Source organism: Mesorhizobium sp. USDA 4413, from assembly GCF_056280365.1.
Window position 1 is genome coordinate 6,241,385 of sequence record NZ_JBVPRP010000001.1, and the last position, 55,174, is coordinate 6,296,558.

General features: G+C 64.6%; 61 protein-coding genes and 1 pseudogene (2 of these 62 cut by a window edge). 41 read left to right on the top strand and 21 right to left on the bottom strand.

The features are described from left to right. On the bottom strand, window positions 1-1,089 hold the 5' portion of the coding sequence (locus ACVMIM_RS30325; protein WP_476116498.1) for an amidohydrolase. 579 nt of this gene lie to the left of the window's left edge; 1,089 of the gene's 1,668 nt are visible here — the first part of the coding sequence; its start codon is at window positions 1,087-1,089; the stop codon falls past the left edge of the window. A 254-nt stretch (window positions 1,090-1,343) separates the two neighbouring features. Between ACVMIM_RS30325 and ACVMIM_RS30330 the strand changes: the two genes are divergently transcribed. The 4 genes from ACVMIM_RS30330 to ACVMIM_RS30345 all read left to right on the top strand — a co-directional run bounded on the left by ACVMIM_RS30330 (window position 1,344) and on the right by ACVMIM_RS30345 (window position 4,978). Beyond that, window positions 1,344-1,997: a TetR/AcrR family transcriptional regulator gene (locus tag ACVMIM_RS30330; RefSeq protein ID WP_040997079.1), complete on the top strand. Its 654-nt coding sequence runs from the start codon at window positions 1,344-1,346 to the stop codon at window positions 1,995-1,997. A gap of 42 nt (window positions 1,998-2,039) precedes the next feature. After that, window positions 2,040-3,071, top strand: a complete 1,032-nt coding sequence (locus tag ACVMIM_RS30335; RefSeq protein WP_040997081.1) for a histone deacetylase family protein — start codon at window positions 2,040-2,042, stop codon at window positions 3,069-3,071. 429 nt (window positions 3,072-3,500) lie between these two features. Continuing rightward, window positions 3,501-4,211 carry a helix-turn-helix transcriptional regulator gene (locus ACVMIM_RS30340; protein WP_476116499.1) on the top strand — a complete coding sequence of 237 codons (711 nt, stop codon included), beginning with the start codon at window positions 3,501-3,503 and terminating at the stop codon, window positions 4,209-4,211. Further along, the gene (locus tag ACVMIM_RS30345; RefSeq protein WP_476116501.1) at window positions 4,208-4,978 is read left to right on the top strand and encodes a helix-turn-helix transcriptional regulator; all 771 of its coding nucleotides are present in this window, start codon (window positions 4,208-4,210) and stop codon (window positions 4,976-4,978) included. The genes ACVMIM_RS30340 and ACVMIM_RS30345 overlap by 4 nt, the downstream gene beginning before the upstream one ends. 176 nt (window positions 4,979-5,154) lie before the next feature. On the opposite strand, the gene ACVMIM_RS30350 is transcribed toward ACVMIM_RS30345, so the two are convergent. From ACVMIM_RS30350 to motA, 6 genes and pseudogenes are all read right to left on the bottom strand, one after another. Beyond that, a complete protein-coding gene (locus ACVMIM_RS30350) occupies window positions 5,155-5,592 on the bottom strand; it encodes a hypothetical protein (RefSeq protein WP_040997087.1) in 438 nt (145 codons plus the stop codon). A gap of 17 nt (window positions 5,593-5,609) precedes the next feature. Then, window positions 5,610-6,693: pseudogene (gene flhB, locus ACVMIM_RS30355) on the bottom strand (flagellar biosynthesis protein FlhB). 24 nt (window positions 6,694-6,717) lie between these two features. Then, window positions 6,718-7,740 carry a flagellar motor switch protein FliG gene (locus ACVMIM_RS30360; RefSeq protein ID WP_040997092.1) on the bottom strand — a complete coding sequence of 341 codons (1,023 nt, stop codon included), beginning with the start codon at window positions 7,738-7,740 and terminating at the stop codon, window positions 6,718-6,720. 34 nt (window positions 7,741-7,774) lie between these two features. Then, window positions 7,775-8,167 (bottom strand): flagellar motor switch protein FliN, encoded by a 393-nt coding sequence (fliN, locus tag ACVMIM_RS30365; protein ID WP_278049211.1) that lies wholly within the window; start codon window positions 8,165-8,167, stop codon window positions 7,775-7,777. 33 nt (window positions 8,168-8,200) lie between these two features. Further along, the gene (locus tag ACVMIM_RS30370) at window positions 8,201-9,139 is read right to left on the bottom strand and encodes a FliM/FliN family flagellar motor switch protein (protein ID WP_476116504.1); all 939 of its coding nucleotides are present in this window, start codon (window positions 9,137-9,139) and stop codon (window positions 8,201-8,203) included. 34 nt (window positions 9,140-9,173) lie between these two features. Then, window positions 9,174-10,049, bottom strand: a complete 876-nt coding sequence (gene motA, locus ACVMIM_RS30375) for a flagellar motor stator protein MotA (RefSeq protein ID WP_040989940.1) — start codon at window positions 10,047-10,049, stop codon at window positions 9,174-9,176. A gap of 148 nt (window positions 10,050-10,197) precedes the next feature. Between motA and ACVMIM_RS30380 the strand changes: the two genes are divergently transcribed. The 31 genes from ACVMIM_RS30380 (at window position 10,198) to ACVMIM_RS30530 (ending at window position 38,534) form a co-directional block, all read left to right on the top strand. Continuing rightward, window positions 10,198-11,319, top strand: a complete 1,122-nt coding sequence (locus ACVMIM_RS30380) for a DUF1217 domain-containing protein (protein ID WP_476116505.1) — start codon at window positions 10,198-10,200, stop codon at window positions 11,317-11,319. A gap of 7 nt (window positions 11,320-11,326) precedes the next feature. Continuing rightward, window positions 11,327-12,049 carry a flagellar basal-body rod protein FlgF gene (flgF, locus tag ACVMIM_RS30385; RefSeq protein WP_140707025.1) on the top strand — a complete coding sequence of 241 codons (723 nt, stop codon included), beginning with the start codon at window positions 11,327-11,329 and terminating at the stop codon, window positions 12,047-12,049. A gap of 4 nt (window positions 12,050-12,053) precedes the next feature. After that, window positions 12,054-13,460 (top strand): flagellar protein export ATPase FliI, encoded by a 1,407-nt coding sequence (gene fliI / locus ACVMIM_RS30390; RefSeq protein ID WP_476116506.1) that lies wholly within the window; start codon window positions 12,054-12,056, stop codon window positions 13,458-13,460. Further along, window positions 13,441-14,229: a hypothetical protein gene (locus tag ACVMIM_RS30395; protein ID WP_476116507.1), complete on the top strand. Its 789-nt coding sequence runs from the start codon at window positions 13,441-13,443 to the stop codon at window positions 14,227-14,229. The genes fliI and ACVMIM_RS30395 overlap by 20 nt, the downstream gene beginning before the upstream one ends. An 85-nt stretch (window positions 14,230-14,314) precedes the next feature. After that, complete coding sequence (gene flgB, locus ACVMIM_RS30400; protein ID WP_040997106.1) at window positions 14,315-14,695, top strand: flagellar basal body rod protein FlgB; 381 nt, start codon at window positions 14,315-14,317, stop codon at window positions 14,693-14,695. A 2-nt stretch (window positions 14,696-14,697) separates the two neighbouring features. Next, the gene (flgC, locus tag ACVMIM_RS30405) at window positions 14,698-15,114 is read left to right on the top strand and encodes a flagellar basal body rod protein FlgC (RefSeq protein ID WP_040997108.1); all 417 of its coding nucleotides are present in this window, start codon (window positions 14,698-14,700) and stop codon (window positions 15,112-15,114) included. Beyond that, a complete protein-coding gene (fliE, locus tag ACVMIM_RS30410; RefSeq protein WP_040997110.1) occupies window positions 15,114-15,443 on the top strand; it encodes a flagellar hook-basal body complex protein FliE in 330 nt (109 codons plus the stop codon). Before flgC ends, fliE begins: the two co-directional genes overlap by 1 nt. 9 nt (window positions 15,444-15,452) lie before the next feature. Continuing rightward, window positions 15,453-16,241, top strand: a complete 789-nt coding sequence (gene flgG / locus ACVMIM_RS30415; protein WP_040997112.1) for a flagellar basal-body rod protein FlgG — start codon at window positions 15,453-15,455, stop codon at window positions 16,239-16,241. A gap of 6 nt (window positions 16,242-16,247) precedes the next feature. Beyond that, window positions 16,248-16,769: a flagellar basal body P-ring formation chaperone FlgA gene (gene flgA, locus ACVMIM_RS30420; RefSeq protein ID WP_476116509.1), complete on the top strand. Its 522-nt coding sequence runs from the start codon at window positions 16,248-16,250 to the stop codon at window positions 16,767-16,769. 149 nt (window positions 16,770-16,918) lie between these two features. Further along, window positions 16,919-18,007: a flagellar basal body P-ring protein FlgI gene (locus tag ACVMIM_RS30425; RefSeq protein WP_278049519.1), complete on the top strand. Its 1,089-nt coding sequence runs from the start codon at window positions 16,919-16,921 to the stop codon at window positions 18,005-18,007. A gap of 8 nt (window positions 18,008-18,015) precedes the next feature. Next, window positions 18,016-18,621 carry a MotE family protein gene (locus ACVMIM_RS30430; RefSeq protein WP_476116511.1) on the top strand — a complete coding sequence of 202 codons (606 nt, stop codon included), beginning with the start codon at window positions 18,016-18,018 and terminating at the stop codon, window positions 18,619-18,621. Next, window positions 18,618-19,322: a flagellar basal body L-ring protein FlgH gene (gene flgH / locus ACVMIM_RS30435; protein WP_476116513.1), complete on the top strand. Its 705-nt coding sequence runs from the start codon at window positions 18,618-18,620 to the stop codon at window positions 19,320-19,322. Before ACVMIM_RS30430 ends, flgH begins: the two co-directional genes overlap by 4 nt. A gap of 18 nt (window positions 19,323-19,340) precedes the next feature. After that, window positions 19,341-19,835, top strand: a complete 495-nt coding sequence (locus ACVMIM_RS30440) for a flagellar basal body-associated FliL family protein (protein ID WP_476116515.1) — start codon at window positions 19,341-19,343, stop codon at window positions 19,833-19,835. Beyond that, window positions 19,832-20,563, top strand: coding sequence for a flagellar type III secretion system pore protein FliP (fliP, locus tag ACVMIM_RS30445; RefSeq protein WP_040997123.1), 732 nt, complete (start codon window positions 19,832-19,834; stop codon window positions 20,561-20,563). The genes ACVMIM_RS30440 and fliP overlap by 4 nt, the downstream gene beginning before the upstream one ends. A 225-nt stretch (window positions 20,564-20,788) precedes the next feature. Beyond that, window positions 20,789-21,775 carry a flagellin N-terminal helical domain-containing protein gene (locus ACVMIM_RS30450; protein ID WP_040997124.1) on the top strand — a complete coding sequence of 329 codons (987 nt, stop codon included), beginning with the start codon at window positions 20,789-20,791 and terminating at the stop codon, window positions 21,773-21,775. 264 nt (window positions 21,776-22,039) lie between these two features. Beyond that, complete coding sequence (locus ACVMIM_RS30455; RefSeq protein ID WP_040997125.1) at window positions 22,040-23,110, top strand: flagellin N-terminal helical domain-containing protein; 1,071 nt, start codon at window positions 22,040-22,042, stop codon at window positions 23,108-23,110. A gap of 177 nt (window positions 23,111-23,287) precedes the next feature. Then, window positions 23,288-24,946, top strand: coding sequence for a flagellar basal-body MS-ring/collar protein FliF (gene fliF, locus ACVMIM_RS30460; protein ID WP_476116517.1), 1,659 nt, complete (start codon window positions 23,288-23,290; stop codon window positions 24,944-24,946). 3 nt (window positions 24,947-24,949) lie between these two features. Further along, window positions 24,950-25,579 carry a hypothetical protein gene (locus ACVMIM_RS30465; RefSeq protein WP_476116519.1) on the top strand — a complete coding sequence of 210 codons (630 nt, stop codon included), beginning with the start codon at window positions 24,950-24,952 and terminating at the stop codon, window positions 25,577-25,579. Next, window positions 25,576-26,988, top strand: a complete 1,413-nt coding sequence (locus tag ACVMIM_RS30470) for a MotB family protein (RefSeq protein WP_476116521.1) — start codon at window positions 25,576-25,578, stop codon at window positions 26,986-26,988. Before ACVMIM_RS30465 ends, ACVMIM_RS30470 begins: the two co-directional genes overlap by 4 nt. Beyond that, a complete protein-coding gene (locus ACVMIM_RS30475) occupies window positions 26,985-28,400 on the top strand; it encodes a chemotaxis protein MotC (protein WP_476116523.1) in 1,416 nt (471 codons plus the stop codon). The genes ACVMIM_RS30470 and ACVMIM_RS30475 overlap by 4 nt, the downstream gene beginning before the upstream one ends. After that, a complete protein-coding gene (fliK, locus tag ACVMIM_RS30480; protein ID WP_476116524.1) occupies window positions 28,397-29,755 on the top strand; it encodes a flagellar hook-length control protein FliK in 1,359 nt (452 codons plus the stop codon). The genes ACVMIM_RS30475 and fliK overlap by 4 nt, the downstream gene beginning before the upstream one ends. Further along, window positions 29,685-30,275, top strand: coding sequence for a transglycosylase SLT domain-containing protein (locus tag ACVMIM_RS30485; RefSeq protein ID WP_476116526.1), 591 nt, complete (start codon window positions 29,685-29,687; stop codon window positions 30,273-30,275). Before fliK ends, ACVMIM_RS30485 begins: the two co-directional genes overlap by 71 nt. A gap of 220 nt (window positions 30,276-30,495) precedes the next feature. Beyond that, on the top strand, window positions 30,496-31,164 hold the full coding sequence (locus ACVMIM_RS30490; RefSeq protein WP_040997130.1) for a response regulator transcription factor: 669 nt from the start codon (window positions 30,496-30,498) through the stop codon (window positions 31,162-31,164). A 193-nt stretch (window positions 31,165-31,357) separates the two neighbouring features. After that, window positions 31,358-32,614, top strand: a complete 1,257-nt coding sequence (locus ACVMIM_RS30495; RefSeq protein ID WP_040997131.1) for a flagellar hook protein FlgE — start codon at window positions 31,358-31,360, stop codon at window positions 32,612-32,614. Window positions 32,615-32,643: 29 nt separating this feature from the next. Beyond that, window positions 32,644-34,098 (top strand): flagellar hook-associated protein FlgK, encoded by a 1,455-nt coding sequence (gene flgK / locus ACVMIM_RS30500; protein WP_476116527.1) that lies wholly within the window; start codon window positions 32,644-32,646, stop codon window positions 34,096-34,098. A gap of 3 nt (window positions 34,099-34,101) precedes the next feature. Beyond that, complete coding sequence (locus tag ACVMIM_RS30505) at window positions 34,102-35,151, top strand: flagellar hook-associated family protein (protein WP_476116529.1); 1,050 nt, start codon at window positions 34,102-34,104, stop codon at window positions 35,149-35,151. 31 nt (window positions 35,152-35,182) lie between these two features. After that, window positions 35,183-35,530 carry a flagellar biosynthesis regulator FlaF gene (gene flaF / locus ACVMIM_RS30510; protein ID WP_040997134.1) on the top strand — a complete coding sequence of 116 codons (348 nt, stop codon included), beginning with the start codon at window positions 35,183-35,185 and terminating at the stop codon, window positions 35,528-35,530. After that, on the top strand, window positions 35,527-35,964 hold the full coding sequence (gene flbT / locus ACVMIM_RS30515; RefSeq protein ID WP_278049191.1) for a flagellar biosynthesis repressor FlbT: 438 nt from the start codon (window positions 35,527-35,529) through the stop codon (window positions 35,962-35,964). The genes flaF and flbT overlap by 4 nt, the downstream gene beginning before the upstream one ends. A 1-nt stretch (window position 35,965) precedes the next feature. Beyond that, entirely contained in the window at window positions 35,966-36,373 is a 408-nt protein-coding gene (gene flgD, locus ACVMIM_RS30520; RefSeq protein ID WP_027165132.1) for a flagellar hook assembly protein FlgD, read from the top strand. A gap of 22 nt (window positions 36,374-36,395) precedes the next feature. Then, window positions 36,396-36,662 (top strand): flagellar biosynthesis protein FliQ, encoded by a 267-nt coding sequence (gene fliQ / locus ACVMIM_RS30525; protein ID WP_040989996.1) that lies wholly within the window; start codon window positions 36,396-36,398, stop codon window positions 36,660-36,662. A gap of 228 nt (window positions 36,663-36,890) precedes the next feature. After that, window positions 36,891-38,534 (top strand): MFS transporter, encoded by a 1,644-nt coding sequence (locus ACVMIM_RS30530; RefSeq protein ID WP_278049187.1) that lies wholly within the window; start codon window positions 36,891-36,893, stop codon window positions 38,532-38,534. Between the two features lie 13 nt (window positions 38,535-38,547). Here ACVMIM_RS30530 and ACVMIM_RS30535 read toward each other — a convergent pair whose 3' ends face one another. The 11 genes from ACVMIM_RS30535 to ACVMIM_RS30585 form a co-directional block, all read right to left on the bottom strand. After that, complete coding sequence (locus ACVMIM_RS30535) at window positions 38,548-38,916, bottom strand: cupin domain-containing protein (protein WP_476116533.1); 369 nt, start codon at window positions 38,914-38,916, stop codon at window positions 38,548-38,550. Window positions 38,917-38,918: 2 nt separating this feature from the next. Then, window positions 38,919-40,304: an NAD(P)/FAD-dependent oxidoreductase gene (locus ACVMIM_RS30540; RefSeq protein WP_476116535.1), complete on the bottom strand. Its 1,386-nt coding sequence runs from the start codon at window positions 40,302-40,304 to the stop codon at window positions 38,919-38,921. Window positions 40,305-40,384: 80 nt separating this feature from the next. Next, entirely contained in the window at window positions 40,385-40,588 is a 204-nt protein-coding gene (locus tag ACVMIM_RS30545; RefSeq protein ID WP_476117427.1) for a TOBE domain-containing protein, read from the bottom strand. Then, window positions 40,536-41,498 carry an ABC transporter ATP-binding protein gene (locus tag ACVMIM_RS30550; protein ID WP_476116536.1) on the bottom strand — a complete coding sequence of 321 codons (963 nt, stop codon included), beginning with the start codon at window positions 41,496-41,498 and terminating at the stop codon, window positions 40,536-40,538. The genes ACVMIM_RS30545 and ACVMIM_RS30550 overlap by 53 nt, the downstream gene beginning before the upstream one ends. Beyond that, the gene (locus ACVMIM_RS30555) at window positions 41,495-42,292 is read right to left on the bottom strand and encodes an ABC transporter permease (RefSeq protein WP_476116538.1); all 798 of its coding nucleotides are present in this window, start codon (window positions 42,290-42,292) and stop codon (window positions 41,495-41,497) included. The genes ACVMIM_RS30550 and ACVMIM_RS30555 overlap by 4 nt, the downstream gene beginning before the upstream one ends. Further along, the gene (locus tag ACVMIM_RS30560; RefSeq protein WP_476116540.1) at window positions 42,292-43,161 is read right to left on the bottom strand and encodes an ABC transporter permease; all 870 of its coding nucleotides are present in this window, start codon (window positions 43,159-43,161) and stop codon (window positions 42,292-42,294) included. Before ACVMIM_RS30560 ends, ACVMIM_RS30555 begins: the two co-directional genes overlap by 1 nt. 22 nt (window positions 43,162-43,183) lie before the next feature. Next, a complete protein-coding gene (locus tag ACVMIM_RS30565; protein WP_476116542.1) occupies window positions 43,184-44,257 on the bottom strand; it encodes an extracellular solute-binding protein in 1,074 nt (357 codons plus the stop codon). 39 nt (window positions 44,258-44,296) lie between these two features. Next, on the bottom strand, window positions 44,297-44,965 hold the full coding sequence (locus ACVMIM_RS30570; protein ID WP_476116544.1) for a helix-turn-helix domain-containing protein: 669 nt from the start codon (window positions 44,963-44,965) through the stop codon (window positions 44,297-44,299). A 126-nt stretch (window positions 44,966-45,091) separates the two neighbouring features. Further along, on the bottom strand, window positions 45,092-46,873 hold the full coding sequence (locus ACVMIM_RS30575; RefSeq protein ID WP_476116546.1) for a chloride channel protein: 1,782 nt from the start codon (window positions 46,871-46,873) through the stop codon (window positions 45,092-45,094). A 158-nt stretch (window positions 46,874-47,031) separates the two neighbouring features. Then, window positions 47,032-47,541, bottom strand: coding sequence for a cupin domain-containing protein (locus tag ACVMIM_RS30580; RefSeq protein WP_476116548.1), 510 nt, complete (start codon window positions 47,539-47,541; stop codon window positions 47,032-47,034). A gap of 16 nt (window positions 47,542-47,557) precedes the next feature. After that, window positions 47,558-48,286, bottom strand: coding sequence for an NAD-dependent epimerase/dehydratase family protein (locus ACVMIM_RS30585; protein WP_476116550.1), 729 nt, complete (start codon window positions 48,284-48,286; stop codon window positions 47,558-47,560). Between the two features lie 62 nt (window positions 48,287-48,348). Between ACVMIM_RS30585 and ACVMIM_RS30590 the strand changes: the two genes are divergently transcribed. Next, the gene (locus tag ACVMIM_RS30590; RefSeq protein ID WP_476116552.1) at window positions 48,349-48,822 is read left to right on the top strand and encodes a MarR family winged helix-turn-helix transcriptional regulator; all 474 of its coding nucleotides are present in this window, start codon (window positions 48,349-48,351) and stop codon (window positions 48,820-48,822) included. A gap of 14 nt (window positions 48,823-48,836) precedes the next feature. Here ACVMIM_RS30590 and ACVMIM_RS30595 read toward each other — a convergent pair whose 3' ends face one another. Beyond that, window positions 48,837-49,136, bottom strand: coding sequence for a putative quinol monooxygenase (locus ACVMIM_RS30595; protein WP_476116553.1), 300 nt, complete (start codon window positions 49,134-49,136; stop codon window positions 48,837-48,839). A gap of 123 nt (window positions 49,137-49,259) precedes the next feature. Between ACVMIM_RS30595 and flhA the strand changes: the two genes are divergently transcribed. From flhA to ACVMIM_RS30610, 3 genes are read left to right on the top strand one after another with little or no spacing between them, the layout of a single operon-like run. Beyond that, window positions 49,260-51,347: a flagellar biosynthesis protein FlhA gene (gene flhA / locus ACVMIM_RS30600; RefSeq protein ID WP_040990011.1), complete on the top strand. Its 2,088-nt coding sequence runs from the start codon at window positions 49,260-49,262 to the stop codon at window positions 51,345-51,347. Next, window positions 51,344-52,096, top strand: a complete 753-nt coding sequence (gene fliR / locus ACVMIM_RS30605) for a flagellar biosynthetic protein FliR (protein ID WP_040990013.1) — start codon at window positions 51,344-51,346, stop codon at window positions 52,094-52,096. The genes flhA and fliR overlap by 4 nt, the downstream gene beginning before the upstream one ends. A 2-nt stretch (window positions 52,097-52,098) precedes the next feature. Beyond that, on the top strand, window positions 52,099-52,482 hold the full coding sequence (locus ACVMIM_RS30610; RefSeq protein WP_476116556.1) for a hypothetical protein: 384 nt from the start codon (window positions 52,099-52,101) through the stop codon (window positions 52,480-52,482). 32 nt (window positions 52,483-52,514) lie between these two features. Here ACVMIM_RS30610 and ACVMIM_RS30615 read toward each other — a convergent pair whose 3' ends face one another. Beyond that, window positions 52,515-53,894: a pyridoxal phosphate-dependent decarboxylase family protein gene (locus ACVMIM_RS30615; RefSeq protein WP_476116557.1), complete on the bottom strand. Its 1,380-nt coding sequence runs from the start codon at window positions 53,892-53,894 to the stop codon at window positions 52,515-52,517. A gap of 94 nt (window positions 53,895-53,988) precedes the next feature. Next, window positions 53,989-54,147, bottom strand: coding sequence for a hypothetical protein (locus ACVMIM_RS30620; protein ID WP_476116559.1), 159 nt, complete (start codon window positions 54,145-54,147; stop codon window positions 53,989-53,991). A gap of 82 nt (window positions 54,148-54,229) precedes the next feature. On the opposite strand from ACVMIM_RS30620, the gene ACVMIM_RS30625 reads away from it, so the two are divergent. Both ACVMIM_RS30625 and ACVMIM_RS30630 read left to right on the top strand, forming a co-directional pair. After that, window positions 54,230-54,769, top strand: a complete 540-nt coding sequence (locus ACVMIM_RS30625) for a rod-binding protein (protein WP_476117429.1) — start codon at window positions 54,230-54,232, stop codon at window positions 54,767-54,769. Between the two features lie 8 nt (window positions 54,770-54,777). Further along, on the top strand, window positions 54,778-55,174 hold the 5' portion of the coding sequence (locus ACVMIM_RS30630) for a hypothetical protein (protein ID WP_476116560.1). The gene runs 23 nt beyond the window's last position; the window shows 397 of its 420 coding nt (coding positions 1-397); its start codon is at window positions 54,778-54,780; the stop codon falls past the right edge of the window.

Sequence of the window (55,174 nt, forward strand, 5' to 3'; positions counted from 1 at the left end):
GTCCCCGATCGAATGCACGGCGATCTGCAGGCCGCGTCTGTCAGCCTCGACCGCCACCTCGGCGAAATGTTCCGGCGAAAACAGCGGCTCGCCGCGCCATCCAGGCCGGTCGGCATAGTCGTCGACCATCACCGCCGTCCAGGAATCCAGCACGCCGTCATAGAAGACCTTGACCAGGCCGGAAGACAGCCATTCGGAATTGTAGGTCGCGGCCATCCGCGAGGCCTTTTCCAGCATGTCCAGCTTCATGAAATTCTTGAAGTGGAACGGGATCTTGGTGCGGCAAAGCAGCCGTCCCTCTTCTTCCAGCCCGGCCAGCAGCTCAAGCTGGTAGAGATTGCCATCCATGTTCTGGATCGAGGTGATGCCATGCTTGGCGCACCATTGCAGCCCGCGATGCATCAGGTCGCGATCGGCTGCCAGTTCCTTCGCCGAAGGATAGGGATCCGGCTCGGCGCCCTCGAGCCCAAGCCGCGTCCGGTTTGCTCCGTAATGGTCGAGGAGCGGTCCGAAGGCCTCGCCTTCCCGCAGTTCGCCAGCGGCAAGCCCGTCGGCGCCCATGACAACCTCATTGCCCTGTCCGACCTGCTTGCCATGCAGCAGCCCGGCCTCTTCCAGCGCCTTGGTGTTCGCCCACATCGTGTGGTGGTCGGACGCCGACATGGCGAAGGGCCGGTCGGGAATGATGCGGTCGAGATCGTGGCGCGTCACGGGCTCCGGCAGGATGGCGTAGTCGACACCGGCGCCGATCAGCAGTCTGGCGTCCGGGCGCTTGGCCGCGAAATCCTGGATCGCGGCGCGCAGCGCGTCGAAGCCATGCACGCCGGCCAGATGCAGATTGTCGAGCTCGGCCGCGCCGCCGAACAGATGCATATGCGCTTCGATGAAGCCCGGCAGGACGGAGCCGCCTTGAGCGTCGACAACCTTTGTCGCCGGTCCTTTGAGCTCTTCGATGGAAGCGCGGCTACCAATGGCGATGATGGCGCCGTCCTTGACCGCAACAGCCTCGGCGGCGGGATTGTCGTCGTCCATGGTCAGCAGACGGCCGTTGACGATCACCAGATCCGCACCACCACCCGCAACCGACATCGCGACTCCACAATTTTGCTGAGGGACCGACAGCGCCCGGAGCCCAACGAGCTACCGCTCCACCGGGGCGGCGCCATGGAGCAAGAGCGATGCCGATGCGCCGTCTTCGAAATTCCCCTTGTTATCGTGGAAGACAGCGTGGATAAAGAATGCGACTGTTTATTCGCGTTTGTCAACAGCCGGAATTTGCAATGTATAGTGGACTGCACCGCGCGCCGACGGTGAGGCCGAGCGGGGAACGGGGGCAACGAGCAGTGAAGCGCAGTCTCGACCGCAAGACCAGGATAGCGCTCGAACCGCGCAAGCAGCCGCGGCAGCAGCGGTCAAGCAAGGTGGTCGACAGGATTCTCGATGCGGCCCTGATCCTGACGCGCGAGCAAGGAACCAGAGCGCCGACGACGCTCGCCATCGCGCAGCGCGCGGGCCTGTCGGTCGGTTCGGTTTATCAGTACTTTCCCAACAAGGAAGCCATTCTTCTGGACCTGGCCCGGCGCTGGCTGTCGTCTTTTCCCCAGGTGATCCAGAAGCGTATCAACGCCCCCCGGCCAACCAACCGTGATGAGTTTCGGCGCGAAGTGCGCAAGCTCTTCATCGACACATCCAGGCTCTATCTCGAAAACGCCACGCTGATGCCGGTGATCGAGGCCATATCCGGCAACGCCGACCTGAGGCCGATCCAGGACGAGTACGACAAGGACATCATCGCTCTTTACGCCGCGTGGCTGCAGCATGTGAATCCGGCTCTTGAAGACAAGATCGCCAGCCGGCTCGGCGTGCTGATGATGGAAGTCGGCCATGTCTGCCGTCTTGTCGGGTTGAAGAGGGATCGCAGGACATACGACCTCATCGAGGACGATGTGGAGGCCATGTGGCTCGCTCTGGTGAGCCCCCATCTCAATCTCGAGTGATTTGGCACTTCCAACCGATTTCGCACTTCCAGGGGAGATTTCATGAAAACTGTCTATTCGCCACTTCATGCCGGTCATGCCGACCAGATGGAGCTGGTCACGTCCGCGATCGTGCCGGGTTTCGAGAAGCCGTCGCGGGCTGAATTCATCAGGGCACGCGTGGAGAGCGAGAAGCTCGGGCCGATCATCGGGCCGGCCGAGCACGACCTTGCCGCGGCCAAGCGTGTCCATGAAGCCCATTACATCGACTTCCTGCCGACGGTGTGGCCGGAATGGGTCGCCGCGGGCTTCACGGGGTCTGCCATGGGCTTCACCTGGCCGACGCGCGGCCTGCGCGGCGACGTGCCGCCGAAGCGCATCGATGCCTTGCTCGGCTACTATTCCTTCGATGCCGGCGCCACCTTCGTCGAAGGCACCTGGGCGGCGATCAAGTCCTCCTATGACGTCGCGCTGACCGCAGCCGCCCTGGTCAAGGCCGGCGAACGCAGCGCCTTCGCGCTTTGCCGCCCGCCGGGCCATCATGCGGGCGCGGCCTTCATGGGCGGCTACTGCTTCGTCAACAACGCCGCCGTCGTCGCTCAGTGGTTCCGCGACCAGGGCGCAAGCCGTGTCTCCATCCTCGATGTCGACTACCATCACGGCAACGGCACGCAGGAGATCTTCTATCGGCGCGGCGACGTCCAGGTGCTCAACCTGCATGGCGATCCGATGGTCGAGTATCCCTTCTTCCTCGGCCACGCCGACGAACGCGGCGAGGGCGAGGGCGAAGGCTTCAACATCAATTACCCGATGCCTTTCGGCACCAATTGGGACGGCTGGAGCGCGTCGCTGGAGGACGCCTGCGCCAGGCTAGCCGCCTACGCTCCCGATGTCGTCGTCGTCTCGCTCGGCGTCGACACCTTCGAGAAAGACCCGATCAGCCAGTTCAAGCTGAAGAGCGAGGACTATCCCAAGATCGGCCGCCGCATCGCCAAGCTCGGCCTGCCGACGCTGTTCGTCATGGAAGGCGGCTACGCCGTGGAAGAGATTGGCATCAATGCCGTCGGCGTGCTGACGGGTTTCGAGGATCGCTGAGCCGCACCCGAACGGCCATACGCTCTCGGATGCAACCGGGGGCGTATTTTTGCGCCCGCCGCGAAATCATTGGCTCAATTCAGCTTTGAATCACCGCCAAGTAACGCGAAGACCGGCTGCTGAGTCGCAATGCGAGTCCATCGGATTCGATTTTGTCAAATCGCATTTGATGTCGGATTCATCTGCGGGTAGATTAGGCCCGAATCAGCCGGTCCACGGGGGGCGCGGCGACCAACCCAAAGTCTCAAGTTCCGGCGCCAGGCTGGTACCAGACGCGGACGGTTTCGCGTTCCCCAGAGGGATTCGGCGCGATTGGGCGCCGTTCGCGCCCGTGAGTGTGTCTTCGTAAACGTGACGCGTTTCGGTCCGGCCGTTGCTTCGCCAACACCGGGCACAAGGATCGATTCCGGCAAGAATCCAAGAATCAAAATGAGCAGTTCCGCCGCGCTTCTTCAAACCGACGCTTCAGGCTCGCGCCTGACGTCGCGCGGCGACCTCACCACTTTCTTCATGCAGCTTGCCGCCGATATCGGCGCCGACAACTATATGCTGGTCGCCATCGTTCATGACCAAGACCGCAACGATGCGCGCATCGTTTCCTCAAACTGGATCTTCGACGGGATAGAGCTGATCGGCAAAAGGCTGATTGCCAATTTGGCGCTGGGTCCCTTGACCGTGGCGCCGGGCGTTCGCCCGAAGCCGTTGGTGGCCGCGCACGCGCCCGAGGCCGGCGCATTGCTGACCGGCGAGGAAGCCCGCCTGCTCGACGTGCTTGGCCACGCCGAAATCTATTCGCTGCGGCTCAATGTCGGCCGGCAGCGCCTGTTCGTGCTGTTCTCGGCCGCCGAGGCGGGCAAGATCGACGTGGCCGCCCTGATGAAGGCACAGATCAAATGCTGCTATGCGCTTTCCGGCATTCCGCAGCTGATCGCGGCGGCGTCCATGCAGGATCCGCTGTCGGACCGCGAGCGCGAATGCCTGTTCTGGGTCTCGGAAGGCAAGACCACCGACGAGGTCGCCGTCATTCTCGGTGTCTCGTCGAACACCGTCAACAGCTACATCACGCACGCCATCCAGAAGTTCGCGGCCTCGAACCGCGCGATGGCGATCGCGACGGCGATCAGGAGCGGCATCATTTGAAGCACGCACAGGTCAGAGAGGCGGCAGCCGCTCTTTTCAACGATCAGCGCAGTCCCTTCGGCGCCTTCTCGCTCGGCTCCGAGACCCATCACGCCGCCACCATCCCCGATGCGGTGCGCCGTTGCCGCTGGATCGCCGTTGATATCAACGCCTCGGCCTTCGGCCTCTATTTCGTCAGTCCCTCGCCCGAGCGCGCGCGTCTCGTGGCGTGTTTCGATTCCGACTATCCCGGCACGGCGGTCGCGACCAAATTCATCTCCGGCGCCAATGGTGAGGATATGGTGCGTCACAGCCGCCTCTCGACCGCGCCGCGCTGGTGGGTCGACGACGCCCTCGCCGGATCGCGGCAGGTGTTCCAGTCGCTCGCCTGGGCGGAGCCGACCGCGCCGCTGGCGCCCGGAACCAACGGCATTGCCTTTCCGGTGCATGCCGATCGCGGGCAATGCGGGCTGGTCGTCTTCCTGGGCTCAGAGATCGCTCTGTCCGACGACACGCTTTGCGAGATCCACGCCCGCTCCTTTGCGCTTTTCGCGGCCGTCGCCCGCATCCGCCCCGGCGATACCGGCCGGATGCGCTCGATCTCCAAGCGCGAGCTCGAATGCCTGAAGCTGACCGCCAACGGGAACACCAGCGAGGAGATCGCCAAGCTCCTCAAGCTGTCGGTGCACACCGCCAACCAGTATCTCACCCAGTCGACGCAGAAGCTCAACGCGGTCAATCGCAACCAGGCGGTCGCCAAGGCTTTGCGGCTCGGCCTGATCGAATAATCGATCGAGCCTAGCCTCGATATGTCCAGGAGATCAGTGTCTGAATCAGAAATCGCCAGGCCGAGGCGAAATGGTGATTTCGAGAACCGGAGCGGAGCGTACATAAAGGTACGCGAGCACCGGAAGCGCAGAAGGCGCCATTTGCAGCCCGGCATGGCGACTTCTGAATCAGACACTCAGGGGAATGCCAGCGGCTCGGTCCTGCGGATACGAGCCTCTTCGATCGCGTCCTCGAGCAAGGCCGTGTTGTGCTCCGGCGTTTCGCCAGGCTTCTCGAACGACACGTAGTTGACCACCACGGATGCCTGGTGCTCGGTCAACGTCAGCTGGAAATAGACCGTCACGCCGCGCGGCCGCAGCTCCAGGTCGAGCACGATGCGCGGGCTGCCACTCCAGTCGACATGCGCCTCCGCACCATGGCCGAGCCGCAGCGTTCCCGGCCGGAAGTAAAGCTCGACCGCCGAATCCACGAGGTCCGACAGGCAGGCGAGATGTTCGAGCCGGATGAAGGCAATATAGTCGGCAACGTCGATGAGCCTCAATTCGCCCACCACGGGCTCGATGGCGCTGGCGACGATCAGCTCGCGGGAGTTGGCGTGTGGTTGCCGGTCCATGGATTAGCGGCGTCCGTTCATTGGGTTGCCTTGCGCGGTGCCTTCTTCGAGTAGACGATCCGCACCAACTCGGCGACCGCCTGGTAGAATTGCGACGGGATCACGCTATCAACCGAAACTTGCTTGTACATGGAGCGCGCGAGCGCCACGTCCTCGAAGATCGGAATGTTGTTCTGCCTGGCGATCTCGCGGATCTTGAGCGCCACCAGATCCTGTCCCTTGGCCAGCACGATCGGCGCGGAATCCTCCTCGCGCACATATTTCAGCGCGATCGAGTAGTGCGTCGGGTTGGCGATCACCAGCGTCGCGCGCGGCACGGCCGTCATCATGCGTCTGCGCGCCCGGTCGCGCGCCAGCGAGCGCAGTCGCGACTTGACGATCGGATCGCCTTCCGACTGCTTCAACTCGTCCTTGACTTCCTGCTTGGTCATGCGCAGGTCGCGCCGCCAGTGAAAGCGCGACCAGACGATGTCGGCCACCGCGATCAGCCCCATCACGAAGACGATCGCCACAAGGATGTCGACGAAGATGCCGCGGATGACCAGACCGAACGAGACCGGGTTGGTGATCATGCCGGCGAGCAGCTTGCGATGATCTTCCGAGAGCGTGAAGCTCAGCACCGCGATCGCAAAGCCGAGCTTGGCCAGCGACTTCAGGAACTCGACCCAGCCCTGCATGCCGAACATCCGGCTCCAGCCCTTGGCGATCGAGATGCGCGAGAGCTGCGGCCTGATCCGCTCGCCGACGATTTGCGGCATGTTCTGGAAGACCGAGGCGCCGACGCCGGCAACCGTCAAGAGCACCAGCAGGCTGACGACGGCGCGGCCGATCTCGGTCATTACCTGCTTGTAGAGCGAGATGACGTCGGTCTCGGTGTCCATCGGCCAGGCCTCCGGCTTTTCCAGGAAGGTCGATAGGAACATGCCGAGATCGACGATCGCATCCTTGGCGTAGAAGACGGCGAAAACCAATATGGCGAGGAAGGAGGCAAAGATCGCGGTCTCGCGCGAAATGGGGCAACTTGCCCTGTTCGATCGTGTCGCGGATCTTCTTTTCTGTGGCTTCCTCGGTTTTGGAATCCTTGTCGACCGCTTCAGCCATGGCGCTCTGACCGGGTCGCTATCGTCAGGCGGCTTCGGCGGCGGCGGTCTGCATCGAAGGCAGCTCGAAAGCTCCTTCGCGCGAAAGCCGGATGGCGGCGACCGATATGCTCTTGCGCGCCGCCATGATGTCGGCAAGCGCAATGCCTTCCGATCCTTGTCCGAGTTCGGATTCGATCATGCGGCGGGAGCGCGCGCCGATCGCCGACAGCGCCGATTCGGCGAGTTCCGGCGCGGCCCCGCGCAGCGCCAGCGTGACGAGCTCGGTCGACAGCCCGTCGAACAGCAGGACCCGGGCTTTCTGCGGCAACAGCGGCAGGTCGTCGAAGGCGAACAACCGCGACCTGACGCCGGCGAGATCGGGCGTGCCGGCTTCCTCCAGGTCCTGCATGAGTTCGTCCAGTTCGGGCTTCGCCATTTCGTTGAGCATGCCGGCGACGCGTTCTTGGCCGGCGGTGGTGTCCCGGCTGGCCTTCTGCGACAGCACGCTCACGCGCAGCTGATTCTCGACGATCCGGGATGCCGCATCCGGGACGTTGGCCATCGTCACCATGCGCTTGACGATCTGGCTGCGCATCGGCTTTTCCATCGTGAGCAGCACGTTGGCGGCGGTCTGCGGCGCGAGCTTCGAAAGCACCATGGCCGACGTCTGCGGATGCTCGCCGGCAAGGAAGGAGCCGAGCCGCGACGGCTCGAGCTTTTCGAGATCCGGCCATATCGGCGGCGGTCCTTCCGGGACCGGCTCGAACCTCCTCTCGCCCATGATGGCGCTCATCTCCTCGGGCGACAGCGATTCGTTCAGGATCGTGTCCATCCGGTCGGCTGAATCGAGCAGGCCGGCGCCCTCGGTGAATTCGGCTTCGAACTCGGCAACGATGCGCTCCAGATCAGCCTGCGGAATGGTACGTAAGAGACGTGCGCCCTCGATCAGCGCCTTCAGCTCGTCCTGCTTGAAGAATTTGAGCAGGCGGCTGGCCGCGGGCTTGCCCATGGCCACCAGTATGGCTGCCGCTTTTTGCGGACGTGTCAGCGCCAATGCCGTCGTCATGCGTGTTGCCCTCGCTGCCGATTGGTCCGCCTTCTCAGGCGCTCTTCGCCGCCGCGATGATCTCTGTGAGCCTGATGCCGAAGCGCGTCGGATCGCTCTCCAGCACCGTGATCTCGCCGCGCGCGATCTTGCGGCCGTTGACCACGACGTCGACCGGCTCGCCGATACGCCGGTTGAGCGCGACCGTGGAACCCTTCTGCAGCGCCATCAAATCCGACACGGGCATTTCCGTGCTGCCCAGGATGATCTGCACGTCGACCGGAATGGTCATGATGATCGAGGAATTGGACCCCGACCGAAGCGCAGCGTCCGGACGGCCCTCCTCTTCACGAAGCACGCCGCGCAGTTCTTCGATAGCGCGGTCCAACTGCTCGTCAGGTTGGCCGGTTTCCATTTCGGCCTCGGCTTCCACATTTGTCGCTGGCATGCTTCTTCGTCTCCATGGATCCCGGGCCTGGCATCAGCCCGGCATCAGTCCGTCGATGAAATCCTGTCCGGCATCATGAGGGCGGCTGATGCGGACGGTGTAATTCTGCCCAAGCTTGCCGAACTCGCAGACGAACAACGTTTTGTCGCGAGCGCTGAGCCTGGCGTTGAGCTGGGCGTTCTCCTCCAGTTCGATCACCTGCCCTGGCTTGAACGCTGCGAGGTCGCCGAGCGTCAACCGCGCTAGCGGCATCGTCGCCTCGAGCCGGACGGTCGAGCGCATAACCTCTTCGGAGAAGCGGGCTCGCCAGTCGAATTCGGTGGTCTCGCCATGCTCGCCCGCGGTGGCACCGCCGCTGCGCGAGGTAAGCAGCAGGCGTTGCGGGATCATTACCGTGACTGTGCCGCTGTCGGACGGCGTCGACAGGCCATAGACGATGCGCACGGCGGCGCCGTCGCGCAACACGCGCCGCCTCGCCTCGTTGCCGGACATTGCTTTCGGCACCGGCAGGCGCAAGTCGAGCGAACGTTTGCCGGATCCGTTGAGCGCTGCCGCCACCTCCTGGAACACGGTGGTCGCCACATCGGCCTCGATCTGCGACAGGTCGCGCTCGATCGGCGCCACCGGCTGGTCGGGATCGCCGCCGAACAGAGCGCTCACCATGACGGCGACCGCTTGCGCATCCATCACCAGCGTCATGGCGTCGGCCGAGATCGGCGAGGACACGATGGTCAGCGCAAAAGCTTCGCCGGCGTGTGAACGCGCCTCGGGAACGCGGCCGACCTCCACCGCTTGCAGATCGACGGTCACCGGCGCGCCGAGTTCCGCGGCAAGCGCCTTCTGCAGCAACGGCAGCGCCCGCTCGGCCATGCCGCGGCCGACGCCGATCACCTGCGCCGCCTCGCCGCTGTCGCCGACGAGCCGCTCGATGATCAAGGCCCGCGTTTCTGACGGACTGGCCGGACTGGTCATGACGGCAGGCGGCTCTGTCTCGGATGCTGCATGCTCAGGCCGCCTTCTTCTCGGCGGTGCCGGCACTCATGGTGCTTTGCTCCACCGCATCGATCGTCGGACGTTCGTAGGAGGATATGGTCTTGCGGCCGAATTCGATCGCCACCTGCGGCAGGGCGCCGTTCATATACGCAAGCAGCGTCTGCTTGACGATGATGTAGAGGCGGTTCCTCTTCTCGCGCACCGTCTTGATCTTGGTGGCGACCGGACCGACCACCGCATAGGACAGGAAGATGCCGAGGAAGGTTCCGACGAGTGCCGCGCCGATCAGCCCGCCGAGGATTTCCGGCGACTGGTCCAGCGCGCCCATCGCCTTCACCACGCCGAGCACGGCCGCCACGATGCCCAGCGCCGGCAGGCCGTCGCCGACCGCCACCATCGCGTGATAGGCCTTCAGCTTGTCGGTGCGGATCGTCTGGATCTCTTCGTCCATCAGCGCCTCGATCTCATGCGAGCGGGCATTGCCGATGATGATGATGCGACAGTAGTCGCAGATGAAATTCGTCAGGTCATGGTTCTTGAGCACGGTCGGGAAGGCCTGGAAGATCGCCGACTCTTCCGGATTGTCGATATGCGCCTCGACCTCGCTGCGCGACTTCGAGCGCAGTTCGCGCATCAGGCTGTGCAGCACGCCCAGCGTCTCGAGATAGTCGCGTTCCTTCGGCACCGCCTGCTTGAAGGCTTCCAGAATGCCCTTGCCGGTGTCCTTGACCGTCTTCATCGGGTTGGCGACGAGGAAGGTGCCGAGCGCCGCGCCGCAGATCACCACCGCTTCCCACGGCTGCAGCAATACATGCAGATGCCCGCCCATGGCCATGAAGCCGCCGAGAACGCAGCCGAGCGTCACCACAAGTCCGATCAGAATGCCCACGACAGGTCCTTCCGCATGTCACGTCGTGGAGCAGGGATAGTCCCCTTGCCTTGTGTGAGGCTTGAATCGAAGGCGGCGGACGCGATTCAGCTTCGCGCAAGGAAGTGACGCTATCGTGCAGGGATAGCTTCGGCCGGAGGCATGCCCTTTGCTTAGTACCTATATCAGCTATCAGTTGATCGCCAAAGACATTCCCAAGTCTATCGCCCGCATCGAGCAGCAGCCGACGGTCGATCGCGACACCCAATACTATCTGGCCAACATCACCAAGGTGAAATCGATCGACGATTTCGTCAACAACGACCGCCTGTTCAAATATGCCATGAAAGCCTACGGGCTGGAGGACATGGACTATGCCAAGGCCTTCATGGTCAAGGCGCTGAAGGAAGGCGTTTCCGACCCCAACAGCTTCGCCAACAAGCTGACGGACAAGCGCTACGCCCAGTTCGTCAGCGCCTTCAACTTCGCGGCGGACGGCGCCGATGCGACGGTCTACAACCCGGCGCAGCAGCTGGTCACGAAGAACTACGCCATGCAGGCTGAGATCGCCGGTCTCGATCCGGATTCGGATTATGTGAAGGGCGAGACGACATACTATCTCGCCAACATCACCAAGGTGAAATCGGTCGACGATTTGATGTCGAACAATCGGCTGTACACCTACGCACTGGCCGCGTTCGGTCTCGACTCCACCACCGAAGACAAAGACCTGATCAGGCAGGTCCTCGAGGGCGGCGTGCGCGACCCCGATAGCGTCGCCAACAAGCAGACCAACAAAGCCTATGCCGGACTGGCCGCGGCCCTCAATTTCGAGCAGTACGGCGAAAACGCCACCACCTACGTGCCGGCGCAGCAGCCGACCGTCGACAAATACCTGCGCCAGACATTGGAAGAGGACGCCGGCCAGACCAACGAGGGTGTTCGGCTGGCGCTTTATTTCCAGCGCAAGGCACCCGACATCACCAGCTGGTACGACGTGCTGGCCGACACGGCACTTGCCAGCGTGGTGCGTACCGCGCTCGGCCTGCCGGATTCCTTCGCAACCGCCGACATCGACAAGCAGGCGCAGTTGTTCGAGCAGAAGCTCGACATCAAGGACTTCACCGACCCGGACAAGCTCAGCAAATTCCTGACCCGCTTCACCAGCATGTACGAGATTGACCATCCGACCTCGACGGCGGTGACATCGGTCAGCGTGCTCTTCGCGCAACCGACCACTGTCGGCATCTCCACCGATCTGATGATGGCCATGCAGCAGTTGAAGTTCTGAGAAGATCATGCAGGACAGTCTTTACGTCGCCCTCTCCTCTCAGATCGCCCTCGAGCGTCGTCTCGACACCATCGCCGACAATGTCGCCAACGCCTCGACGATCGGCTTTCGCGCCACCGGCGTAAAATTCGAGGACGTGGTCTCGGGCACCGGGCCGAGATCGGTTTCCTTTGCCTCCTCCGGCAAGACCTATCTCTCCGGCGCGCATGGCGCGCTGACCGAGACCGGCAACCCGTTCGACTTCGCCATCCAGGGCGACGCCTGGTTCGCCATCGAGACGCCCGCCGGCACGGTGATGACGCGTGACGGCCGCTTCTCCATGAACGAGAACGGCGAATTGATGTCGATCGAAGGCTACCCGGTGCTGGACAGCGGCGGCGCCCCCATCCAGCTCGATCCGCGCAACGGCCCGCCCAAGGCAGGCGCCGACGGCTCGCTCAGGCAGAACGACCAGTTGGTCGGCGCCATCGGCCTCTATAATTTCGACCCCGGCGAGAATTTCGTCCGCTATGGGAATTCGGGCATCGTTCCGGCGCGCACGCCCGAGCCCGTCACCGATCGCTCGGACGTCGGCGTCGCTCAAGGGTTTCTGGAAGAATCGAACGTCAACCCGGTGCTGGAAATGACCCGGCTGATCCAGGTGCAACGCGCTTTCGAGAACACGGCGGCGCTGATGCGGCAGACCGATTCCTCCACCGACGACGCGATCAAGACGCTCGGCTCGAAGTGACAGCATGACGACCGGATCGTCCCTGTTGCGCGCTGCCGAGAGCCCGGCGGAAACCGGACGGACCGACAGGCTGGCCGCTCTCGAACGCGTCTGGCAGCGGTTCGACGATCCGCAGGCGCTGCTGGCGCGCGGCGGCCGCATCGCCGAGATATCGCCGACGCATTACAAGGTTCGCGGCCTGTCCGGAATTGCCAGGCTGGGCGACATCGTCGAGCAGCGCGGCAAAGCCGGCGCGCGACGCGGCCAGATCGTCAAGATCTCCAGCGACGAGGTGGTGGTCGCGCCCTTCGAACGCAGCGCCGATGCCGGCATCGGCGACACCGTCTTCCGCCGCGGCCCGCTCGCGGTCACCCCGCATGCCTCCTGGCGCGGGCGCGCCATCGACGCCCTGACCCGGGTCATTGACGGCGGCCCGCCGCTGATCAGGCCGAATGCGGCTGAGGTCGCGCATGGCGCGACGCCCGGCGCCTTGTCGCGCCAGCGCGTCGGCACCGGTTTCCTCACCGGCGTGAGGGTGATCGACATCTTCACCCCGCTATGCTTCGGCCAGCGGCTCGGCATCTTCGCCGGTTCCGGCGTCGGCAAGTCGACGCTGCTTGCCATGCTGGCCGGCGCCGAGGCTTTCGACACGGTAGTCGTGGCGCTAATCGGCGAGCGCGGCCGCGAGGTGCGCGAGTTCCTCGAGGACACGATCGGTGCGGAAAACATGGCCAAGACCGTCGCCGTCGTCGCCACCAGCGACGAAAGCGCCATGATGCGCCGCCGCGCGCCCGACACTGCCATGTGCGTGGCCGAGCATTTTCGCGACCAGGGCCACCGCGTTCTCCTGGTGCTGGATTCCATCACCCGCTTCGCGCATGCGTTGCGCGAGGTGGCGACCGGAACCGGCGAGCCGCCGGTAGCCCGCGGCTATCCGGCCTCGGTCTTCACCGAGCTGCCGAAGCTGCTCGAACGCGCTGGGCCTGGAGCCGAGGGGAAAGGTTCGATCACCGCCATCATTTCCGTGTTGGTGGACGGCGATGATCACAATGATCCGGTCGCCGATTCGGTGCGCGGCATCCTCGACGGCCATGTCGTGCTCGACCGAGCGCTCGCCGAGCAGGGCCGCTATCCGCCGGTCAATCCGCTGTCGTCGATCTCGCGCCTTGCCGACAAGGCCTGGAGCGCCGAGCAGCGCATGCTGGTGACGAAGCTGAAATCGATGATCGCGCGCTTCGAGGACACGCGCGACATCCGCCTGCTGGGCGCTTACCAGAGCGGCGCCGACGCCGAGCTCGACAATGCGGTGCGCCAGGTTCCGCTGATCTACGAGGCGCTCACGCAGTCGCCTAGGGACCGCGCATCGGCCGATCCGTTCGCCGACCTCGCCCGCCATCTCAAGGGGAAGCTGAATGGCGATCAAGGAGACTGAGCTCCATTATACCGAGCGCATGTTGCGCGACAGGCTTGCCGAGGCCGAGGCGGCGGAGAGGGCCGAAGCCGACGCGGCAAGGACTGCCAAAGACAAAGCCGCGCGTGCCAGGACACAAAAGACAGCGGCTCTCCTGACCGGGGACGACAGGCCGCATCCGCCGCCGACATCCACCGCCGGGACTGCCGATGTCGCGCAGGCCAGCCGCGATTCCTTGCTCGACGGGCTCTTTCCCCGCACCGAATGGCCGGAGCCGCCGAAAGCCCAGTTCCCGCGCCTGGCCGACAGGAGCGCCGACCGCCGCAGCGATTTCGTCATCGCTGCGCTCGGCATCACGCTCGGCCTGATCTGCGCGTTGTTTCCCTGGTACATTTTCTTCAACCAGGAGCAGTTCGGCGTTCAGGCCATCAAGTTCGGCGGCAGCGGCAGCAATGCCGGGCGCGAGGGCGGCGGCGTCGTGGCCGAGCGTAGCGGGCCGCTGACGGCCAAGGATGATCCCAATGCCGATATCGACCTCTTTGCCACTGGAACGGTGGAGGACGACCCCGCGCCGCTGCCCGGCGACCAGCCGTTTCCCGCCGCCGCTTCGGAATTCAAGATGGTGCATGTCGCCAACGGCCGCGCCATGATCGAGGACGATACCGGTCTGTGGCTCGTCCAGCGCGGCTCGGTCCTGCCCGATTCCAGCCGCGTCGCCTCGATCGAGCAGCGCGGCGGCAAGTGGGTGATCGTCACCAGCACCGACAAGGTAATCCAGCTCTCCAAGTAATGGCGCCGGGCCATGCGGCCCGCCTCGCGCAAGGTCCGCGCAAGACTGGCCGCCTAGTCTTGTGCGTACTCGCCCGGGAGATTCCATGGAACCCGTAAATCTTTTCGATCTCGCCACGCGGCAGTCGCAATGGCTGGCCGTGCGCCAGTCGGCGATTGCCTCCAACATCGCCAATGCCAACACGCCGGGCTACACCGCCAACGACGTGGAGCCCTTCGAAAAGGTTCTCGACCGGACCGCGGTGACGCTTGCCGCCACGCAGGCCGGCCATCTCGGCGCCGAAACGGCCAATGCCGGCTTCAACGTCAAGCCCGAGGATCCTGAGGGCGCGATCATGCCGTCGAAGAACACCGTGGTTCTCGAACAGGAGCTGATGAAGGCGGGCGAGGTCCGCCGCTCCTTCGAGCTCAACACGGCGATCGTCAAGGCCTTCCATTCGATGATGACGATGGTGGTGAAGAGCTGACCATGGACGCCCTCACCGCAGCCCTCAAAGTCGCGGCCTCCGGCCTTGGCGCCCAGTCGGAGCGCCTGCGCGTGGTCTCGGAAAACCTCGCCAACGCCCAATCGACCGGCAGCACGCCGGGCGCAGATCCCTACCGCCGCAAGACGATCACCTTCCAGTCCGAGGTCGACCGCGCGACCGGCGGCTCGCTGGTGGAAGTCAGCGCGATCTCCCGCGATCCTTCGGACTTCCCGATCGAATTCCAGCCCGGCAACGAAGCCGCCGACGACAAAGGGTACGTCAAGATGCCCAACGTCAACACGTTGGTCGAAATGGCCGACATGAGCGAGGCGAACCGCTCCTATGAAGCCAACCTGCAGGTCATCAAGCAGGCTCGCGATCTGATTTCCATGACCATCGACCTGATGAGGAACCAGTAATGATCGGCGGTATCGGGGCAATACAATTCAAGACGGCAGTCGATGGAGCGGAGCAGGCTTCACCGGGTCTGCTGCAGGGCGGCATCGGAACGCAGGCAAGCGAAAGCGTCGGCAGCAGCTTCGCCGAAGTCCTCAGCCATGCCGCGACGAAAACGGTCAACACGCTGCAGAACGCCGAGCAGATGTCGATCCAGGCGCTGAAGGGCGATGCAGACACGCGCCAGGTGGTCGATGCGGTGCTGAGCGCCCAGCAGGCGCTGCAGACCACCATCGCGATCCGCGACAAAGTCGTCTCGGCTTATCTCGAAATCAGTCGCATGAGTATCTAGGACCGCGTCATGAAAGCCCTTGCCATCGCTGCCACCGGCATGAACGCTCAGCAGACCAACCTGGAAGTCATCGCCAACAACATCGCCAACATCAACACCACCGGCTACAAGCGGGCGCGGGCCGAATTCTCCGACCTGCTCTACCAGGTCGACCGCACGCAAGGCGTGCCCAACCGCTCCAACACCTCGCTGGTGCCGGAAGGCGTCTCGATCGGTCTTGGCGTCAAGACGACGGCGGTGCGCAACGTTCACACGCAGGGCGAGCTGGCCAGCACCGGCAACAGTTTCGACCTGGCCTTGACCGGCAGGGGCTGGTTCCAGATCCAGGGAGCCGACGGCGGCACGCTTTACTCGCGCGCCGGCGCCTTCAACACCAACGCCACCGGGCAGCTGGTGACCGTCGACGGCGCCGAGGTCATTCCGGCCATCACCGTGCCGACCGACGCGGTCGAAGTCATCGTCAACAAGACCGGCCAGGTCTTTGCTCGCCTGGATGGTCAGACGAACTTGCAGTTGCTCGGCCAGCTTCAGATCGCCAATTTCGCCAACGAGGCGGGCCTGGCCCCGCTCGGCGACAACCTCTTCCAGGAGACGGCTGCCTCAGGCCCGGCCAATGTCGGCGTGCCTGGCGACCCCGGCTTCGCCACGATCCAGCAGGGTTACCTCGAATCCTCCAACGTCGATCCGGTCAAGGAAATCACCGAGCTGATCTCGGCGCAGCGTGCCTACGAAATGAACTCCAAAGTCATCCAGGCCGCCGACGACATGGCCTCGGTGGTCTCCAAGAACATCAGGTAACGGACGATGGCCGCGCCGATCTCCTCCGCACTTCGTCGCGCCGCGCTGGCCACCGTCCTGGTGGCCGCCGGCATGCCGGCTTTCGCGCAGGATACGGCCGGTCAACCGGCAAACCAGATCGCAGCCGGCCAGCCCGCCGGCGAGGCCGTGCTGATCCCGAACCGGGTCATCTATCCCGGCGAGACCATCGAATTTGCCTCGCTCAAGCAGGTAACGCTCATCCCCGGCAAGCACAAGCCCGACGGCATGGCGACGCGCTCCGAGGAGCTTCAGGGCAAGGTCGCCAAGCGCACGCTTCTACCCGGCCGCTACATCCCGGTCACCGCCATCCGCGACGCCTGGCTGGTCGAGCAGGGCGCTTCGGTGCAGGTCTATTTCACCGCCGGCGCGCTGACCATTTCAGCGGCCGGCGTCACGCTGCAGCCTGGTGCTGCCGGCGACCAGATCAAGATTCGCAACATCGACAGCGGCAAGATCATCTCGGGCACGGTGATGGCCGACGGCACCATCAAGGTCGGCGCTTCGTGATGCGCGCCTTTGTCCTTCTGCTGAGCGCCGCCATCGGCCTTCAGCCGGCATTGGCGGATGGGCTGACGCCCAAGGCCAAGCGCGAGCTCGCGCAGAAGAACGGCGGCGTCTACGACGATCCGGAATATGATCCGGCCACGACCCAGCGCATGTTCCGCGTCTCGACCGGCCCAAGCACGCTGCCGCCCGGCCAGGTCGCCGCGCGCATCAAGGATATCGCGCAGTTGCAGAGCGCGCGCGACAACCAGCTCGTCGGCTATGGCCTGGTCATCGGCCTCGCCGGAACCGGCGACAGCCTGCGCAACTCGCCCTTCACGGAACAGTCGATCCGAGCGATGCTGGAGAATCTCGGCATCGCCACCGAGGGCGGCAGCGCGCGCGCCAAGAACGTGGCCGCAGTAATCGTCACCGCCAACATGCCGCCCTTCGTCCAGTCGGGCGCCCGCATCGACATCGACGTCTCCTCGATGGGCGACGCCACCTCGCTCGCCGGCGGCACGCTGGTGATGACGCCGCTGAAGGCAGCCGATGGCGAGATCTATGCCGTCGGGCAGGGCTCGGTGATCGTCGGCGGCTTCGCCGCCCAGGGCCAGGCCGAGCAGTTGACGCAAGGCGTGCCGACCGCCGGCCGCGTGCCCAACGGCGCCATCGTCGAGCGCGCCGTACCGGCCGAGTTCGACGACCAGGGCGTGTTGACGCTGCAGTTGCGCAACCCGGATTTCTCGACCGCCATTCGCATCGCCGACGCCGTCAATGACTATACCTCGCAGCGTTTCGGCATGCGCGTCGCCGCCGAACGCGATGCCCGAACCGTGCAGATCAGGCGGCCGAAGAATGTGTCGGCCGCGCGTTTCTATGCCGAGATCGAGAATCTCGTCGTCGAATCGGACGCCCCTGCCCGCGTCGTCATCGACGAGCGCACCGGCACGATCGTCATCGGCAACAATGTCCGGATCTCGCGCGTGGCAATCAGCCACGGCACGCTCACAGTGCGCATTACCGAAGCGCCGAAAGTGGTCCAGCCGGAACCTTTCTCCAGGGGCCGGACGGCGGTCGAGCCTTTCACCGCCATCGAAGCGAGCCGGCCCGACGCGCGCGTCGCCGTGCTCGACGGTCCCGATCTCGAAACGCTTGTCTCCGGCCTCAATCGTCTGGGTGTGAAGCCCGACGGCATCATCGCCATCCTGCAAGGCATCAAATCGGCCGGCGCCTTGCAGGCCGATCTGGTTCTCCAATAGGCACGCCGATGATCGCGCTTCTTTCCTCGAAAACACGCCGCCCCCTCGTAATGATCGCCGCCACGGCAGCGGCCGCGCTTCTCGGCGGCGCTTCCGTTCGCGCCGAGGACGTTCGGCAGGTCCTGCCCGGCGGGCAGGCCCCGGTCCAGCCGGCCGAACTTACGCGCGAAAAGGAGCCGGTCCAGCCGGCTGCGCTCGCAGGCGGCAAGGCGCCGGACGAAAGCGAGATCCAGCGCTTCTGCTCCAACATTGCGGACGCCGCGCGCGATCGTCGCTACGCTCTTCAGGCCGAGGAATTGAAGCAACTGCAAGCCGGCATCGACGAGCGCATGAAAGCGCTGGAGGCAAAGCGGGCCGAGTACGAGGAATGGCTGAAGCGCCGCGAAGTGTTCCTGGCGCGCGCCGAGGACGGCGTCGTCAAGATCTATGCCGGCATGAAGCCCGACGCCGCCGCCGAACGATTGGCGATGGTGAATGCCGAACTCGCGGCGGCCATCCTGATGAAGCTCGATTCGCGCAAGGCCGGCGTCATCCTGAACGAAATGGACCAGAAGGCGGCGGCGACGCTCACCGGCATCATGGCCAGCGCGGCGCGAAGGGTTGATCCGTCATGAAATCGAAATTGCTCGCCCTGATCGCCCTCGCTACCCTGGCTGGCTGCGGCACCGACCTCAGGGAGGTCGGCAGGGAGCCCGCTTTGTCGCCGGTCGGTTCCGGCATCGATGAAGGCGGTTCCGGTCCCTACAGCTATCCCGAGCCGCCTGCCTCGCGGCCGAAGAAGTTCTCGCTGTGGGACGATCGCCAGAGCCGGCTATTTACCGATCCGCGTGCACTGCGCCCCGGCGACATCCTGACCGTCAATATCAGGCTCAACGACAGGGCCAATTTCAAGAACCAGAACGACCGCAGCCGCACCGCCGCGCGCAAGCTCGGCTACGACGTCACGCTCGGATGGGACGGCAAGAGCACCAGCGGCAAGGGCGACGCCGGCTTGAGCTCCAGCACCGAGACGAACGCCGACGGCGAGATCAAGCGCTCGGAGGACATCGCCCTCAACGTCGCCGCCGTCGTCACCGAGGTGCTGCCCAACGGCAATCTGATGATCAGGGGCTCGCAGGAGGTCCGTGTCAACTATGAGCTTCGTGTGCTGACCATCGCCGGCATGGTTCGTCCGTCCGACATCGGCGCGGAGAACACCATCCCTTATGAGCGCATCGCCGAGGCGCGCATCTCCTATGGCGGCCGAGGCCGTGTGAGCGAGGTCCAGCAGCCGGCCTATGGCCAGCAGGTCCTCGACCAGGTTCTTCCTTTCTAGGGCCGGGAGAGCGCTGCCGTGGCCAATGTCGAGCAGGTCCAGCCCAAGAAGGGACCTTCCCTGGTGATCCAGCTCGCCATGCTCTTGGTCGTGACGGGCGCGGCCGTCGGCATGGGCTGGCTTGCCGGCGGCTATCTCAAGCAAGGCGAAACGCCGGCGCCGGTGCCGGCGGCGCCGGAAAACGCCGGCACCGCGGAAAAACGGTCCGAGAGCGGCAAGGCGGCCACCGGGCCGGCGCTGGTGCAGCTGGCGCCGATCACCACCAATCTCGCCTCGCCGTCGGAAGTCTGGATCCGGTTGGAGGCATCGGTGTTATACGATGCTCCGCAGCCGCCGGAAATGACCGAGCAGATTCATCAGGATCTGCTCGCATTCGTGCGAACGCTGAAGCTGCACCAGATCGAAGGCGCCAGCGGCTACCAGCATCTCAAGGCCGATCTCGATGAGCGCGCGGCGCTGCGCAGCGGTGGCCACGTCAAACAGGTTCTCGTCAGGACGATGCTGCTCGAATGAGAAAATTCCTCATAGCCACGGCGCTCATCGTCGTTACCACGTCCGTCGCCGCGGCCCAGCAGCTCGATCTCGGCGGCATCGGCAAGGCCGACGGCACGACCGTCGGTTACCTGATCCAGATGTTCGGCCTGCTCACCGTGCTTTCAGTGGCGCCGGGCCTCTTGATCATGGTGACGAGCTTCACCCGCTTCGTCATCGCCTTCTCGATCCTGCGCGCCGGCATCGGCTTGCAATCGACTCCGGCAAACCTGATCCTGATCTCGCTGTCGCTGTTCATGACCTTCTACGTCATGGCGCCGACCTTCGACCAGGCGTGGAACACCGGCGTGAAACCCCTGATGGACAACCAGATTACGCAGGCCGAGGCGTTCGAGAAGATCTCCGGCCCGTTCCGCGACTTCATGCTGCACAATGTCCGCGACAAGGATTTCGATCTCTTCGCCGACCTGGCCCGTGAGCGCGGCCAGACCGTGTCGCGCGAGACCGTCGACCTGCGGATCCTGGTACCGGCTTTCATGATCTCCGAGATCCGGCGCGGCTTCGAGATCGGCTTTCTCATCGTGCTGCCCTTCCTCGTCATCGACCTCATCGTCGCCACCGTCACCATGGCCATGGGCATGATGATGCTGCCGCCGACCGTGGTATCGCTGCCGTTCAAGATCCTGTTCTTCGTTTTGATCGACGGCTGGAACCTTTTGGTCGGCAGCCTGGTGCGATCCTTCACCTGACGCGCCCGGGACAGGTGTCGAAACGCCGTCCCCGTTCCGTTCGAATTTTAAGCAGAATATTTTCGATTAACCGTCCGATTTAGCTCTTTGGTAGGGACTTGCCGCCATAGTCGCTCGCAGATGGCGGGTGACCCAGCTGAGCGGTCATTGGCATGATGCCGCACCGTCATACCGGACAAGCCGGTATGTAAAAAAAAATCCGTGTAAAAATAGGTACGAGTAGCCATGGCCAGTATCATGACCAACAGCGCTGCGTTGACCGCGCTGCAGAGCCTCAACAACACCCAGAACCAGCTCCAGACCACCCAGACCCGCATCTCCACCGGTTACCGCGTCTCGCAGGCTTCGGACAACGCCGCCTATTGGTCGATCGCCACCACGATGCGTTCCGACAACCAGGCCATGTCCACCGTTTCGGACGCCCTCGGCCTCGGCGCCTCGAAGGTTGACACCGCCTATACCGGCATGGATAGCGCGATCACGACGATCAACCAGATCCAGCAGAAGCTGACCGCTTCCTACGGCCAGACGGATGCTTCCAAGGAAAAGACCCAGGTCGAAATCAAGGCCCTTCAGGATCAGCTGAAGGCCTATGCCGACGGCGCCACCTTCTCCGGCACCAACATGCTGTCGGTGTCGACGGCTTCGGGCACGGCGGCGGACGTCAAGATCGTTTCGGCCTTCAACCGCAGCGCCACCGGCGCGGTTTCGATCTCGACGATCGACGTCAACGTGGAAAGCATCAAGCTCTATGATTCGGGCGCCGCCCCGACCTCGAAGGGCATCCTCGATGCGGCTCGCCTCGGCACCACCGGCGCCACGACCGCCACGGCTCAGAACCCGACCCTGGGTGCAGCTCCGGCAGCCGGCGATACCTACTCGGTTGCCAGCATGGCTATCTTCTCGGGCGGCACCGCTGCCAGCGACGCTCAGATCCAGCAGATGATGAACGTCGTCGATGCCGCGCTGAAGGACATGACGAACGCCGCCACCAAGCTCGGCGCCGCCAAGAGCTCGATCGACCTGCAGAAGACCTTCACCTCGAGCCTGATGGACTCCATCGATCGCGGCGTCGGCCAGCTCGTCGATGCCGACATGAACAAGGAATCGACCCGCCTCCAGGCACTGCAGGTGCAGCAGCAGCTCGGCGTCCAGGCGCTGTCGATCGCCAACGGCTCGTCGCAGTCGATCCTGTCGCTCTTCCGCGGCTGATCGCTCTATACTGACCAGGCCAAAGCATCGGGCCGCGCCAAAAGCGCGGCCCGATTTGCGTTTGCTCAAGGCCCGCGCAATCTTCGTTTCTTAACTTCTCGAAAGCCCACTTTTAACAGGCCATTAACCATATCGCGCTAGGTATGGTTAACCAATGACTTACGACAGGTTGCCGACTCGGCCCCGACCGGCGCGATCGCAACCGATGGGCAGGTCGAGACCCGGCCTGTGTGGCATGCCGGCTTTTGAGAAGGAGCGAGTTTCTTGGCGAGCATCATGACAAACGCTGCGGCGTTGACTGCACTTCAAAGCCTCAACGCCACCAACAAATCGCTCGAGCAGACGCAGGCCCGGATCTCGACCGGCTACCGGGTCTCCGAGGCCTCGGACAACGCCGCCTACTGGTCGATCGCCACCACCATGCGCTCCGACAACTCGGCGCTGTCGACGGTGCAGGACGCGCTCGGCCTCGGCGCCTCGAAGGTCGACACCGCCTATACCGGCATGAACAACGTCCTTTCGACGATCGGCCAGATCAAGACCAAGCTTCTGTCGGCCGTCGGCCAGTCGGATGCCAACAAGGCCAAGACGCAGACCGAAATCACCGCGCTTCAGGCGCAGATGAAATCCTTCGCCGACGCCGCCACCTTCTCCGGCTCGAATTATCTTTCGGTGACGTCCAAGCAGGTCGCGACCGCCAATGACGGCGTCCAGCCCGACGCCCAGATCGTCTCTTCCTTCAATCGCTCCTCGTCCGGCGCCATCTCGCTCGGCACCATCGACATCAATGTCGAAAGCACCAAGCTGTTCGATTCCGGCCTCTCCACGGCCGTCAAGAACCAGGGCATCCTCGACCGCAAGACGTCGATCTATTCCACCGCTGCGGACCAGGCGGCATACGATGCCGCTTATGCGGCCTCGATCGCCGCCGGCAACACCGACATCGCCGCCAACACCGCAGGCCAGGGCGCGGTGACGGGCACGCCCGTCAAGATCGACAACGTCTCCGCCTTCAATCTCGACATCACGGCGGCGGGCGTGACCGACGATATCATCACGCAGATGGTCACCAAGATCGACAACGTCATGAGTCAGCTTACCGACGCCGCCACCGTGCTCGGCGCCGCCAAGAGTTCGATCGACCTGCAGAAGACCTTCACCCAGAGCCTGATGGACTCAATCGACCGCGGCGTCGGCCAGCTCGTCGATGCCGACATGAACAAGGAATCGACGCGCCTGCAGGCGCTCCAGGTCCAGCAGCAACTCGGCATTCAGTCCCTGTCGATCGCCAACAGCTCCTCGCAGTCGATCCTGCAGCTGTTCAAGAACGGCTAAGCCGCTTGAGCACTATCGACCGATGAAAGGCCGCGCCTGAAGCGCGGCCTTTTGCGATGGCGGGAAGAAAATAACCGTTCAACACTTAGCAGGCCCCTCGGCCGCGCGCCTATCATCCTCGCACAAGCTTCGCGGTCTAGTCTTCCGGCGGACAGTCATGCTGGGAGCGGTTGAATCGTGCCGGAACAGATCCAGAGCATCATCGCGAATTTGAAGAGCTTCGGCGTGAGGCGTCTGGCGCTCATGGGCGGCATCGCGGCTCTGGTCATGGCCGTCATCGGCATCGGGTCCGTCTACCTCAACCGTCCGGCCTATGAGACGCTCTATGTCGGTCTCGAGCGTTCCGACGTCAACCAGATCGGCCTGGTGCTGGCCGATGCCGGCATCAGCTTCGATGTCGGCTCCGACGGAACCTCGGTGCTGGTGCCGGCCGGCACCACCGCGCAGGCGCGCATGCTGCTTGCCGAGAAAGGCCTGCCGACCAGCGCCAATGCCGGCTACGAGCTGTTCGACAATGTCGGCTCGCTCGGCCTCACCTCCTTCATGCAGCAGATCACCCGCGTCCGCGCGCTGGAGGGCGAGATCGCGCGCACCATCCGGTCGATTTCCGGCGTCAAGGCGGCGCGTGTCCACATCGTCATGTCTGAGCGCGCCAATTTCCGCCGCGACGAGCAGCAGCCCTCCGCCTCTGTGGTCATCCGCTATGCCGGCAACGATGCCGAGAAAAGCGCCATGTCGATCCGCCACCTCGTCGCCGCGGCCGTTCCGGGCCTCTCGGCCGACAAGGTCACGGTGCTCGATTCCAACGGCAACCTTTTGGCCGCCGGCGACGACCCGTCCAACACGAGCGCCGCGCGCACGCTCGGCATCGAGCAGACGGTCGAGGCCCAGATCGGCGACAACATCCGCCGCGCGCTCACCCCTTATCTCGGCCCGGACAATTTCCGCGCCAGCGTCAAGGCGGACGTCAACACCGACAGTCGCCAAACCGAGGAGACGATCTTCGATCCGAACTCGCGCGTCGAGCGTTCGGTGCAATCGGTGAAGACCAACGAGGCGAGCAACCAGAAGCAGGCGTCGACCCCGACCAGCGTCGAGCAGAACCTGCCCGAGACGCAGACGACGACCACGGAGGGACCGCAATCCTCCTCGCAGAACGATCGCAAGGAAGAGATTACTAACTACGAGATCAACTCGAAGAAGATCGCGACCGTTTCGAACGGTTACACGGTCAACAAGATGTCGATCGCGGTCGTCGTCAACCAGGATCGCCTGAAGACCATCCTCGGCAAGGACGCTACCCCGGAGCAGATTGCCAAGCGCGTCGCCGACATCCAGAAGATGGTCGCCTCGGCGACCGGCTTCGACGACAAGCGCGGCGACATCATCGACGTGTCTGCGGTCGAGTTCATCAACGGCCTCGACGGCGAGCCGATCGACCAGCCGGGTATCCTCGCCGCGATCGGCACCTATACCGGCACGCTGATCAATGCCGGCGCCTTCATCGTCGTCGTTTTCCTGGTTGCCTTCTTCGGCCTGAAGCCGATGGCTGCCGCGCTGACGGCGTCGTCGAAGCCCGCGGCCATTGCCGGCCCGAGCTTCGACGATGTGCAGCGTTCCTTGCCGACGCCCGACGCGCCAATCGCCGCGATCGCCGCCGAAACTCCGGCCGGCGCGCTCCCCGGCGCACGCGCCGGCGCAACCCCGCTCGACGACCTGCGCCAGAAAATCCGGCCGGCGCCGCAGGAGCGGCTTGCCCGCATGGTCGACCTCAACGAGGAACGCACCGCGCAGATCCTGCGCAAATGGGCGGCCGCCCCGGAAGCCGTGGGTTAGGCCATGGCTTCCGCAGCCCTTTTCGATCTCCTGCCCGATTTCGGATCGCGGACTCCGCATGCCGGCCAGCCGCCGAAGGATCGCGGCGACGTCCAGCATATGCCGGCCGCGCCGGCGCCGCAGGCCGATATCGGCGCGCTGATCGCCGAAGCGGTGGCCGACGCAGAGGCGGCGCTCGAGGCACGCCTTGCGCTTTCCCACCAAGCGGCGCTCGATGCCGAGCGCCAGGCCAATGACGAAGCGGCGAAAGCTTTCCTTGAAAGCTTCGGCGGCGATCTCGGCGCGGCCGTCGCCACGCGCATCGAAGCCATGGAGCAGCGTGTTGCCGAGCTTGCCGGCGCGACCGTTGCCCGCATCGTCGGCGGCTTTCTCAGTGACGACCTGCAGCAACGTTCCCTGCAGGCCCTTTCGCAAGCCATCAGCGCCGCGGTCGCCGACAGCGAGGCCGTGCGTATCGGTGTCCGGGGGCCGCTCTCGCTGTTCGAGCCGCTGAAGGTGGCGCTCGGGTCCCGCGCCGCCAATCTCGACTTCACCGAGGCGCCGGGCTTCGACCTGACCGTCACCATCAACGAAACGGTGTTCGAGACGCGTATCGCCGAGTGGTCGGCGTGCTTGTCGGAGGTCCTGTCATGAGCGCCGTCGACCATGCCAACCCTCGCCACGAGATCATCATCGTCAAGCGCAATCACGACGGTCATGACGACGGTCACCACGGTGGCGTGTGGAAGATCGCCTTCGCCGACTTCATGACGGCGATGATGTGCTTCTTCCTCGTCATGTGGCTGATCAACGCCGCCAATGAGCAGACCAAGGCAGCCGTCGCCAGCTATTTCAATCCGGTCGAGCTGATCGACCGCAACTCCAGCCGCAAGGGCCTGGAAGACCTGGGCGACGGCCCGAGCAAGGTCGGGCTGACCGCGGACAACCCGCAGCAGGGCGCGACCAAGGCCGGCGATGACGGCAAAGGCGGCGCCGGCTCCTCCGAACGCCGCCAGACGAAGGACGGGGCGCAGGATGCCCAGCTCTCCGATGAGAAGCTGTTTGCCGATCCCTATGCTGTGCTGGCGGAGATCGCCGCCGATACGGGAGTGATGCAGAACGTCAGCGCCAAGGGCGAAGGCGGCGCCCAGACGGCCGGTCCGGCGACCGGCGCCTCCGGCGGCGAATCCTACCGCGATCCGTTCGCGCCGGATTTCTGGTCGCAGCAGGTGGCGGCGCCCGATGCCGAGGCAACCGCCGAGCGCGCCAAGATCGACGGTGATCCGGCCAAGCCCGGCGAGAAAATCGCCACCGCCGCGGCGCCGAAGGTAAAGGCCGTTCCGGCGGCGCCTCTGCTGACGGCCGCGCCGCTCGAACCGCTGGCAGCCGCGGAAAAGGCCTACGCCAAGAGTGGGCAAAAAGCCGCGCAGGGCGAGTCCGAGAAGCCATCGAGTGAAGGCAACAAGACCGACAAGGGCGGGAAAGCCGAAACCGACAAGCGCGAGACCGCGGCCGACGTCGTTAAGGCCGAGGCGGCGAAGGCGGAAAAGATCGAAGAAGAGCAGACCGCCGACAAGGGCGACAAGATGCCGAGCAAAGCCGCCCTCCAGGAGGCGGCGGACATCAAGAAGGAACTCGCCAAGGCATTCCTGCCCGGCGAGAAGCTCGCCGACGGCGTCTCGGTCGAGGCCACCGACAAGGGTATCGTGATTTCGATCACCGACCAGCTCGACTTCGGCATGTTCGAGATCGGCTCGGCCATGCCGCGCCGCGAGCTGGTGCTGGCGATGGAAAAGATCGGCCACATCATCAACCAGAAGAAGGGCACCATTACCATTAGCGGCCACACCGACGCGCGGCCGTTCCGCAGCGACACTTACGACAACTGGCGGCTATCCACCGCGCGCGCCCATTCGGCCTACTACATGCTGGTGCGCGGCGGCGTCGACGAAAGCCGCATCACCGAGGTTGCCGGCTTCGCCGACCGGCAGCCCAAGATCGCTTCCGACCCGATGGCGGCCGCGAACCGGCGCATCGAAATCCTGATGACGGCCGGCGGATGAAGGGCAGGAGCGTCATCGGCGGTACGATAGCGCTGCTATTGCTCGCGGCAGGGTCGCCCTCGGTCGCCTCCGCGCAGGAGGCGCTGCAGCCCTATCAGCTGGTGCGTTCGCTGCAGCTGATCCAGGACCGAATTGCCGGCGGCGATCATGCCGCGCTGCCGATGCAGGCGAAGCTGCTCGAAATGATCGACGCCCGGATGCGGGATGCCAATGCCGAGGACTTTAAGGAACCGAAGAACTTTCGCGCCTTGCTGGTCTATGGCATGAGCGGCGGCAATCCGGTGACGGTCGCGGCGGCGACTTCGCGCGCGATGACCGACCCGCAAAGCCTGGCCATCGCCAAGGGCGTGGTCGCCTATCTGAACGGCCGGCCCGCCGAGGCCATCGAAACGCTGAAGCCGATCGATCCGATGAGCGTGCCCGCCGACATCGGCGCCTTCCTGGCGCTGGTCAAGGGCTCGCTGCTTGCAAGCGATGATCCTGTCCAGGCGCTCACCCTGCTCGACGAAGCGCGCCTGCTCAGCCCCGGCACCCTGGTCGAGGAGGCTGCACTCCGCCGCTCCGTCGGCATCGCGGCCGCGCAGGGCGACGCCGCCCGTTTCGTGCTGGCTTCGACCCAGTATGTCGCGTCCTACCTCTATTCGCCCTACGCCAGCCAGTTCGCCGATGCCTTTGTGTCCGGCGTCATCACGCTGCACATGGCGATCAGCCAGGACAAGATCGCCGACATCACCTCGATGATGGATCCCGAGCGCGAGAAGGTGATCTACCTGCGCATCGCGCGCTACGCCGCGATCGACGGCATGACGGAGCTCTCGGCTTTCGCCTCGGCCAAGGCGGAGCTGGGCCGCGACGGCAACGGCAACCAGGACGACCCGCGTACCCAGCTCTATTCGAGCCTCTCGACCATGACGTCGGCCAATGTCGATGAGGTGCTTGCCAAGCTCGGCAAAATCGATCGCCGAAAGCTTTCGCAGGGCGACCGCGACCTGCTCGACGCCGCACAGGCTGTCGCAGGCGAAGTGACGGCGCCGGTGAAAGCGACCGCCAATGCTGAAGCCGTACCGAAAACGCCTGCAAAAGATGACAAGGCGAAATCCGCGGCTGAGGCCTCTGCCGATCCGGCCAATGCGGACTTGCCTCCGGTGGAAGGAGCGATGCCCGACCCGGTCGCGGCAAGCGACCCGGTCGCGGAGGCGCCCGCGGCTTCGCCGTCCCCCGCCCCGCAGCCGGCGCAAGCATCGGCCGAAACGCCGGCGTCCGCTCCGGCAAAGGCTGACGCCGCGCCGGTGGTGCAGGCATCCGCGCCGGCGAGAACGGCTGATGCGCAAGACCCGATCGATGCGGCGGTGACCAGCACGCGCCGTCAACTCGACCAGATCGACCAACTGCTCGGAGCAGCTCCCAAATGACCAGCGTCAGCCAGACCTTGCCGGGCCTTGCTTCGACCCAGTCCCAGCCCCGGCAGCAAGCCGCGGGCGGTAAGGACAACGACCAGAATTTCGGCGAAATGGTTCAAGGAACGGAAAAGCCCGATCGGCTGCGGGACAAGCCTGCGACCGGGCCGGTATTGCCGGACACGCATCCGGCAAGGCGTTTATCGGTCAACAAGCACGATCAGGAGCCGGACCACGACCCGCGGGATAAAACCGGCTCGCAGAAAGCAACGGCGGGAAAATCCGCGAAGACCACCGCCCGGACCGATGAGGCGAAGTCGACGGCGGACAAAGGTCCCACGGCGCAAGCCGACGATTCCGGACCGCTGCAGGATCGCCTGCCATTGCTGATGGCGCTGAGCGACATGAAGCATTTCGCACAGTCGGGTGCCGGCGGCAAGGATTCCTCCCGCGGTGAAGATGGCGCCGGCGAGCACGGATCGCTTGAATTGCCGCTGCGCCCGGGCAAGCGAGCGGCGGTCGACGGTTCCGGCGGGCCGCAGTCGCTATCCGGCCGTTCGGGGGCTGAAGGTCACGGGCCTGACTTCGGGCAGAACCCGGTGAAGGCGGACGTGGCTCTCGACATGCCGGGCCATGGCGATGCCAAAATCCTATCGACGCAAGGGAACGAACCGCAGGCCGACGGCACGGTACCGCTGCAAGGCTGGCGGCCGGCTTCCGTCTCCAAGGCCTCGCTGCAATCGCAGTCGGCCACACAGCAGACGCCGGGCAAGCCTTCCGCCGCACGCTCGGAAGTCATCAGCCAGCAGAGCTTCCCGGCGCCGCCGCAAAACCCGATCAGCCAGACGGGATCGGCACTGGTTGAGGCCCTTGCCTCCGACAAGGGCGCTCAGCAGGCCTTCGCAAGCGCCTCGGCAGGCTCGCGGACGGCCAATTCTGTTGCCGTTCCGACACACGTGCTGAAGATCGAACTCCACCCTTCGGAGCTCGGATCGGTCACCGCCAGCCTGCGGCTCTCGGGCGAGCAACTTTCGATTGAGATGAAGCCCCAGACACACGAGGCGTACCGCCGTCTCACCGCCGACAGCGATGCCATCGTCAAATCCATGCGCAGCCTCGGCTTCGACGTCGACAAGGTTACGATCCTGCAACCTTCGATAGCAGCCCATGCAGCCAGCCGCACCGACGCGACGAGCGCCATGCCGATGTCGGCAGGCCGCGACCAGCCTTCGTTCCAGCCCGGGAACTCGGGCGGCAACGGCGCGGGCGGCGACCGGCAACCGGGAAGGAACGAAGGCAATGGCGCACAGGAATTCGCTCGTGCCGCTTCGCCTCATCGCGAGCGCGCTGGCGACGATATGTATATCTAGTTTCGCCGTCGGCGCGGCCAGCGCCGCCGCCAATCCTTGCGAGCCGGAGATCCTGCGCGCCGCCGACCGCTACGGCGTGCCGGCCGGCATCCTTTACGCGGTCGGCCTGACCGAGACCGGGAAGAAGGGCAGCCTTCAGCCTAACGCCATGAATATAGAAGGAAAAGCTGTGTTTCCGCGCAGCCGCAGCGAGGCGCTTGCCACGTTCGAGAATGCCCGTCGCGAGGGCAAGACACTGATAGATCTCGGCTGCATGCAGATCAACCATCGCTATCACGGCGCCCAGTTCCGCAGCGTCGAGGACATGCTCGACCCGCACCAGAATGTCGACTACGCGGCCCGCTTCCTGGCGAGCCTGCATGCCAGGCACATGACCTGGTCGATGGCCGTCGCCCGCTATCATGCCGGCCCCGACAACGACCCGGCGCAGAAGGTCTATGTCTGCCGCGTCATCGCCAACATGATCGCCACCGGCTTTGGCAAATGGACGCCGAACGCCAGCGCCTTCTGCAATCAATAGTTGCTTATGTTCAAACGCGCTCGACGCCGCCGGCATACGCTCCGGGGCCAATATCGCCAGCTGGCAGTCCGGGGCGAATACACCTGCACGGCCGCCTTTATTACGACCTCCAAAAAACTCCCAAGAAAATAGCTACAAGAAATGATGGTTTTTCAGGATTCGCCGAGCCGGGTACCCCTTTCCGCACGGGGCAAGTGAATTTGATTCGGAGGGCGGGCCGATGATCGTGATCGTTGACGAGCGAGAGCTCGTGACAGAGGGCTACTCTTCACTTTTCGATCGCGAGGGAGTGGCCACGGCCGGCTTCGCGCCAGGCGAATTCGGCGAATGGGTGAGTTCCGCCGCCGACACCGATCTCAGGTCCGTCAGGGCCTTTCTCATTGGCGACTGCCGCGAGGGCGCGATATCGCCGCGCCAGATCCGCGACCGCACCGGCGCACCAGTGATCGCGCTCAGCGAACAGCACTCGCTCGAACATACGCTGCGGCTGTTCGAAAGCGGCGTCGACGATGTCGTCCGCAAGCCTGTCCACATCCGCGAGATTCTCGCCCGCATCACCGCCATCCGCCGCCGCGGCTCCGAAGAAGCCGCCTACACTGAAGTCGGCTCGATGCGCATCTTCATGGACGGCCGCGATCCGGAGATCGACGGCGAGCCGCTGCCGCTGCCGCGGCGCGAGCGGCGCATCCTGGAATATCTGGCCAGCAACCGCGGCCGGCGCGTGACCAAGACGCAGGTCTTCAACGCCATCTACGGCATCTTCGACGAAGAGGTCGAGGAGAACGTGGTGGAGAGCCACATCTCGAAGCTGCGCAAGAAGCTGCGTGAAAAGCTCGGCCACGACCCGATCGATTCCAAGAGGTTCCTCGGCTACCGGCTGGTGTTTTGATGGCCGCCCCAGAGCATGATCCTGAAAAGTGGGAACCGGTTTTCGGACAAAGATCATGCTCCAACAAAGAGTTTGGGCGTGATGGCGATTCAACGAAACGCGATCACGCCCAAGGCTCGTCCCGCGCCAGCCTCGCGCAAGACACGAGGCATAGTTTCATGGCCTCCTACCCAGGCACTGCGGAGATCCATCGATGAGCCTCTACGGAATGATGCGGACCGGCGTTTCCGGTATGAACGCGCAGGCCAACCGCCTCTCCGCGGTGGCCGACAACATCGCCAACTCCGACACCACCGGCTACAAGCGCTCTTCGGCCGAGTTCTCTTCCCTGATCATGCCGGGCACCGGGGGCGCCTATAATTCCGGCGGCGTGACCACCACGATCCGTTCGGCCATCAGCACGCAAGGTGTCATGACCTACACCACGTCGGTGTCCGACCTTGCCGTCAACGGCGACGGCTTCTTCGTCGTCCAGGATGCCAGCGGCACGCCCTATCTCACCCGCGCCGGCTCCTTCGTCCCGGATGCGCAAGGCCGGCTGGTTAATGCCGCCGGCTACCAGCTCATGGCCTACAGCTACGCCAATGGCGATCCGGCCGCGACCGCCAACGGCTTCGAAGGCCTCGTGCCGGTGCAGATCTCCGACCAGGAAATGACGGCGACGCCAAGCACGGAAGGCATCTTCAGCGGCAATCTGCCGGCAGGCGCTACTCCGGTCGCGGCCGGCAGCCTGCCCTCCACCAACAGCGCTTCGGCCCAGTACACGTCGAAGACCTCGCTGGTCGCATATGACAATCTCGGCAACAAGAAGCTGCTCGACGTCTATTTCACCAACACCGGCGCCGGCACCTGGGAAGTCTCGGTCTTCGATCAGTCGAAGGCGACGCCCGGCACCTCCTTTCCCTACACCGGCGGCGCACTGGCATCGACGAACCTCACCTTCGATACCACCACGGGCAAGCTCACCGGCGCAACCGACAGCATCTCCTTTACCGTTCCGGGCGGTCAGACCCTCAACCTCGATCTCTCCAAGGTGACCCAGCTCGGCACCGGCTTCACCGTCGCCGACGCCAAGGTCAACGGCAACGCGCCGAGCTCCATCCAGAAGGTCCAGATCGGCCAGGACGGCGTCATCTACGCGCAGTTCGCGGACGGCTCGACCAAGGCGCTTTACAAGATCCCGCTGGCCGACGTTCAGAGCCCCGACAACCTCACCGCTATGCCCGGCAACGTCTATGTGGAGAGCACCGACTCCGGCGCCGTCCATATCGGCTTCGCCAACGAGGGCAAGCTCGGCTCCATCGTCTCCGGCGCGCTTGAAAACTCCAATGTCGATATCGCCGAGGAACTGACCAACATGATTGCGGCGCAGCGCAGCTACACCGCCAATTCCAAGGTCTTCCAGACCGGTTCGGACCTGATGGACGTCCTCGTCAACCTGAAGAGATAAACGACGGGCGCCGCCCGTGAAAGATCAGCATGTCGCTTTCCTCCGCACTAAGCATTGCCCAGTCGGCGCTTCTGGCCACGTCCAAGCAAACCAGCGTCGTGTCGCGCAATGTCGCCGATGCGTCGAATCCGGACTACACCCGCCGCATCGCCGTGGTGACCAGCACGGCGCCCGGCGCCAGGGCGGTGGAAATCCAGCGCGCCGCCAATGATCTCCTGTTCCGGCAGAACCTCTCTGCGCTGTCGGCATGGAGCGGCCAGAGCGCGCTTTACGACGGCATGGACCAGCTCGATCTGTCGGTCAACGGGGTCGACAACGCGTCGTCCCCCTCCACCGCGATCGCCAACCTGCAGAAAGCCCTGCAGCTCTACGCCACCACGCCGTCGAACCAGAACCTCGGCACCAGCGTCGTCGACGCCGCCAAGCAAGTGGTGAATTCGCTGAACAGCGGCACTCAGGCGATCCAGGATTTCCGCACTCAGGCGGACAGCCAGATCGCCACCGCCGTCGACGATCTCAACTCGCTCCTCAGCCAGTTCCAGGACGCCAACAAGGCGGTCATCTTGGGCACCCGTTCCGGCACCGACGTCTCCGACGCGCTCGACCAGCGCGACGCTCTCCTGAAGAAGATATCGGAATATGTCCCGGTCTCGACCTTCACGCGCGGCGACAACGACATGGTCATCACCACCAAGGACGGCACGACGCTGTTCGAGACCGTGCCGCGCTCGGTGACCTTCACGCCGTCGTCAGGCTATTCGGCCGGCACGCCCGGCAACACCATCTATATCGACAACGTGCCGGTCTCGGCCGGCGCCGGCGACAACACCACCGCCGACGGCAAGCTTGCGGGCCTTCTGAAGCTGCGCGACGGTGTCGCCTCAACCATGCAGAGCCAGCTCGACGAAATCGCGCGCGGCCTTGTCACGGCATTTGCCGAAACCTCGTCGTCGCAGCCCAATGCGACCGGCCTGTTCACATGGCCGGGCGCACCGGCGATTCCGGCCGCCGGCACGCTGGTCGACGGCCTCGCCGGCAGGATTAGCGTCAACGCCGCCTTCGATCCGAGCGCCGGCGGCAACCCCGCGCTGTTGCGCGACGGCGGCGCCAACGGCGCGGCCTATGTGGCCAACAGCGGCGGCGGCGCATCCTATGCGGACCTTCTGATCGGTTACTCCAGCAAGCTCGATCAGCCGATGGCCTTCGACAGCTCGGCCGGCATCACCGTCAGCTCCGGCGTCTCGGACTATGCGGCCAATGCCATCGGCTGGTTCGAAGGCGTACGCCAGCAGGCTTCGACCAATGCCGATAGCAAGCAAGCGCTGGCGGCGCGCACGGCCGAGGCGCTGTCCAACGACACCGGGGTCAATGTCGACCAGGAGATGTCCCTGCTCCTCGACCTCGAGCACACCTATCAAGCCTCGGCGCATATGATGAAGACGGTAAGCGACATGCTGGACGCCCTGATGAGCGCGGTGGGATAATTCATGAAAGCGACAGGCGTTTCCTCAGCTGCCATTTCCAACGCGCTGCGCTACCAGCAGGCGAAGATGCAGGCGGACCTCGTTAAGGCGACGAAGGAATCGCAGACCGGCACGGTCGCCGATGTCGGCCTGGCGCTTGGCAGCCGCACGACCCAGGCCGTCACCTTCCAGCGCGATCTCGACCGGCTGAACGGCATCGTCGATTCCAACGCGCTCGTCTCGGCACGCCTGACATCGACCCAGGATTCGCTCGGTCAGATCGCCGAAACCGCCCAGAGCTTCCTGTCGGCGCTGACCAGCGGCGTCTCGGGCGACTCCTCGACCAGCATCCTGCAAACCGCCGGCGCCTCGGCGCTGCAGCAGATGACGGGCATCCTCAACACCAGCGTCAACGGCGAATATCTGTTTGCCGGAACCAACACCGACGTCAAGCCGATCGACGACTTCAACGCCGCCGGCTCGCCGGCCAAGGCTGCTTTCGATGCCGCCTTTTCGAGTTATTTCGGCTTTGCCCAGACAGACCCGGCGGCGGCCAACATCACCGCCGCGCAGATGGACGACTTCATCACCACCAAGATCGAGCCGCAATTCCTTGGCGCCGGCTGGCAGGCCAACTGGTCGAGCGCTACCGACGACCAGATCACCAGCCGCATCTCGCTCAACGAGACCACCCAGACCTCGGTCAGTGCCAACGAGCAAGGCATCCGCAAGCTCGCCATGGCCGCTGCCATGGTCAGCAGCCTGGTCAACGGCAACATCAGCGAAGACGCCCAGAACGCCGTCGTCAGCCGCGCCCAGACGCTGGTCGGCGAAGCCATCGGCGGCATCACCCAGATACGGGCCCAGACAGGCATTGCCCAGCAGCGCGTGTCCGATGCCAGCGACCGCATGAAGACCCAGGTCGATCTCTTCGAGAAGCACATCGTCGACCTCGAGGGTGTCGATCCCTCGGAGGCCGCGACCCGCGTCGCCGACCTGACGCAGCATATCGAGACGTCCTTCGCCTTGACCGCGCGTCTGCAGCAGCTCAGCCTGCTCAACTATCTGACTTGAACACGTAAACCGGAACGCCAGAGCGCCGACCATGTATCAATTCTCCTACGCGGACATCCAGACCGACTCCGTCGCCGATGCCAAGGACCGGGAGCGGCAGCTGCTCACCCGCTCGATCGACATGCTGGCAGCGGCAGCGGCCGTCGGCGCCGATTCGATGGAGGCGGTCGAGGCGCTGCATTTCACCAACCGCGTCTGGACCACCTTCGTCGAGGATCTCGGCTCCAGCGACAACGCTTTGCCCAAGGAGCTGCGCGCCAACCTGATCTCCATCGGATTGTGGCTGCTGCGCGAAACGGAGGACATCCGCCAGGGCCGCACCAACAATTTCGAAGGATTGATCGAGGTCTCCCAGATCATCCGAGACGGCATCCAATGACCAACACGCTGAAGATCTCGCTGAAGCCCAACGAGAAGATCTACATCAACGGCGCGGTCATCCGCGTCGACCGCAAGGTCACCATCGAGCTGATGAACGATGTGCAGTTCCTGCTCGAAAGCCACGTCATCCAGGCCGACCAGGCCTCGACGCCGCTCAGGCAGCTTTACTTCATAGTGCAGATCATGCTGATCAACCCGGCGGGCGCCGCCGAGGCGCGCGACATGTTCCGCCGCTCGCTGCCGATGCTGATCGCAAGCTTCGACAACCAGGACATCTGCAACAGCCTGAAGCAGATCGACCGCATGGTCGGCGAGGACGAGATCTATGAGGCGCTGAAGGCGATCCGCGCGCTCTATCCGCTCGAGCGCAGGGCGCTCGACGGCAATGACGACATTCCCGAAACGCCGCGCGCACTGGCTGTAGGAGCATAAGATGGCTGTCGACATGACGACAACGATCCCGGTTGGCGCCAACCAGGCCAGCCAGCAGACGTCGAAGACGGCGGTGGACTACCAGTCGTTCCTGAAGCTGCTCATCGCCGAGATGAAGAACCAGGATCCGACCAAGCCGATGGATTCCACGCAATATGTCGCCCAGCTCGCGACCTTCTCCCAGGTCGAGCAGTCGGTGCAGACCAACACCAAGCTCGACCAGATCATGCAGTCCTCGGCCTTGTCGCAGGCCGACGCGCTGATCGGCCGCTCGATTACCTCGGCCGACGGCAAGACCACTGGCACGGTGGCTTCGGTGACGCTCTCCAGCAGCGGCCTGATCGCCGTGCTGCAGGACGGAACCCAGGTCCCGGTCGGCGCTGGCGTGTCGATCAAGCCGGCCGCCTAACGGGTTCTCGCAGGGGCCGCCGATGAACGAGGCCGATGCCCTCGATATCGTCCAATACGCCGTGTGGACGGTTCTCACCGCGTCCGCCCCCGTGGTGCTCGTGGCGATGGTGGTCGGCATCGGCATCGCGCTCATCCAGGCGCTGACCCAGATCCAGGAAATCACGCTCACCTTCGTGCCGAAGATCGTCGCCATCATGCTGGTGGTGGCGCTGACCGGCCCATTCATCGGCAGCCAGATCTCCGCCTTCACCAACGTCATCTTCGAGCGTATCGAACACGGCTTCTGACGCCTCCTCGGCGTGGCGCTCGGGCTTTGCATGAGCAGCAAGACGACAGGCCTGGCCGAGGTTGAAGGCGCGAAAAAGCGAAATTTTGGTCCAGACCGGCAATATGCTTGGTTTAAAGCTTCGCCGACGCATTTTCGCCTTTGCCATCCTGTTGTTGGGTCGCACTCTTTGGCGAGTCGCCCGCCTCTCCGGGTACGGCGAGCCTCTATAGCGGACGAAAGCGCAATCATGATCGACGACGAGCCGGAAAGCGAACGCGTCTCCGCGCTGGCGCCGTTCCGGCATGGCATCTTCCGCGCCGTCTGGTCGGCCAGCCTGGTGTCGAATTTCGGTGGCCTGATCCAGGGCGTCGGCGCCGCCTGGATGATGACCACGATCGCCACCTCGCCCTACCAGGTGGCGCTGGTCCAGTCCTCGACGACCTTGCCGATCATGCTGTTCGCGCTCGTCGCCGGCGCCATCGCCGACAGCTTCAACCGCCGCAAGGTGATGCTGGTGGCGCAGACCTTCATGCTGGTCGTCTCGGCGCTGCTGACCTTGTTCACCTGGCAAGGCTGGATGACGCCCTGGACGCTGCTTGCCTTCACCTTCCTGATCGACAGCGGCACGGCGCTGAACAGCCCGTCATGGCAGGCCTCGGTCGGCGACATGGTGCCGCGCGCCAAGGTGCCGGCGGCGGTCGCGCTCAATTCGCTGGGCTTCAACATCACCCGCAGCGTTGGCCCGGCCATCGGCGGCGTCATCGTTGCCGCGGCGGGTGCCGCCGCCGCCTTCGCCGCCAATGCGGTCAGCTATATTGGCCTGATCGTCGTGCTCGCCCGCTGGAAGCCGGCGCTGCCCGAGCAAACCCTGCCGCGCGAGTCGCTGGGTGCGGCGATGGGCGCCGGCCTGCGCTATGTCGCCATGTCGCCCAACATCGCCAAGGTGCTGGTCCGCGGTTCCGCCTTCGGCTTCAGCGCCGGCGCGGTGCTGGCGCTTCTCCCGCTGGTGGCGCGGGACGTCGTCAAGGGCGATGCGCTGACCTATGGCATTATGCTCGGCGCCTTCGGCATCGGCGCCGTCGGCGGCGCGCTGATCAGCGTGCGGCTCAGGCAGCTGCTGTCGAGCGAGGTAATGGTGCGCATGGCCTTTTGCGGCTTCGCGCTCTGCGCCCTCAACGCCGCCGTCAGCCACAATGGCTGGCAGACGTCCGCGGGCCTGCTCATCGGCGGCGCCTGCTGGGTGATCGCGCTCTCGCATTTCAACGTGACCGTGCAGATGTCGACGCCGCGCTGGGTGGTTGGCCGTGTGCTGTCGATCTACCAGACGGCGACCTTCGGCGGCATCGCGCTGGGCAGCTGGATCTGGGGCGTCGTCGCCGACGCGCATGGCGCCGAGATTGCGCTGATCGCGGCGGCGATCGCCATGCTTGCCGGCGCGGCCATCGGTTTCGTCCTGCCATTGCCGAAGCAGACGGTCCTCAATCTCGATCCGCTCAACCGCTTCAAGGAGCCGATGCTGGCGCTCGACCTCAAGCCGCGCAGCGGTCCGATCGCCATTATGATCGAGTACATCATCCGCGAGGAGGACGTGCCGGAATTCCTGGCGACCATGGCGGAGCGCGGCCGCATCCGCCGCCGGGACGGCGCCCGCAACTGGACTTTGGCACGCGACCTCGAAAATCCGTCGGTGTGGATCGAGCACTATCACACGCCGACCTGGGTCGAGTATATCCGTCACAACCGGCGCGCCACTCACGCCGACGCCGTGGTCGGCGAACGCATCCGGGCGCTGCACAGCGGCGAGAACCCGCCGCGCGTACGCCGTATGATCGAGCGCCCGACCACCGCGGGCACGACGCTTGTCTCGCCGAAGGGTCCGATCGAGCATTAAGGACTTTCCGGGATCAGCCGGCGCTCTGGATCATGTAGAGCTTGCGCGTGGTCTCGTGAATGCGCCACTCGCCTTTCCATCCCTGCGGCAGCACGAGCAGGTCGCCCGGCCCCAGCGCGCGCATCTCGCCATCGGCGCGGCTGACCTCGACGCGGCCGGAGATGATGTGACAGATCTCCGATGAGTTCGTGCGGTCGGCGGTGAAACGGCCGGGCGTGCATTCCCAGATGCCAATGTCGATGGTCCCATCGGGCGACCGGAAGAACGAGCGCACGGCCTCGACCTGATTGCCTTCGATCGATGTCGGCTTGGGCGAGAAGGCGCCGATATCAGCCTTGGCGAGGTCGTGGAAAGTCGAAAGGTCGATCAAGTCGGGCTCCATAATCAATGGCCGGTAATGCTGTCCGCCAAAGCGGCAAGCTTCGAGGTATGCGCGAGCCCGGCCGCCTCGCGGTTATCGGCGATACGGTAGAGCTGGTACATCGAATGCACGCCCAGCCAGCGGAACGGCTCCGGCTCCCATGACCGCACCTTGCGGTTGACCCAGGGCAGCCGCGTCAGCTCGGTGTCCTGGCCGAGCACGAGATCGGTCAGCGTGCGTCCGGAGAGATTGGAGCTCGACACGCCGAGCCCGACATAGCCGCCGGCCCAACCGATGCGCGTCGCGGGATCAAGGCCGACGGTCGTGCACCAGTCGCGCGGCACGCCGAGCACGCCGCACCAGGCGTGGTCGATGCGGCACCCCGCCGTCTGCGGCAACAGCGTGGTCAGGATCGTGTGGAGCTGGTCGATCGTCGCCTGCTGCGTCTGCCCGTTGACATCTGTGCGCGACCCGTAGCGGTAAGGCACGCCGCGACCGCCCATGGTGATGCGCCCCTCACGCGTGCGCTGGGCATAGCAATAGGCATGCGCGGCATTGCCGAGCAGCTCGTGCCCCTCCCAGCCGATCTTGCGCCAGAGCTCTTCCGACAGCGGTTCGGTGACGATCTGCGCGCTGTTGAGCGCCAGCCATGTCCGCTCCTCGCCAGGAATGCCGGCGGTGAACCCTTCGGTGGCCCGGATGATGGTTTCGGCCCGCACCGTGCCGCGGTCGGTGGTCACAACGCCCTTGGCAATGGCAGTGACCGTGGTCTTCTCGTAGATCGACACGCCGAGACGCTCGACCGCCGCCGCGAGCCCCCGCACGAGCTTGGCCGGCTGCACGCGCGCCTGGCCGTGGATAACGAAGCCGCCCATGACATTCCGGATGTTGATGCGCGCCCGGGTCGCCTCGGCGTCGAGCAGCTCGATGCGTTCGGGATCGGCATCCCAGGAGCGGATCGTCTCGCATTCCTCGCGCACGCGCTCCAGCTGCGCCGGATTGGTGGCGACCGTCAGATTGTCGACGCGGCGGATGTCGGCGTCGATGTCCTCTTCCGTCGCCACCCGGATCACCTCGTCGACGCAGCCGGCCATCGCCTTCTGCATGGCGGTGACGCCTTGCCGCGTCGACGTCTTCAGATATTTCTCGCGAGACCAGCCGAAGCCGCCGGACAGCCAGCCGCCATTGCGCCCAGATGCGCCAAAGCCAGCGAACTCGCGTTCGATGACCACGATGCGCAGCGAGGGCTTGGCCTTCTTCAGGTAGTAGGCGGTCCACAACCCGGTATAGCCGGCGCCGACGATCGCGACATGCGCCTCGATGTCGCCCGGCAAAGGCGGGCGCGGCGTGGGGATATGACCCAGATCCGCGTACCAGAACGAGATGTCGCCGTTGCGCTTGACTTGCATGGGATGGCTTCCGGTAGAGCAATTCCAGGAAAAGTGTGAAACGGTTTTCCGTCCGGAATTGCGTTAACACAAAGGGATGGTCAGGTGAGCGTGGTGTCGGCCGTGCTGTCGTCGGGCAGGAGTTTCGCATCGGCGCCGTCGAAGCAAAGGTCGACCTTCTCGCCGAGGCCAAAACTTTCGCCGGCCAGCGGCGAACGCACGATCGCGGTCGAGCCGTCCGCGAGCTTCACTTCATATTTCGAGCCTGAACCGAGATAGATCGCCTCGGCGATCGTTCCCGACAGCCGATTCGTGCCGGGCGGCGTCCTGCCCCGGCCGGCGGATGACGAGTTTCTCCGGCCGCAGCAGCATCACCGGATTGGCTTCGCCGGCAAGACGCCGCGGCGCGCTGACGGTTTCGCCGGCGATGGTCAGCGCCGTGCCGGTGCCGTCGCTCTTCACCTCGCCGCGCAGCACGGTGGAATCGCCGATGAAGCGGCCGACGAACAACGTCGCCGGCTCGTCGTAGAGCTGCCGGCCCGTACCGACCTGCTCGATGCGCCCGCGGTTGAAGACGGCGATCCGGTCCGACAGCACCAATGCCTCTTCCTGGTCGTGCGTGACATAGACGAAGGTGGTGCCGAGCTCGCGGTGGATGCGCTTGATCTCGAGCTGCAGCCATTCGCGCAGCTTCTTGTCGAGCGCGCCGAGCGGCTCGTCCATCAGGAGCAGCGGCGGATCGAACACGATCGAGCGCGCCAGCGCGACGCGCTGCTGCTGGCCGCCGGACAGTTCGCTCGGATAACGATGCGCGAAGTCGCCCATCTTGACCATGTCGAGCGCTTTCGCGACGCGTTTCTTCCGCTCTTCCTGCGCGATGCCGCGCAACGTCAGCGGATAGGCGACGTTGCGGCCGACCGTCATATGCGGGAACAGCGCATAATGCTGGAAGACGACGCCGATATTGCGCTTGTGCGCCGGCACGCCGACGACGCTCTTTCCCCCGACCAACAGGCTGCCGCTGGTCACGTCGGTGAAGCCGGCGATGACGTTGAGTGTCGTCGTCTTGCCCGAGCCGCTAGGCCCCAGCAGCGTCATGAACTCGCCGGGCTCGATCCTGAGCGAGACGCCGTCCAGCGCCTTGAACGAGCCATAGGCCTTGCTGACCGTGTCGAGATCGATCGCGGCGCCGCGATTTTCCGCTCTCGGGTTCATAGGCGTCCCTTCCGCTCGCGGCCAAGGAGGAGCATGCCGCCGCCGATCAGGATCGAGGTGGCGCACAACAAGATCGTGCCGACGGCCGCGACCGTCGGATCGGCATCGCGCGTGATTGAGGAAAATATCTGGACCGGCAATGTCTTGAGATAGGGGTTGGTGATGAAGAGCGACACCACGATCTCGTCGAAGGAGGTGGCGAAGGCGAACAGCAGGCCCGACAGGATGCCGGGCAGGATCAGCGGCAGCGTCACCGTGCGGAAGGTGGTCAGCGCGCCGGCGCCGAGGCTTGCCGCCGCCGTCTCCAGCCGCTTGTCGAACACTTCGAGATTGGCCGAGACCGCGATCAGCACGAAGGGCAGTGCGAGGATGGTGTGCGCCAGCACGAAGCCCGTCAGCGTGCCGACGAGCTGCGCGTCGAGATAGACGGCATAGATGCCGATGGCCAGAACCACGCCCGGCACCACCATCGGCGTCAGCATCAGCATGCGCAAGAGATTGGCTGGCCGCGCCTTCATGCGGTCGAGACCGAAAGCAGCCAGCGTGCCGAGCACCGTCGCGAGCACCGCCACCAGCGAGGCGACCTTGAGCGAGTTGAGAAAGCTGGTCGACCATTCCGGATTGGTGGCGAAGTTCTGGTACCATTGCCAGGAAAAGCCTTGCGGCGGGAAGGCGAGCGACTTGTTCTCGTTGAACGACATCGGCACGACGACCAGCGTCGGCGCCACCAGCCAGATCGCCACCAGCAGGCAGACGAGGCCAAGGATCACGCGGGTGAGCGGCTTCATTTCCATCAGCGTCGCCCCGCTTCGCGATGTCTGGACCGCATGACTGGCGCCGCCAGCGCCAGCAGCACAAAGGTCGTGACCAGCAGCACCACGCCCATGGCGCCGCCGCGCCCCCACTGCAGAAGGCTTAGCACCTGCGTCTGCACCAGCGTCGACAGCATGGTCGAGCGCGGTCCGCCGAGCAGCGCCGGCGTGATGTAGAAGCCCAGCGCCAGGATGAAGACGATGATCGCGCCGGCATAGACGCCCGGCAGCGACAGCGGCAGATAAACCGTGAAGAAAGCGCGGGATGGCCGCGCGCCCAGGCTTCGCGCCGCCTGCACCAGCCGGAGGTCGATGCCCTTCATCACCGAATAGAGCGGCAGGATCATGAAGGGCAGCAGCACCTGCGCCATGCCGATCACCACGCCCGTCTGGGTGCGAATCAGCCGGACGCCGTCGAAACCGGCCGCCTTCAGCAGCGAATTGATGACGCCGGAATCCTGCAGCAGGATCACCCAGGAGAGCGTGCGGACCACGCCGCTCACCCAGAATGGGATCAAGACGCAAAGCACGAGGACGAGCCGTGCGCGCGGCCCGACCGCGGTCATCAGATAGGCGTAAGGATAAGCGCAAAGCACGCAGACCACAGTCACCCAGGCCGAGATGGTGAAGGTGCGCTGGAGCACCGTCAGGTTGACCGGGGCGCCGAAGAACCAGACATAGTTCTGCGGGCCCCATTTCGGCTCCGACAGGCTGCGCAGCACGATGGTGAGCAGCGGGTAGCCGATCACGGCTACCAGCAGGAGGAGCGCCGGCAGCGTGAGCGCGTAAGGCCGCCATGCCCAGCCCGCCCGTTGCGGGACGGAAGGCGTCGTCGGGTCGAGCGCGCTCACTGGCTTTGCCTCTTTCAGCCGGTCAGTTGCCGGCCATCAGCGCTGACCACTTCTCCTGCGCCACGGCGAAGTTCGGCACCCAGAACTTGAAGTTCTGCTTGTAGCCCTGCTTTTGGCGCTCCGGCGTGTTAGTCAGGAAGGCGGCGACGGAAGCGTCGACCTTGGGCTGCGCCTCGCTGTTGATCGGCGTGTAGGACGTCTTCTCGGTAAGGATTTCCTGGGCATTCTTGCCGAGATAGGCGTTGAGCAGCGCGTAAGCGGCATCCGTATCCTTGACGCCGACCGGTATTGTCATCTGGTCCATCACCACCAGCCAGTCCTGCCATGCCGGCGCGTATTTTGCGCCGTTCTTGACAGCGGTCATGGCGCGGCCGGTCCACATCATCAGCATGTCGGCCTCGCCCGATTCGGCGAGCTGCTGCGATTCAGCGCCCGTCTTCCAAAAGATGGTGTCGGGACCGAGCTTGCGGATCACGTCGATAGCCTTGTCGATATCGCCCACCGTCATCGCCTTCGGATCGCCGCCTGCATATTTGAAGGCCTGTTCGAGCAATCCGCCGGCCGGGCTGCCCGAACCGTCGATGCCGCGCACGCCCGGGAACTTTTCGGTGTCGAAGAAGTCGGCCCAACTCTTGGGCGGATTATCCTTGTACTTCTCCTTGTTGTACATCAGCACGACGCCGTAGTTCATCGCCGGCACCGAGCACTCGCCGACCTGGCCTTCCGGGATTTTCGAGACGTCGAGCTTCGTCAGATCCAGCTTCTGGAACAGCTTGCCGCAATAGACGTAAGGCGGCAGGTCGTCGGTATCGACGACGTCCCAGGTGACATTGCCGGATTCGACCTGCGCCTGCAGCTTGGCGATCTCGGTCGGACCGTCATTGAGCAGCTTGACGCCGGACTTGTCGACGAACTCCTTCAACGCCGCCGTCTGGCCATCCTGATAGATGCCGCCATAGGAGACGAAGGTCAGGGTCTTGCCCTTGAGCGATCCCTCCTTCACCTCGCCCGCCACGGGCTTGTCCTGCGCGAAGGCCGCGCCGGTCAGAACGCCAAGCGCCAGGACGGCGCCGATGCCATATATCGATTTCAGCATGACGATAACTCTCCCATTCATGCCCGCGTTTTTGATCGCTTACCTGGCGGCGGGCGGTTTCCAGGTCGTGTATTGATCGAGCTCGGCGCGCGCCGAGGTCGGCGGCGCGATGATCCACATCACTTCGGCCCGGCCGCTGCCGATGTTCTCCGCGCGATGCGGGGTGGATGTTGTGTATTCGACGCTATCGCCCTCTTCGAGGACGTGGCGCGTCTCGCCAAGCGAGATCTCGACGATGCCGCGCAGCACGATCAGCATCTCGTGCGCGTCGCCATGCGTGTATTGGTCGGGGCCGGTCGAGCCGCCGATTTCGAACTCGCCGACATAGACTTCCATGTCGCTGAGCGGCGGCCGCGACAAGAGCATCTTGCGGCAGCCGTCGCTGGGCGGCAGGCTTGGCCGCTCGCTGCGCCTGAGCACGCCATGGTGATTTGGAGCCGTGCTCTCCGCAAATAGCAGTGCGACGCTGACGCCCAGCGCAGAAGCCATCTGATTGAGCGATGCCGTGCTGGCACCAGTCAGGCCGCGCTCGAGCTGGCTGATGAAGCTGGCACTGGTGCCGGTCGCCTCTGCCAGATCGCGCAAGGAAAGGCGGCGGGCAAGGCGAAGGCTCTTGAGCCGTATGCCCAGCACTTCCTGGGCGGCCGTCGCGACCGAACCGTTCTTGTTCCCGATCGGAGCCTGGCCTTTATCGGAAGCCTTCGGCATCTCGTTTGTTCTCCACTGCACATTTTGTACAGTGCTACTGTACAAATAGCAAGCGGCGAGAATCCGGCCAAGACCAGCCTTCAGGTAGGCCAGTCAGCCGAACCGATGGAGGAGCAAAGGCGCGGGTCAGCCCTCGCCCGACAGATCGCGGCGCGCCTTGTCGAGCTCTTCGGCATAGCGGCGCATCAGATGGCTTTCGGTAAGCAGGCCAAGCACGATGCGCTCGTCGAAGTCCTCGACCACCGCCAGTTCTTCGGCCCCGGTTCGCTGAAAGGTCTCGGCCGCGGTCTGGACGTTCATCGAAGGCACCAGCACGGCGTCCTTGAATTGGGCCAGCGCGCTCACCGGCGTATCGTCGTCGGAGCGATCGCTATGCAGTTCCGCTACCAGCAGCATGCCGACATATTGGTCGGCCTGCTCGACGGCGATGACGCGCTGTCTCGAGCCGAGCGGGACCTCCTTGCGGAATTCGGCGAGCGTGGTCGAGGCAGGGATGGTGCGAACATCCTTGCGCATCATCGAACCGACGGTGAGGCTGCGCATCCAGCCGACGTCATGCGCGCTGCGGATCGTCTCGCCGCGCAGATGGAAGCGCCAGGTCGAGAAGGAGTAGCCGAAGGTCTCGCGGACCAGGATCGCCGACATGATCGAGGCCGCGAGTACCACGCCGGTGAGCGTCAGGTCGCGTGTCGACTCCAGCGCCAGGAACGTCATGGTGAGCGGTCCGCCGACAACGCCGACCGCAAGCGAGGTCATGCCGACGACGGCGGCGACCGCCGGGTCGATGCCGGTCGACGGCGTGGTCAGCGCCATGACGCCGGCAAAGACCTTGCCGAGCAAAGCCCCAAGGAAAAGCGAGGCGAAGAACAGGCCGCCGCGGAAGCCGGAGCCGAGCGAGATAGCGGAGGCCGCCAGCTTCAGCACGAAGACGCTCGCCACCACCGGCAGCGCGTAGTTCATGGCGAATTCGCGATGCAGCGCGCCGTGTCCGCTGGAGAGCACTTGCGGCGTGACCAATCCGAGCAGGCCGACGAAGATGCCGCCGATGAAGGGCCTGACCGACGAGTCGATCGACAACCGCACGAAGACGCGCTCGACGATGCTCACCAGATGCATGATGGCGATCGAGGCCGCTCCGCCGAGCAGCCCCAGAAGCAGGAACGGCACATATTCGCTGGCGGTCAAGTTCGGCAAGCCCGACAGTTCCAGCGGAAAGGGCACGCCGCCGAACACTTCCGCCGTCAGGGAGGCCGAGATCGCCGCCGTCATCACCGGAGCCACATTGGCGACGGAGTAGATGCCGATCACCAGCTCGAAACCGTAGAAGGCGCCGGTGAGCGGCGCGTCGAAGGCGGCCGCGATCGCACCGGCGGCACCGCAGCCGACCAGAACGCGCACGTCATTGCGGCGCAGGTGGAAGGCGCGGGCAAGCCGGGAAGCAATGCCGGAGCCGATCTGCGTGTAGCCGGCTTCCAAGCCGACCGAGGCGCCGAAGCCGCTGGAGATCATCGTCTGCACCACGATGATGAACGTGTCGGTGAGCGACATGCGCCCGCCATAGAGCGCGTTGGCCTCGATCGGGTCGACCGGCGTGCGGAACTTGCGCTTTCTGAGCCAGATCACCGAAAGGCCGAGCAATAAGCCGCCGATCGCCGGATACATCGCCTGCGTCGGATCGGCGAGCGAGAACATCGCCGAAAGCCGGCCGCCCGGCTGCACGTCGAACAGCAGCCAATGCATGCCTTGCACCAGCGCGCTCATGCCGGTGACTAGGCCACCAGCGATCACGCCGACCACGCCTGCCATCAGCACGATTACGATGCCGCGCGCCTCGAGCACGGGAATCGAACTGATCAGCACCGCGCGAAGCCGGCGGGCGTAGACTTGTGGGTCGTTTCTGGCAGGCAACGGAACGGCTCGCCGGTATGCGAAGGAAAAACAGTTGCCGTGCCTGATACGCGCGGCGGCTATGGGTGGCAACCGCAATGCCGACCGCTTGTGGCGCGATTTTGGCGTTGCGCGAATTAGGCTTAAGCAAGACTTGTCGCGCGACCAAAGAGATAGATTTAATCAGCTAAGCGGATGGTCAGTGGGCCGCAATCATCTTCCGCGACGAAGATCGCCAGCAGCACCGCCGGCTCCGTGGCGCTGGCGTTCTCGGCGAAGGCGTGGATCGCGCCCGGCGCTTCGAACCAGGTCTGGCCCTGAGTGTAGGTCACTGCCGGGCTGCCTTCCATCTGCGAGCGCAGCGCTCCCTTGACGACGAAGGCCGTGACGGAGCCCGGATGACGGTGGCGCGGCGTATGGGCATTGGGCGGGAATTCGACCAGCGCCGTGGTGATCGAATGCCCAGGCACATTCGGCAGCTTTTCGCAGGAAAGCGGCTTCACCGTGGTGGTCGGACGCGCCGCCGTCCCTTCCCCGGCATCGGCCCCCTTCATGTGGATATGCACGTCCGTTCCACCTGCGGCGGTGAATGCCCGGTGGTGCTGGACTACAGCCATGCCAAGCAGCCCGGCAGTGATGGCGGCAACGCCGAGCAGCGTCAGGCCCCGGGAAGAAACATCTTCGACCATGACAGCAACCCCTCTCTCATGCGTTCAGCCGGAAATCGGCCCGCCAGCCAAGCGCGCTGACAGCCTTGTCGGTCGTGATGTGACCGTTCGGCTCCGCGACATTGAAGGCGCCTTGTGCGCCCCGCTCGACGGCAAGCAGCGCCGCGTAAGCGGCGGCGTCGACATGGACAGCGGGCTCCACGGCGCTTTCCGCGCCGGTGCCCGGTCCGTAGAGGTGGCCGTAGCGGAGCACGATGCCGGTGATCGGCGGGGCGCCGAGCACATGTTTCTCCAGCGCAATGACGCCGCCGACGCTGACGGCGCGGCCGCCTTCCGCACCGCTGTCCAGCGGATCGGTCTCGGCATGCGGCTCAGCACCCGGCGCATAGACCCAGGCGATGCTCTGCGCGATCAGCCGCGTGGCATTGGCCGCCTTGGCTGCCTCGACGAGATTGCGCGTTCCCTCATCGCGAATGCGGGCGTTGCGTATGGCTGCCTCAGCCATTTTCGATGGATCGAGCCCAGCCGGCAGATCCGTAAGCTGGTGGATGACGATCTCCGGCCTAGCCGCTGCGACCGCGGCGCGCAGTGCATTTGCATCGAACACGTCGATCACCACGGGATCGGCGCCAAGTGCTCGAAGATCTTCGGCTTTTGCCGCCCGGCGAGTCGTCGCCGTCACCTGATGACCGGCCGCCGCCAGCTGCGGCACCAACCGGCGGCCGATCGCGCCCGAGCCGCCCGCAAGAAAAATACGATGGCCCATCGTCTTTCGTCCCTCGCTGCGATAATGTCAGAGTACGAACAACATATAAGAGCTCTGATATTATGTGCAAGAGGAATCCCTCCATTCCGTCCGCCGGTGAGGGCAAGCGCGGCGAGCAAGGCTATCTCGGCTATCTGTTGCGCCAGGCGGCCGGTGCCTACCGGTTGAAGGTGGAACGGGCGCTGGATGAATTCGGCGTCACGCAGGCGCAGTTCGCGGCCCTCACCATGATCTCGGCCTATCCCGGCCTGTCCAATGCCGACCTGGCCCGGCTGGCCGTGCTGACGCCGCAGACGGTGAGCGTGATCGTCGGCAATCTGGAAAGGGCCGGCTCGCTTATCCGTCGGCCGCATGCCGTTCACGGCCGCATCCAGCATCTCGACCTTTCGGACAGCGGCCGCGCTTTGCTGAAGAAATGCCGGGAACGCGTCTACAGGCTCGAAGGCGAACTGACCGCCGGCCTTTCCGCCGAGGAGGAACGCGCCGTGCGGCGCTGGCTGGTCGCCGTCGCGACCGCGGACGCGGCACAGGCGTAAATGCCTTCCGACGTTCAGGTCGGGGCGCCGCCATCCGTTTCGTAAAGCGTGAGCTTGCGGTCGCCGATGCCGAGTTCCGCCCAGCTCGCGCGCCATTGCGCGATATGCTCAGACTTGAAATGCGCTTCGAGCGCGGCGCGGTCGCTCCAGGCCTCCGAAACATGGATGAGCCCGGCATCCAGCACGTCCTGCGCATAGGAATAGCCGAGGCAGCCCGGCTCGGCCCGGCTCGCCAGGATCATGCGCTGCATAGCCGGCTTGGCCTGTTCGAGCCTGTCGGCTGGCACGCGAACGGTGCCGGTGATCAGGAGCATCAGCCTTCCTTTTCGCAAGACGGTGGCCAGGTCCCGTAGCCGCTCTCCCACCTTCGCGCAAGCTTGGAAGGATACGGTCGAGGGCCTGCCCCTGTGGGTGGCAGATCTTGATTTGGGGACGACATGGCGATCAGCGAAACACTCCCGTCCGGCCTGGTGGCGAAGAACGGCCGCGACGTCTTCTTCGCCCTCGGCATCGTCGTCATCCTGGCGGTGCTGTTCCTGCCGATCCCCGCCTTCCTCATCGATATTGGTCTCGCCTTCTCGATCGCGCTTTCGGTGCTGATCCTGATGGTGGCGCTCTGGATCCAGCGGCCGCTCGACTTCTCGTCCTTCCCGACCGTGCTGCTGATCGCCACGATGCTGCGGCTCTCGCTCAACATCGCCACCACGCGCATGATCCTGTCGCATGGCAATGAGGGCACGCATGCCGCCGGCTATGTCATCTCCGGCTTCTCCAAGCTGGTGATGTCCAGCGACTTCGTCATCGGCCTCATTGTCTTCATGATCCTGATCGTGGTGAACTTCATCGTCATCACCAAAGGCGCGACCCGCATCGCCGAGGTCGGCGCGCGCTTCACCCTCGACGCTATCCCCGGCAAGCAGATGTCGATCGACGCAGACCTCTCCGCCGGCATGATCGACGAGAAGACGGCGCAGCTGCGCCGCCGCGAGCTGGAGGAAGAATCGTCCTTCTTCGGCTCCATGGACGGCGCCTCGAAATTCGTGCGCGGCGATGCCATCGCCGGCCTCATCATTACCGCCATCAACATCGTCGGCGGCATCGCCATCGGCTATCTGCGCCATGGCATGGGCCTTGGCCAGGCGGCCGACGTCTTCATCAAACTGTCGGTCGGCGACGGTCTGGTCACCCAGATCCCGGCGCTCATCGTCTCCCTCGCCGCCGGCATGCTGGTGTCCAAGGGCGGCACGCGCGGCTCGGCCAACCAGGCAGTGTTCGGGCAGCTCGGCGCGCATCCGCGCGCACTCTATGTCGCGGCCTCGCTGCTCGTCATCCTCGGCCTGATGCCCGGCCTGCCGCTGTTCCCCTTCTTCGCGCTTGCCGGCGGCATGGCCGGCCTGGGCTATATCATTCCGCTGCGCCAAAGCCGCGAGCGCGCCGCCGCGGAAGCCTTGAAGACGCAGGAGAAGGCGAACAAGGTCGAGGAGGAGAAGAACTCGGTCAAGGCCTCGCTGGTCACCGCCGAGATCGAGCTTCTGATCGGCAAGCAGCTTTCGACCAGGCTGATGGTGGCGCATCAGGAGCTGGTGTTCCGCATGTCGAAGATGCGCAAGAAATTCGCCCAGCAATACGGTTTCGTGGTGCCGGAAGTGCGCGTCGCCGACGACTTCGCCATCCCGCCCAAGAGCTATCAGATCAAGGTGCACGGCACGGTCGTCGCCGAATACCAGATGCGCGTCGGGGAGATCATGGTGCTGCTCGGCACGCGCGGCGTGCCGGAAATTCCCGGCGAGGAGATCCGCGAGCCGGCCTTCGGCATGCGCGCCTATTCGGTGCTCGAAACCTTCGCCGAGGACCTGAAACGCGAGAACTTCACCTTCGCCGACAATATGTCGGTCCTGCTCACGCATCTTTCCGAGGTCATCCGCAACAACCTGCCGCAGCTTCTCTCCTACAAGGACATGAAGGCGCTCCTGGAACGGCTCGACCCCGAATACCGCAAGCTCGCCGACGAGATCTGCACCTCGCACATCTCCTATCCCGGCCTGCAAGCCGTGCTGAAGCTGCTGCTCGCCGAGCGCGTCTCGATCCGCAACCTGCATCTGATCATCGAGGCGATCGCCGAGATCGCGCCGCATGTGCGCCGCACCGAGCAGATCGTCGAGCATGTGCGCATCCGCATGGCGCAGCAGATCTGCGGCGACCTCTCCGAAGGCGGCATGCTCAAGGTGCTGCGCCTCGGCAACCGCTGGGACCTCGCCTTCCACCAGAGCCTCAAGCGCGACGCCAAGGGTGAGGTGCGCGAGTTCGACATCGATCCGCGCCAGCTCGAGGAATTCGGCCAGGACGCCACCAAGGCGATCCGCAAGCATCTCGAGGCCGGCGAGCGCTTCGTGCTCGTCACCGCACCCGACGCGCGTCCCTATGTGCGCATGATCATCGAGCGGCTGTTCACGACGCTGCCGGTGCTGAGCCATGTCGAGATCGCCAAGGGTGTCGAGATCAAGGTGCTCGGGACGATCTCGTGAACGCGCTCTCGCAAGGCGTCGTCATCGCCGCCTTCCTCGCCTTCTGCCGCATCGGCGCCTGCTTCATGCTGATGCCGGGCCTGTCCAGCGCCCGCGTGCCGATCCAGATCCGGCTGTTCGTCTCGGTGGCGGCGACCGGCGGCCTGCTCGCCTTCCTGTGGGACCGCATCTACCCCTTCGTCGATCCGCGACCGCAGGTGCTCGCGCCGATGATCGTCTCGGAGCTGCTGGTCGGCGGCCTGATCGGCGCCATGACCAGGCTCTATATGGAAGCGCTCCGCTTCATGGGCTCGGCCATCGCCATGCTGATCGGCTATGGCGGCTCGGGCGGGCCGGCGATCGAGGAGCCGGAACCGCAGGCAGCCCTTGCCGCCATCATCTCGTTTTCGGCGCTGCTTCTGCTCTTCGTCTTCGACTTCGACCACGAGATCGTCAAGGCGCTCGTCGCCTCCTACCAGGTCGCTCCGGTCAATGTGTTCTTCAATCCGCAGGCGGCGCTGGTCGATGTCACCGACACGGTGTCGGACGCCTTCTTCCTGGTCATTCGGCTGGGCAGCCCTTTCGTCGCCTATGCCATCCTGGTCAATCTGACGATCGGCTTCGTCAACAAGCTGACGCCGCAGATCCCGGTCTATTTCATCTCGCTGCCCTTCGTCATTGCCGGCGGCATGATCATCTTCTATTTCGCCGTCGGCACGCTGCTGTCGCTGTTCGTCGACGGCTTCGTCGATCTCACGCTGGCGAGATAGCCATGACCACGCGCAAGGAACGCCTGAAGAAACTGGTCAAAGTGCAGGAGCAGTTGAAGGCGCTGCACGAGACCCGCCATGCCGGCTTCCTCGCCGCCGCCGTCAAGGCGGAAGCGGAGGCCAGGGACCTGGTCGAGCGCTTCGAGGACGACAGTTCGCTGGCCGGCCTGTTCCCCGCGCTCTACCATCGCCGCATCACCGACGCGCTCAGCCGCCAGGAACAGAACCTTGAGAAGGCCCGCCAGGAAGCGTCTCTGATCGCCACCGCCACGGCCCGCACCAACATGGTCGAGCGCGCCTACAAGGATGTGCGCCGCCGCGACGAGCGCGAGCGTTCCGACCGCGAGCGGCTCGATCTCATCACGCAGAAGCGCGAGGATGGGTGAGCACGACGGCGCACGGTCGCCTCAACGGCGCCTCACGCATTGAGTTCGGCGGCGGCGGCGATCACTTCGGAAACGATCTCGTGCACGTTCTCCGGCTCGGTCCGATGATTGACGAAGCAGGCGCGCAACGCGAAATGGCCGTTGATCGTGGCGTTGGAAAGATACACCCGCCCGCGTGCGATCAAGCGCTGCAGGATGGCTTCGTTGCTTTTGGCGCGGTGGCGGAAGCACACGGCGCTGAGGGGCACGGGTGCGAGCACTTCCAATTCAGGACGCGCCCTTATGGCGTCGGCAAGCAGCCGCGCGTGCCGCAGATCGCGCGAGATAGCCTCGCGATAGGCCTCGCGCCCGTGATATTGCAGCGACATCCAGAGCTTGAGTGCGCGAAACCGGCGGGAAAGCTCGATAGATTCCTCGAAGAAGGCGAAGGCCTCGCCAGGGTCATGATTGAAAACCCTGACATAATCCCCGCTGTGGGAGAAGGTTTTCCGCGCCGCGTCGCGATTGCGATAAAGCAGGCAACCGCAGTCGATGGGTTGATAGAGCCATTTGTGCGCGTCGAGGGAAATGGAGTCGGCAAGGTTCAATCCTTCGAACTTCTCCGGAACCGCCAGCGCCGCCATCGCGCCGAAAGCACCGTCGACATGGAGCCAGATTCCTTCGGACTCTGCGATTTTCGCGATGTCCGGCAACGGATCGATCGCGCCGGTAGCCACCGTACCCACGCTGGCCACGATCGCCACCGGGGCCTTCCCGGACTTCCGATCGCTGGCGATGGCTGCTTCGAGCGCGTCGGTCCGCAAACGAAAATCCTCGTCGACCGGGATCAAGCGAAGATTGCTGCGGCCCAGGCCTAGCAGCGCTATGGCTTTGGGGATCGACATATGCACTTGTTCGGATGCGTAGACCACGCCGGGCCGAGCCCCCTCCTCGTTGGCGGCGAGCATTTCTTCCCGCGCCATCGCCAACCCCATCAGGTTGGCCATCGAACCGCCGCCGCAAAGACTTCCCGCAAAACCGTCGCATCCGATCGCCTCTGCGAGCCATCCGATTACCGCGCGCTCGATGGTGACCGCGGCGGGAGCCGAACGCCACGACGTGCTGTTCTGATTGAGAACCGATGTGAGAAAGTCGCCGACGGCTCCGACCGGCTCGCCGGAGCCGGCAACGTAGCCGAAGAAACGGCCGGTGCACGGCCGGACATGCTCGGCAATCACCTTGAGATCGTCCAGAACTTTTCTCCCTCGCCCCTCATTCGTCCATGGCCGATCGAAGAGCTGCGCCGTCGCCGACCCGCTGGTCGAGGGATAGGACGGCCGCTCCTCCAGTGAAGCCCAGTAATCGACGGCGAAATCTGTCGCCTCCGTCATGAAGGCCACCAACTCACGGTTGGAAATTTCTAGCGCGCGCATGTCGACCTCCTCGCCCAGGGGCTCGAAGGTGCAGGTTAAGACGTCAGCCAAACCGCAACAAGACTTGGGGGCGCGGCCAGCAGGGTGCCTTGCATCAGAACCGCGTCGAGAAGCTAGCCTTGAAGGCGTTCTCCATCGCACCCGAGGCGAACTGACCCTCATAGCTGAGGCCGAGGCGGCTGGCCCTGCCGACATCGACATCGACGCCGGCCTGCAGCGCCGCCGCCATCATCCGATATCGCAAGCCTGCCACAAGCTTGTTCAGTCATTGTGCGGATGACAAAACCGGCAAAGGGCGGACTTTCTTGGCCATTTCCCCACCCAGCGACATCGTCATGGACGTTGCCCGCGCAGCGGAGCCGGCCGATATCGAGGCCGCGCGGGCGGCACTCCTTAAACGCGCGGGTGGTGCGCCGGGTGCGTTCTCTATCGATCCATCCGCGACGGTCGATGCCGGCTCCATCCTATCGCGCGCCGCGGCCGACAAGGCGGAAGCCGCCAATCCGGCGAAGAAATTCCAGCGCTTCGAGGCGATGGTGCTGACGGCCTTCATCCAGAACATGATGCCCAAGGATACCGAGGGCGTTTACGGCAAGGGCCTGGCCGGCGACATGTGGAAGTCGCAGCTCGCCGAAAAAGTGGCCGATGTCATGGCCGCGCATGGCGGTATCGGCATCGCCAAATCGATGCTTGCCGACCACTATCTCGACGGCAAGCACAAGGTGCCGGTCGGCCCGGTCGCCGGCGGACCGCAGAAAGCCGAGATCGACCAGCAGACCAGGCTTTCGACCTCGATGGTCGAGGAGCTTGAGCGCAAGGCCGCACGGTCGATGACCGGCGACGACACAACCATAAAAACGGACATCAAGATCTAGGGACCTACATGGCCGACCAAACGGACCTTTCCAACCTTCCCGCGCGTACCAACGCAATGGAGGCGCCCGCCGCCGCACGACCCGGCAACCTCGCCGCCATCATCGGCCGCATCGAGGAAGTCGTGGACGAGGAGACCGCCGGTATCCGCAGCGGAACGGCCTATGACCTCAAGGCCTCGAACGCGCGCAAAAGCCGGTATCTCTACGAGCTCAACCGCGCCTTAAAGGGCGCCAACGAGATCGAATTCCTCGAGCAGCATAAGGAAGGCCTGCTGCGGCTGCGCCAGAAGCTGGCGAAGAACGAGGCGGCGATCCTTGCCCATCTCAACGCCGTCAACGAGGTCGCCACGCTTCTGAGGAATGCCATCCAGCGCGCCGATACCGACGGCACCTATTCGGCCGGCG

Excerpts from the sequence above, each read along its gene's own strand:
- flgC (WP_040997108.1), top strand. The coding sequence starts at position 14,698 with ATGGACGCCCTCACCGCAGCCCTCAAAGTCGCGGCCTCCGGCCTTGGC.
- ACVMIM_RS30540 (WP_476116535.1), bottom strand. The coding sequence starts at position 40,304 with ATGCAAGTCAAGCGCAACGGCGACATCTCGTTCTGGTACGCGGATCTG.
- ACVMIM_RS30495 (WP_040997131.1), top strand. The coding sequence starts at position 31,358 with ATGAGCCTCTACGGAATGATGCGGACCGGCGTTTCCGGTATGAACGCG.
- ACVMIM_RS30610 (WP_476116556.1), top strand. The coding sequence starts at position 52,099 with ATGACCACGCGCAAGGAACGCCTGAAGAAACTGGTCAAAGTGCAGGAG.
- flgB (WP_040997106.1), top strand. The coding sequence starts at position 14,315 with ATGGAACCCGTAAATCTTTTCGATCTCGCCACGCGGCAGTCGCAATGG.
- ACVMIM_RS30340 (WP_476116499.1), top strand. The coding sequence starts at position 3,501 with ATGAGCAGTTCCGCCGCGCTTCTTCAAACCGACGCTTCAGGCTCGCGC.
- ACVMIM_RS30490 (WP_040997130.1), top strand. The coding sequence starts at position 30,496 with ATGATCGTGATCGTTGACGAGCGAGAGCTCGTGACAGAGGGCTACTCT.
- ACVMIM_RS30615 (WP_476116557.1), bottom strand. The coding sequence starts at position 53,894 with ATGCGCGCGCTAGAAATTTCCAACCGTGAGTTGGTGGCCTTCATGACG.
- flgG (WP_040997112.1), top strand. The coding sequence starts at position 15,453 with ATGAAAGCCCTTGCCATCGCTGCCACCGGCATGAACGCTCAGCAGACC.
- ACVMIM_RS30580 (WP_476116548.1), bottom strand. The coding sequence starts at position 47,541 with ATGGTCGAAGATGTTTCTTCCCGGGGCCTGACGCTGCTCGGCGTTGCC.
- flbT (WP_278049191.1), top strand. The coding sequence starts at position 35,527 with ATGACCAACACGCTGAAGATCTCGCTGAAGCCCAACGAGAAGATCTAC.
- flgA (WP_476116509.1), top strand. The coding sequence starts at position 16,248 with ATGGCCGCGCCGATCTCCTCCGCACTTCGTCGCGCCGCGCTGGCCACC.
- flgK (WP_476116527.1), top strand. The coding sequence starts at position 32,644 with ATGTCGCTTTCCTCCGCACTAAGCATTGCCCAGTCGGCGCTTCTGGCC.
- fliE (WP_040997110.1), top strand. The coding sequence starts at position 15,114 with ATGATCGGCGGTATCGGGGCAATACAATTCAAGACGGCAGTCGATGGA.
- ACVMIM_RS30485 (WP_476116526.1), top strand. The coding sequence starts at position 29,685 with ATGGCGCACAGGAATTCGCTCGTGCCGCTTCGCCTCATCGCGAGCGCG.
- ACVMIM_RS30475 (WP_476116523.1), top strand. The coding sequence starts at position 26,985 with ATGAAGGGCAGGAGCGTCATCGGCGGTACGATAGCGCTGCTATTGCTC.
- ACVMIM_RS30450 (WP_040997124.1), top strand. The coding sequence starts at position 20,789 with ATGGCCAGTATCATGACCAACAGCGCTGCGTTGACCGCGCTGCAGAGC.
- ACVMIM_RS30425 (WP_278049519.1), top strand. The coding sequence starts at position 16,919 with ATGTTCCGCGTCTCGACCGGCCCAAGCACGCTGCCGCCCGGCCAGGTC.
- fliN (WP_278049211.1), bottom strand. The coding sequence starts at position 8,167 with ATGCCAGCGACAAATGTGGAAGCCGAGGCCGAAATGGAAACCGGCCAA.
- ACVMIM_RS30335 (WP_040997081.1), top strand. The coding sequence starts at position 2,040 with ATGAAAACTGTCTATTCGCCACTTCATGCCGGTCATGCCGACCAGATG.
- ACVMIM_RS30625 (WP_476117429.1), top strand. The coding sequence starts at position 54,230 with ATGGACGTTGCCCGCGCAGCGGAGCCGGCCGATATCGAGGCCGCGCGG.
- ACVMIM_RS30360 (WP_040997092.1), bottom strand. The coding sequence starts at position 7,740 with ATGACGACGGCATTGGCGCTGACACGTCCGCAAAAAGCGGCAGCCATA.
- flhA (WP_040990011.1), top strand. The coding sequence starts at position 49,260 with ATGGCGATCAGCGAAACACTCCCGTCCGGCCTGGTGGCGAAGAACGGC.
- fliK (WP_476116524.1), top strand. The coding sequence starts at position 28,397 with ATGACCAGCGTCAGCCAGACCTTGCCGGGCCTTGCTTCGACCCAGTCC.
- ACVMIM_RS30585 (WP_476116550.1), bottom strand. The coding sequence starts at position 48,286 with ATGGGCCATCGTATTTTTCTTGCGGGCGGCTCGGGCGCGATCGGCCGC.
- flgD (WP_027165132.1), top strand. The coding sequence starts at position 35,966 with ATGGCTGTCGACATGACGACAACGATCCCGGTTGGCGCCAACCAGGCC.
- ACVMIM_RS30595 (WP_476116553.1), bottom strand. The coding sequence starts at position 49,136 with ATGCTCCTGATCACCGGCACCGTTCGCGTGCCAGCCGACAGGCTCGAA.
- ACVMIM_RS30590 (WP_476116552.1), top strand. The coding sequence starts at position 48,349 with ATGTGCAAGAGGAATCCCTCCATTCCGTCCGCCGGTGAGGGCAAGCGC.
- ACVMIM_RS30470 (WP_476116521.1), top strand. The coding sequence starts at position 25,576 with ATGAGCGCCGTCGACCATGCCAACCCTCGCCACGAGATCATCATCGTC.
- ACVMIM_RS30430 (WP_476116511.1), top strand. The coding sequence starts at position 18,016 with ATGATCGCGCTTCTTTCCTCGAAAACACGCCGCCCCCTCGTAATGATC.
- ACVMIM_RS30505 (WP_476116529.1), top strand. The coding sequence starts at position 34,102 with ATGAAAGCGACAGGCGTTTCCTCAGCTGCCATTTCCAACGCGCTGCGC.
- ACVMIM_RS30565 (WP_476116542.1), bottom strand. The coding sequence starts at position 44,257 with ATGCTGAAATCGATATATGGCATCGGCGCCGTCCTGGCGCTTGGCGTT.
- ACVMIM_RS30465 (WP_476116519.1), top strand. The coding sequence starts at position 24,950 with ATGGCTTCCGCAGCCCTTTTCGATCTCCTGCCCGATTTCGGATCGCGG.
- fliP (WP_040997123.1), top strand. The coding sequence starts at position 19,832 with ATGAGAAAATTCCTCATAGCCACGGCGCTCATCGTCGTTACCACGTCC.
- flaF (WP_040997134.1), top strand. The coding sequence starts at position 35,183 with ATGTATCAATTCTCCTACGCGGACATCCAGACCGACTCCGTCGCCGAT.
- ACVMIM_RS30570 (WP_476116544.1), bottom strand. The coding sequence starts at position 44,965 with ATGCCGAAGGCTTCCGATAAAGGCCAGGCTCCGATCGGGAACAAGAAC.
- ACVMIM_RS30535 (WP_476116533.1), bottom strand. The coding sequence starts at position 38,916 with ATGGAGCCCGACTTGATCGACCTTTCGACTTTCCACGACCTCGCCAAG.
- ACVMIM_RS30555 (WP_476116538.1), bottom strand. The coding sequence starts at position 42,292 with ATGGAAATGAAGCCGCTCACCCGCGTGATCCTTGGCCTCGTCTGCCTG.
- ACVMIM_RS30530 (WP_278049187.1), top strand. The coding sequence starts at position 36,891 with ATGATCGACGACGAGCCGGAAAGCGAACGCGTCTCCGCGCTGGCGCCG.
- ACVMIM_RS30370 (WP_476116504.1), bottom strand. The coding sequence starts at position 9,139 with ATGACCAGTCCGGCCAGTCCGTCAGAAACGCGGGCCTTGATCATCGAG.
- ACVMIM_RS30550 (WP_476116536.1), bottom strand. The coding sequence starts at position 41,498 with ATGAACCCGAGAGCGGAAAATCGCGGCGCCGCGATCGATCTCGACACG.
- flgF (WP_140707025.1), top strand. The coding sequence starts at position 11,327 with ATGCAGGACAGTCTTTACGTCGCCCTCTCCTCTCAGATCGCCCTCGAG.
- fliI (WP_476116506.1), top strand. The coding sequence starts at position 12,054 with ATGACGACCGGATCGTCCCTGTTGCGCGCTGCCGAGAGCCCGGCGGAA.
- ACVMIM_RS30395 (WP_476116507.1), top strand. The coding sequence starts at position 13,441 with ATGGCGATCAAGGAGACTGAGCTCCATTATACCGAGCGCATGTTGCGC.
- ACVMIM_RS30350 (WP_040997087.1), bottom strand. The coding sequence starts at position 5,592 with ATGGACCGGCAACCACACGCCAACTCCCGCGAGCTGATCGTCGCCAGC.
- flgH (WP_476116513.1), top strand. The coding sequence starts at position 18,618 with ATGAAATCGAAATTGCTCGCCCTGATCGCCCTCGCTACCCTGGCTGGC.
- fliQ (WP_040989996.1), top strand. The coding sequence starts at position 36,396 with ATGAACGAGGCCGATGCCCTCGATATCGTCCAATACGCCGTGTGGACG.